Raw genomic sequence first — 54,594 nt, forward strand, 5'->3', positions numbered from 1 at the left:
ATCCTGCCGATCGTCGCCGCCTCCGAAGCGGAAGGCCGGGAAAAGCAAGAATACCTGCAGACCTTGCTGCCGGATCAGGTCGGCATCGACCTTCTGTCGAGCTGGAGCGGGTTGGACCTGTCGCTGTTCCCGCCGGACGGGCCGCTGCCGCCGCTGCCGGACGAAAGCACGTTCAATGGCGGGCGCACATCGCTCAACCGGGTCAAGCAGTGGGCGAAGCAGAATCTCAGCCTGCGCGAGATCGCGCGCAAGCTCGCCAACAGCGGTTCGGTGCCGACGGTTGCCGGCACGCCGGTACAGATCGCGGACCAGTTGCAGGACTGGTTCGTTTCGGGTGCCGCTGACGGCTTCAACCTGATGTTCCCGCTGCTGCCAGAAGACTGGGTGAATTTTGCCGAACAGGTGGTGCCGGAGCTGCAGCGGCGCGGCGTCTTCCCGACCGAATACGGGCCGGGAACGCTGCGCGACCGTTTCGGCCTGGCGCGGCCCGCCAACCGCTTCGCCGAGCAGCGCGACAATGCGCGTGCCGTGTCCTGACCGGAAGAACGATCATGACCGTCGCACCAAGATTGCAGCCACGCGAAGCGACCGCGCCGCAGCTCGTCAATGTCCTGCACAGCCCCAAGCGTGTGCGCGTCAAATTCGGCGGCCGCACCATCGCCGACAGCCGCAACGTGCTGGTGCTGCGCTCCAACCATTTCCTGCCGATCTATTTCTTCCCGCCGTCAGCGGTCGACCCATCGGTGCTGAAACCTTCGCTGCATCGCGAGCCGCATCCGGTCGGTGGCGAGACCGCCTATTGGGATATCGACAGCGGCGACAGGCGCAGCGCCAACGCGGCGTGGTCGTTCGTGTCACCGCCGGATGAAAACCTGGCGCCGCTGGCCGGCCGCATTGCATTCACCTGGAAGGCCGTCGACCAGTGGTTCGAGGAGGAAGAGGAAGTCTTCGTCCACGCCCGCGATCCCTATGCACGCATCGATGTTCTGCAAAGCTCGAGCCATTTGCAGATCTGGTTCGACGGCGAGCCGATCGCCGACAGCCACCGCCCGGTGCTGCTGTTCGAGACGCATCTGCCGACGCGTTTTTATCTGCCCGCGGAAGACATCCGGCTGGAGCGGCTGACGGCGTCCGTCACCACGACGCGATGTCCCTACAAGGGCATCGCCTCTTACTGGTCCGGCCTGCTGAGCGACGGTTCGGTGCGCCCTGATATCGCCTGGAGCTACCGGGATCCCATTGAGGAAATGCCGAAGATCAAGGGCCTCATCGCCTTCTATCCGCAGGCCGTCGACCGCATCCATCTCGACGGCGAGCCCGTCGCATAGATTTTCAATCTTCATTTCAAAGCAGGGTTTCAAAATGACCAGACGCAGAGATATCGACGCAGTTCGCAATCTGTCGGGGGACATCTGGAATGTCGCCGTCGACGAACATCAGGGCGGCTTTCTCAAGCGCCGCGATCTCCTCAGATATGCCGCACTGCTCGGCCTGACCGGCTTTGCCGCCTCGCAGGGGTTGGGAGGCGCGCGCGCCGCGGCTGCCGGCGGCGGCACGGTTCGCGTCGGGCTCGGCCAGCCGACCAAGGCGATCGATCCGGTTTCGGTCACCGATCCGGCCAGCATCGGGGTGATCAGCCAGGTCGGCGAGTATCTGATCCTCGACGATCCGAAGGATGGTCTGCAGCCGAAGCTGGCTCTGTCCTGGGAGGCCAACGAGACGGCCAGCCGCTGGACCTTCAAATTGCGGCAAGGGGTAAAATTCCACGATGGCCGCGCGGTCACCGCCAAAGACGTTGTGGCGAGCTTCGAGCGGCTGGTCGATCCGGCCAGCGGCTCGTCGGCGTTGTCCGCCTACAAGGGCATCCTGTCCAAGGGCGGCGCCAAGCTGGTCGACGACGAAACCGTCGCCTTCGATCTCGACGGTCCGAACAGCAACTTCCCGTTCTATGTCTCCTCCGACGTCTACAATGCCGTCATCCTGCCTGCCGACTATGCCGGTGATTTCGAGAAGACTTTCAACGGCACCGGTCCGTTCAAGCTCGAATCCTTCCGCCCCAAGCAAGGCGCCAGCTTCGTGCGCAATGAGAATTACTGGGGCGACAAGGCGCTGCCCGACCGGATCGAGATCAAGTTCTTCGACGACGAGCAGGCACAGGTGCTGGCTTTGCAGGCCGGCCAGCTCGACGTGATCCCAAGCACGACGCGGCTGGAGCTGGCGATCGAGGGCAATCCCAACTTCAAGCTGCTGAGCGTGCAGGCGAGCTCGCACGACCAGGTGCATCTCAGGACCGACCAGGCGCCGTTTACCGACAAGCGCATCCGCCGCGCGCTGGCGCTCACGATCGACCGAGAGGCTGTGGTCAAGGGCCTGCTCAAGGGCCGCGCCATCGTCGGCAACGACACGCCGTTCGCGCCGATCTTCCCCTCGGCCGATCCATCGGTGCCGCAGCGCAAGCAGGACATTGCCGAGGCCAAGCGGCTGCTTGGCGAGGCGGGCGTGCCCAACGGCTTCGAGGTGACGCTGACCACCGAACGCGCCTATGACATTCCCGACTATGCGGTCATCATCCAGAACTTCGCCAAGAAGGCCGGCATCGACGTCAAGCTCAATGTCCTGCCGCAGGACGCCTATTACGGCTCGGCGACGTTTGGCAGTTCGCCATGGCTGGATTCGGTGCTCGGCATCACCGACTATGGCCACCGCGGCACGCCCGACATCTTCCTCAACGCCACGCTAAAGAGTTCGGGAGCTTGGAACGCGGCACATTTCAACAACCCGGCCTATGACGCGCTGCTGCTTGACTACTCGAAGGCGCGCGACCTGCAGGCACAGCGCCTTGTTGCCCGCAAGATCCAGACCTTGCTGCTCGACGAGACGCCGGCGATCATCAGCTACTTCTCGCAATACAGCCGCATCGTCAGCTCCAAGGTCGAGGGCGTACGCTTCACCGCGATTTCGCATCTCCTGCTCGACCGCGTTTCCTTCGTCCAGGCATGATCGCGACATGCTGACCGGTCGCATTCTGTCAGCGCGTGTGGGCACACTTGTCCTCACCCTGTGGCTGGTCAGCATTCTGGTGTTCTTCGCCGGGCAGGTCCTGCCCGGCGATGTGGGCCGTGTCATGCTCGGGCCTTTTGCCGACGCGCAAGCGGTGGCGGAACTGAACAAGCGGCTAGGCGCCGACCAGCCGGTTCTCGTCCAGTATTGGCTCTGGTTCAGCAAAGCGGTCACCGGTGACTTCGGCACCTCGCTGTCGATGCGCGGGCCGGTGGCGCCCTTCGTGCTGGAAAGCCTCAAGCGCTCCGCGGCGCTTGCCGGGATTATTTTGCTCTTCCTCGTTCCGCTCGGCGTTGGTGCCGGCGTCATCGCCGGTCTCAATGCGGGCCGCCTCATCGACCGGCTGATCGTGATGGCGGGCGTCTCCTTCGGCATTGTGCCTGATTTCGTTTCCGGCCTGATGCTGCTCATCGTTTTCGGCCTGTGGCTGAACTGGTTCCCGATCTCCGGAGTTGCGCCCGATGGCGCGGGCTTCTGGACGCATGGCTATTATCTGATCCTGCCGGCGCTGCCGCTGGTGCTGAACCTTTCCGGCTATATCGCCCGGATGACGCGAGCAGGCGTGATCGAGGCGATCGCCGCCGATTACACGCGCACCGCCGTCCTGAAAGGGCTCGAGCGGCGCGAGATCATCTTTCGGCACGTGCTGCGCAATGCGCTGACGCCGACCGTCGCGGTGCTGGCGACGCAGACCGGATACATGCTGGGTGGGCTGGTGGTGATCGAGGCGTTGTTCGGCATCCAGGGACTTGGCAATCTGGTCCTGAACGCGGCCAAGGCCCGTGATTTCCCGATGCTGGAGGCAGGCGTATTGGTGATGGCGGCCATCTTCGTGCTGTCGGCGGCGGCCGGCGACCTCTTGCTGGCGCTGCTCGATCCGCGGCAACGCCGCCGGACCTCGCCATGACGGATCTGGCCGAGTTTCCCGCACTGCAGCGCGCCGTGGCGGGCTTTTCGGCAGTGCGCCGGATTCGCAGTGCTTTCGCCGGATTGCCGCCGTCGGTCGTGGTCGGATTGCTGCTGCTTTTGTTCTGGGTCGCTTGCGCCATAGCAGGCAACCTCTTCGTTCCCTACGATCCCTATGCCGAGGATTTCCTGGCGACGCTGACGCCGCCCGATGCGCTGCACTGGTTCGGGACCGATCAGCTCGGCCGCGATGTGCTGTCCCGCATCATCGTCGGTTCGCGCGACATCCTGCTGGTTGCGCCGCTGGCGACGCTGGCCGGGGTTGCCGCCGGCAGCATCATCGGCCTGGTGCTCGGCTATTTCGAGGGCCTCACTGATGCCATCGGCGCGCGGCTGCTCGATACGCTGATGGCGTTTCCGTTCATCGTTCTCGTCACCATGACGCTGGTGGCGATCGGCCCGTCGAACCTGACCGTCATCCTGGTGATCGGCATCGCCTACGCGCCGCTGGTGGCGCGCACCGTTCGCGCCGCCGTGCGTGAGCAGAAGCAGCGCGACTATGTCAGCGCCGCGCGGCTTGGCGGTGAAGGCCCGCTCGCCATCATGTTCCTGGAGATCCTGCCCAACATCAGGGAAACGATCCTCATCGAACTCGTCACAAGGCTGGGCTACGCGTTCTTCTCGATCGCGACGCTGAGCTTTCTCGGCCTCGGCATTCAGCCGCCATCGGCCGACTGGGGACTGGCCGTCGCCGACGGCTATGGCTTCCTGACCGGCGGAAAATGGTGGGTCGTCGTCTTCAATTCCGGGGCAATCGTCTCGCTGGTGATGGCGACCAACCTGATCGCACAAGGCATTGGCGCCTTCGAGAATAGCGATGCATGAGCCTTGATCCGGGCGCCAAAAAATCTCTTTTGCATTGAAGCCTGACGCGCATCCTTATATCGCATGATTATGAAGAAAATCGGGTTCCTGTCGTTCGGGCACTGGACGCCCTCGTCGCAATCGCAAGTGCGCTCGGCTTCGGACGCGCTTTTGCAATCCATAGAGCTGGCTGTCGCCGCCGAGCAGCTGGGCGCGGACGGCGCGTATTTTCGCGTGCATCACTTCGCCCGCCAGCTCGCGTCGCCGTTCCCGCTGCTGGCGGCGGTCGGCGCCAGGACCAGCCGCATCGAGATCGGCACCGCGGTCATCGACATGCGCTACGAGAACCCGCTCTACATGGCCGAGGATGCCGGTGCCGCCGACATCATCGCCGGCGGGCGCCTGCAGCTCGGCATCAGCCGTGGCTCGCCCGAGCAGGTGATCGATGGCTGGCGCCATTTTGGCTACGCGCCGCCGGAAGGGCAGAGCGACGCCGACATGGCAAGGCACCACGCCGAGGTCTTCCTCGAGACGCTGCGCGGCGAGGGGTTCGCCCAGCCCAATCCACGGCCAATGTTCCCCAACCCGCCCGGCCTCTTGCGCCTCGAGCCGCATTCGGAGGGTTTGCGCGAGCGGATCTGGTGGGGTGCGGCTACCAACGCCACGTCGGAATGGGCAGCCAAGCTCGGCATGAACCTGCAGAGCTCGACGCTCAAATTCGACGAGAGTGGCAAGCCGTTCCACATCCAGCAGGCCGAGCAGATCCGCATCTATCGCGAGGCCTGGAAGGCAGCCGGCCACAAGCGCGAGCCGCGCGTCTCGGTCAGCCGCAGCATCTTCGCGCTGGTCGACGATCGCGACCGCGCCTATTTCGGCCGCGGCAATGAGAGCCGCGACCAGATCGGCTTCATCGAGGAGAACACCAAGGCGATTTTCGGGCGCAGCTACGCGGCCGAGCCGGATGTGCTGATCAAGGAATTGGCGCAGGACGAGGCGATCGCCGAGGCGGATACGCTGTTGCTCACCGTTCCAAACCAGCTCGGCGTCGACTACAACGCGCATGTCATCGAGGCGATCCTGACCCATGTCGCTCCAGCGCTGGGCTGGCGCTGACGCCGGATCGATCAGGGCCGAGTTTTCCAGGGAGGTACACAATGCCAAAGAAGGCCTTGATCGCCTGGGGCGGCTGGGAGGGCCATACGCCGGAGCAGAGCGCGAAGCTCGTTCGCACCTTGCTTGAGCGAAACGGCTTCGACGTCACGCTGGGTGAGGGCACGGCGATGTTCGCCGGTCCGGAGCTTGCTTCCTTCGATCTCATCGTGCCTGTCATCACGATGTCGACGATCGAAAAGGCCGAGTTGCAGAACCTGACGCTTGCGGTTCGCGGGGGAAGCGGGCTCGGCGGTTTCCACGGCACGATGGGCGACAGTTTCCGCAATGAGCCTGACTATCAGTTCATGACCGGCGGCCAATGGGTGGCGCATCCCGGCAACATCATCGACTACACTGTCGCGATCACCCGGCCGGACGATCCGATCACAAAAGGCATCAGCGATTTCGCCTACCGGTCGGAGCAATATTACATGCATGTCGACCCAAGCAATGAGGTGCTGGCGACCACCACCTTCACCGACGCGCATTTTCCGGGGATAGGCGGCGTCGTCATGCCGGTCGTCTGGAAACGGCGCTATGGGGCGGGGAAGGTTTTCTACAGTTCCCTTGGTCACACGGCGGATGAGTTCGCGGTGCCGGAAATGGCGCTGATAGTGGAGCGGGGTTTGCTTTGGGCGGCGCGGGGGTAGAAGCAGGCGAAGTTCGTGAAAATCTGATGGAATTCACAGGAAATCTACGGAGATATCCAATGAACGATTCCAGTTGGTCCGCTTCCGAAAAGAAGCTCGCCCGCCACGCCTTCGATAAGGCTCTTGAGGCGGCCCTCGCAAAGACGATGGCCGAATTCAAGAGCAAGGCCAGTGCGGTGACGGTTCCCTCCCAGATGTGGGAGCTGGAAGCCTATTTGCGTGAACAGCGGCGGGATATCGATCGGACGTTCGACTACCGCTATTCGCAGCTCCTTTATGTCTTCACTCATCTCATCCGAGCAGGCTGCCTCGATGAAAAGCTGCTTGCCGGTCTGTCGCAAGACAAGCGGGATGTCATTCGGCGGGACCTTGCCTTTGCGGCGGGACGCCCGGCCAGCGGATGACGACGGCAGGGAGTGCGGCCGCGTCCCAATCCCTGCCATGCTGGAAAGCGGCCGTTGTCGTACTACCATCCCGTCACATGGCGAGGGGGATGAGATGGACCATCAGCGTACTGTTTTTCTGATCGGAGCAGGTTCCGTTGGTGACGACGAGCAAGCCGTGTTCACGCTGCACGTGAACGGCGCTGCCTGCAATCTGAAATGCAGTTATCGGGACAAGGTGATCGAGGCAGAAGAGGAAGACTTTTTCGAGGCTCTGTTCCAAATCCGTCAGGCACTCGAAGTCGATGGCCTGCTACCCTTCTGTTACGGAGCAAGCGCCAATGTTTATCCGGAAAATACCGTGATGGAGAAAAGTCGCGGATTGATAGCCTGCAAGGTGAAGACGGGGCAATTTCCGCAAGAGAGCGATCTGGTCGACATATTTGATGATGGCGTCGACGTGGTTCCGGTTTTCGTCCATATGCAGCAGGAATTTTGGGAAGAATGGCTGACTTCGCTGCCTTCCTAGCTGCTGGCGTTCATCCAATCCCGCCCGTAAACAGATAGGCGCCGGCGCTGCGCCCATCCTCCAGCCGCACAATAGCCGTCACGATCGAGCCATACGAGCCACGCCAGACGCTGTGGAACCGCTGGTGCTCTGCGGCCGGAACCAATGCCTGTCCACAGCAGCGCGCTCCGCTTCGCTGGATGGCGACAGGCTCGCCGTTGACATGCACCTTGACGCTGGCGTGTTCCGCCTCGGCGTCGATCGGCAGGTCGAGGGTGATGGTGATCTCGTCCTGATCGCCGGTCGTGCGCGTCTCGGCGGCAAGCGCAATGACGAGCGGAGGTGCCTTGCCGCTACCGGTTTGCGTGGGCCGGCGGGAAAATACATCTTCAGTCAGTTCCGGCGTGCGTGGGGGCAGGGTGCGGCGCCGGGTCGACTGTTCGTAGTCGCCGGCCATGCGCAGCAGCCTTTCGTCGTCATAGGCCTTGCCGGCGAAGGTCAGGCCGACCGGCATGCCGATATCGGCCATGGTTCCCATCGGCACGGTGACGGTCGGGATGCCAAAATGGCGCCAGACCAGATTGCCGTTGGCGACCCAGGTGCCATTGCGCCAGGCAAGGACGGCGGACGCCTCGTCGATGTCTGCATCGGCCGGTCCGACATCGGCGGCGGCGGGCAGCACCACGGCGTCGATGTCTTGGCCGTCCAGCCAGACCTCGAAATCGATCCGCCTTGTTGCTTCGAGGCCCTTCAGTCCGTCTTCCAGCGTTGGAATGTCTGCGAACGGCGTGACGCCGGACCGCGCCCGTTCCACATATTCTCTCAGATCGAAGCCGCCCTCATAGCGGTCGGGCAGCGTGCCGGGCGGCTGCGGGAAGATCTTTGGGCCGTCGACGGAGACGAGATCGGGCACGGCCGGGTCGGCATTGGCGCGCAAAAAGTCGTCCCAGCCCCAGATGCTGAGATCCCAGAGTTCGCGCTCGGCGAAGTCCTGCGGCACCAGCCCGCGCTCGACCATGGTGCGCGCCCCGGGGCGGTCGCGCTCGTAGTTGGAGACGACGGGGAAATCGACCTCGATCACCTCGGCGCCAAGCCGCTTGAGATCGGCCGCTGCCTGCTCCCACAGGGCAAGCACCGAGGCGCGGGTTTCGATCGGCGCATCGGCCTCGCTGTCGCGGCCGATATACATTCTGGGCACGCCCAGGCGCTTGCCTTTCAACGACCCCGCCAGTGCGAGATCGGTATAACGGGGCGGCCGCACATCGGAGCTTTTCGGCAGCTTGACCCAAGGCTGCGCGCGCCAGAAATCGCCTCGCGCCTCGGGATCGTCGGCGACGATCACATCGAGCAGTTCGAGCATGTCGGCCACGCTGCGCGTATGCGGCACGACGACATCCATGGTCGGCACCAGGGGCCAGTTGCCGCGCACAGAAATGACGCCGCGCGACGGCGTGTAGGCGACCAGCGCATTGTTGGTGGCCGGCGCGCGGCCGGACGACCAGGTTTCCTCGCCAAGCCCGAAGGCGCAGAAGCTGGCCGCTGTCGCCGTGCCGGAGCCATTGGACGAACCCGATGCGAAGGCGGCGGTGAGATAATCGCCATTGTACGGACTTTCGGCGCGGCCATAGACGCCGCGCTGCATGCCGCCATTGGCCATTGGCGGCATGTTGGTCAGCCCGATCAGCACCGCACCGCCGGCGCGCAGCCGGGCTATGGTGAAGGCATCCTCATTGGCAATGAGATGCTCGAAGGCCGGCGAGCCGGCGGCCACCGTCAGGCCTGCAACCTTGTAGCTGTCCTTGGCGGTGTAGGGGATGCCGTCGAGCGGTCCGAGCACGGCGCCGTTGCGGCGCCGCTGGTCGGAGGCCGCCGCCTGCTCAAACATGTCAGGGTTGAGCACTGGGACGGCATTGAGGCTGATGCCGTGCCGGTCGAAATGCGCGATGCGCCTGAGATACGCCCCGACCAGTTCGACGCTGGTGACGGTGCCGTGATCGAGCGCGCGGCGCAGTTGGTCGATCGTCGCTTCGACGAGGTGAAGGCTGGCGTCGGTCATCACGGATCCCACATTTCCACGCACCATGGATGAGCGAGGCCGCAGGCTTCGGCAAGAGCCTATCGCGGTCTTCTCGGAACTTTTGTCCGGCTGGCGGTTTTGGATGTATGGTGCGATTCCGGAATGGCCAGAAGGGTGTGCCGATGACCACGAAATGCGTTGCGATCCTAGCTCTCGCGGTTGCTACGGGCGCGAGTCTTTGCGCCCCGGCCTTGGCTGGCGACCGGCATTACGACCGCCGGGTCCACTCCGAACGCTACGTTCCCGCCGAAGGCGATCTCATCGATATCCTGTTCGGCGGCCCGCACTACTACGATCAGCAGTTGGTGACGACGGCGGCTGGCGCGTGCTCCTACCATCGCGTTGGACCCGACGCGAATGCATTGAACAAGATCAACGATCATCACTGCGGGAAATAAGGCAGTAGGGCAGTAGGGCAGTAGGGAGCGCCTCAACGCTGGCCGCTCTCCTTCATACGCTCGATGATTTCGGCCATCAGCGCCAGGTCGCGGCGGGAATCGGCGAGGTCGGTCAGCGGCTTTGTTCCTTCGGCGATGTGGCGGTGGAAAATCTCGAGTTCATTCGAGAAAGCATCGCCGTAGAGAGGGCCGAAGGCTTTCGTCACCGGGCCGAGCGGGCCGGCATCGGTGACCTCCAGCCGCGTCGGCAGGCTGCGGATGTAGGGCGTGTCGTAGATGATGCGCACGCGCCTGGTGTTGGAGCGCACCTCGATCATTGCGTCGAACAGGCCGAGATCGTCGACCACCGCGTCGTAGAGACAAGCGAAATGGCCATAGTCGAAGGTGACCGATGTGTTGGCGCCGCCATTGGTGCGGTGCGCGGCCAGCACGCGCGCCGGCTCGCCGATCAGCCCGCGCATCGCTGAAATGTGGTGCGAGGAAAGCGCCGTCAGCCCGCGATAGGCGCGCACCAGGTCGGCCGGCGCGTCGGCACCGACGACTTCGCGGATCAGCGCGTCGCGCTCCTTGGCGCCACGCGCCAGCAGGGCCGGGTCTATGTCGTTGGGATAGAGGACGTTCTGGCTCTTCTTGAGGAAATGCCGGCCCTCCGAGATCAGGTCGAAGATGCGGACATGGGTGATGTCGGCGAAGGCCGGCAGCTCGTCCCTGGCGGCCAGATAGGCCGGCGCGTAGCGGCGCATATAGCCGACGAACAGGGTCTTGTCGTAACTCGGCATCAGCGCCAGCAGATCGTCGATCTCGCGCACCGTCAGACAGGCAGGCTTTTCCAGCAGGATATGTTTGTTGGCAGCAATCGCCGCGTGCACGAAGCGGCTGTGGGTGTCGTCGGATGACAGCACGAACACCGCGTCGATGTCGGGTGACGCTATTAGCGCCTCGGCCGTCTCGAAGGTTCTTGCCGTCAGGTGTTGCGAGGTGCACAGCGCCACCAGGCTGGGCGACACGTCGTACACGCCCGCGATCACCCAGCGCTCGCGCTGATCGCTCAGCACCGGCAGATGGATCGACTGGGCGACCTCTCCAAGACCTATAAGTCCGACACGAATTGGTGCCACCGGCAAACTCCCTTTGATTTCAGGTCTGATGCTGCAGGACTATGCCGCGCCGGTGACCAGCGCGACGAGCTCGTTGCCTGATGTCTCCGAGGCGCGCACGGTCGCCGCCATCTTTCCCGCCCGCATCACCCAGATCTGGTCGGACAGGCGGCGGACCTGATCGAAATTGTGGCTGACCAGGATGACTGAGACCGACTGCTCGCGCAGGCGTCGGATCAGCGCCTCGACATTGGCCGTCTCCTGCACGCCGAGCGCCGCCGTCGGTTCGTCCATCACCACCAGCTTGGCGCCGGAGCCGACAGCGCGGCAGATCGAGATCGCCTGCCGCTGGCCGCCCGACAGGCGCCGCACACGCTGGTTGATCGACGGCACGTTGATCGACAGGCGCGACAGCATGGAACGGGCCTCGCGTTTCATCGCCTTGCGGTCGAGGAAAGCGAAGGGACCGATGCGGCGCACGATCTCGCGGTTGAGGAACAGGTTCTGCGCGACCGTCAGTTCGTCGATCAGCGCCAGGTTCTGGTGCACGGTCTCGATGCCGGCCTTGCGCGCCTCGTCGGGATTGGCGAAGGGCCGCGCCCGGCCGTCGAAGAACAGATCGCCGGCGTCGGGCTGATGCACGCCGACCAGGCTGCGGACCAGCGTCGACTTGCCGGCGCCATTGTCGCCGATCACGGCGGTGACCTCGCCGCGGCGGGCCTGGAAGGCGACGTCGGTGAAGGCGCGGATGCCGCCGAAATGCTTGCTCAGCCCTTCGCAGGCGATGATCGCCTCAGCGGCGGGGATGTGATGGGGAGCGCTCATTTCTGATACCGCATGATCAGCGCCGCCAGCACCACGATGGCTCCCACGGCAAGCGGTTGGTAGAAAGCCGACACATTGAGCAAGGTCAGGCCATTGACGAGTGCCGTGAGCATCAGCGCGCCGATGGCGGGCCCAAGAATGCTGGCGCGGCCGCCGAACAGGCTGACGCCGCCCAGCACCACCGCCGCCACCGAATTCAAGAGCAGGCTGGTGTTGATCTGCGGTTCGGCCGAGCCGATGCGGGCGACCAGGAGAATGGCCGCGACACCGGCGCAGAGACCGGAAATCGTATAGGCGGCGATCTTGACCCGGTTGGTGCGGATGCCGAGCGCGCCGGCACTTTCGGCCTGGCCCCCGGTGGCAAGCAGATGCACGCCGAAACGCGTGTGGTAGAGCGCGATATGGGCGACGATGACGGCTGCGATCGCCACCCATACGGGATAGCTGAACGGTCCGAACGAGCCGGAAGCGAGCCTGAGCAGGAAGGTCGAGCCGACCATGGTCGGTTCACCGCCCGACAGGATGAGGCCAAGGCCAGTGATGCCCGACAGCGTGCCGAGCGTCACCACGAAATCGGGGATTTTGCCTGCCGTGATGATCAGCCCGTTGAGGAAGCCCACCGCGCTGGTGGCGAGAACCGCGAGCACGCAGGCGATGAAGATGCCGTAGCCGGCGGCATTGACGAGGCCGAGGATGATGGCGCCGAGCATGACGGCTGCCGCCAACGACAGATCGATGCCCGAGGTGGCGATGACGAAGGTCTGGCCGATCGACAGCACGACCAGGATCGCAGCCGCCAGCAGCAGCGCCTGCAGATTGGCGACGCTGAGAAAGACCGGCTGGGCGATGCCGAAGACGATGACGAGGCCGACCAGGCCGACGACGGATGCCCAGTCGGCCCAGAAGGAGGGATCGAGGAGGAGAGCCGCCAGGGAGGGACGGCTCTCCTCCGCACCCGCCGAATGGGCGGCGGGCGCGTTGTCTGCAGGTGTGCTCACTTCAGCATCTCGCGGAAGGGATCGGGATAGTCGCCGCCGGGACGCGGAAAATTCTTTAGCGACGCTTCGGCATTGTCCTTGTTGATCAACAGCACAGGTGCCGGCACGTTGGCCGGCAGTTCCTTGCCCTTGGCCGCGACCGCACAGGCTTCGACGCCCATGGCGCCGACGACATAGGGGTATTGGGCGACGGTGGCGGTGAGTTCGCCTGATGCGATCGACTTCAGCGCATCGACAATGCCGTCTAGGCCGATCACCTTGACGTCCTTGCCCGACGTCCGCACGGCGCGCTCGACGCCAAGGGCCATGATGTCGTTGGCGGCGAAGAAGCCGGCGAGGTCCGGATGGGCGGCGAGGATATCGGTGGCGGCGGTCAACGCCTTTTCGCGATCCCAGTCAGCGCTGACCATCACCACGATTTCGAGCTTGCCTTCGACGGCCTGCCTGAAGCCCTTGATGCGGGCGTTGGAGCCGACATCGCCGACGATGCCGGCGACCAGCGCGACCTTGGAACCCTTAGGCACCAGCTTCAGCATCTCTTCGCCGGCCAGCACGCCTGCGGCGACGTTGTCGGTGCCGATATAGGTCGAGACGGCAAAGCCGGCGGCCTTGGCCTGCTCGGGGTCGATGGTCGAGTCGATGTTGACGATCGGCTTCTTCTTTTGGGCGACCGGCACCAGCGCCTGGACGAGGTTGGAGACGCTGATCGGGTTGACCAGGTAGCAATCGAAATCCTGCATGGCCATGGCGGTCAGGCGGTCGGCCTGGCCGGTGGCGTCACCCATGTTGGCGGCGGCCTGGACGCTGACACTGACGCCGTTGGCCTTGGCCTGCTCCTCGATGCCCTTCTGCATGGTCTGGAAGAATGGATTGTCGAGGCCTTTGACGATGGCGGCGACTTTCGCCGCATCCTCGGCGTGGGCGGGTGCCGAGACGATGGTTGCAAGCATGCCGGCGCCAAGCAGGCTCGTGCCGAGTTTCAGGCAATTGAACATGCGCATGGTTTTTCCTCCTCCTGATTGTTTTATGGGCTGCATCGATGTCGCCGTCCGGCGACTGCAATGTCCGACGGCGCGCAAGCGACCCCGGCCCCTGGCGCGACGATCCGCCAACGGACTGCTGCCAGCTTGGGGATGTGCGGACTGCCGCCCCGGTTCGGGCGCTTTTCGATGTCAGGCATTGCTCCTCCCAGAGCGCCGGCCGATGCCATGCCGGCGTTTGCGCATGTTTTATAAAAAATTGACACGCGTCAAGATTTAAAATGTGCGTAGCGATTTTTGACTGCGCGCCCTGCGGGCATGACTGTCCTGCCGGCATGCGCTACAACCAAGGCGCGAAAAAAACTGCCAGCCTAGGGAACCACTAGGGGGATGTCCGCGTTGGTCGCTACTTTTGTGCAGAGGGAGGTTTGGGGTGGGGCGTTTCGAAATCGTGGAAGAGCCAACGGGTACGTTTTCGATTTTCGACACCGTCACGGAATTGCCGGCAACGGCCAAAGGGGGCGTGTGCATTGGGCTTTATCGGCACGAAGTGCCTCTGGCACTGCTTGCAGCGGTTGAAACGGTCCAGCCCGGCCATTTTTCGCTCCTGCCCTCATTGTCGGTGTTGAACGACTGGCGGGCTCATCGAGACGATCTGCTGGCATGAGCAAAGCTGCCCGATGTCGCATCAAAAATCATACGGTATGGGAAATCACGCCCTGTTGTCGAAAGCGGCGGTGAGGCATGGAAAGCAAGGGGAGGTTGCAGTGCGTTGGGAGGTGAAGCAATGTCTGATCAGGACGACCTGATCCGAGCTGCCATCGGACGGCTGCTCGCCGAGAAGACAGGCGCCGCCGTCATATCGATGAGAGAGAGCGTCACCGAGCTTCTGGCGCTGACCGGTGCCGCACTGGACGAAAGACTCCAAGACCTGCTGCTGGAAATGGCCGAAGTCCGCGGCATGATGGTCGCTCTCGACTTCTGAACATATCCGGCTGGGATGCTGCAGCATGGACCGGCAGCGCTTTCATCGCCGGCAGCCTCTAACCTTACTGCGTCCAATATCGGGCATCGCATTTTAGGCCGAAAGCGGACAGGCAGCTTTCCGCCCGATCGCCAGTATTGCCGGCATGTCGCGGATCGTCGCCGCGACAGCGCGCCTCGCCAAACCTTGGCTCTTTTTCCGACCCTCAAACGTCTTAGCTACAGTGAAGCTAAGGAGCAGGGTCGATGAGCCTCAGGAATAAAGAAATCGTGGTCACCGGTGGCAGCCGTGGGCTTGGCCTCGGATTGGTCGAGGCGCTGGTCGAACAGGGCGCCAGTGTGACCGTCGTTGCCCGTGGCGTCGAGGCGCTGGATGCGGTCGGTGCGCGGCTTGGGGTCGCCACTATCCGCGCCGACGTTGCGGAGGAGGGCGCGGCCTATCGCATTCTTAGCGAGGTTCGTCCTGACGTCGTGGTCCTGAATGCTGGTGCCACGCCCCGGATGGGCCGGTTGGACCAACTGAGCTGGGAAGATTTTTCAATCGCCTGGGAAACCGACGTCAAGGCCGGGCTATACTGGCTGCAGGCGGCGCTCAACCTGCCGCTCAAGCCGGGCAGCCGTGTTCTGGTGGGATCGAGCGGTGCCGCCGTCACCGGGTCGCAGTTGTCGGGCGGCTATGGCGGCGCCAAGCGCATGCTGTGGTTCATGGCGAAGTACGCCAACGGCGTTTCGCTGGAGAAGAAGCTCGGCATCCGCTTTCAGGCGATCGTGCCGCGGCAGATGATCCTCGGCACCGGAACAGGCGATGCGGCGGCCGGCGCCTATTCCGGATCCATGGGCATCACGCCCGAACAATTCGTCACCCGCTTCGGTGCGCCGATGCCGCCCCGAACCTTCGGCGACAGGGTGGTTTCCGTGCTGGAAGACCCGCAATATGCCGAGGGGATCGTCTTCGGCCTCAATGGCGACGCGGGCGTAACCGTGATGGAGGGGGCTGCGGCTTGAGCGAACGAGATCCTGCCGTGGACCGCGACCGACGGGAAGGGCTGCTTGCCCTTGCCGCCGCGATGCGGCCAGAGCTGCACCGCTATTGCGCGCGCCTGATGGGCTCGGTCATCGACGGGGAGGATGTCGTGCAGGACACGTTTGCGCGAGCCTTCGTTGCGCTGAATGAGCTGGGCGAGGTGCCGCAGCTCAGGCCCTGGCTGTTCCGCGTCGCCCACAACCGTGCGCTTGACCTGCTGCGCAGCCGCGCGATCCGCGCGGCGGAGCCTATCGAGGCGGCGCTTGAAATTGCCGACGACACCAAAGCCGACCCGGTGGAGATGCTGATGCGCAGGCAAGCTATACAGACCGCAGTGTCGCGCTTCGCGGAGCTTCCGCTGCTCCAGCGCAGCGTCGTCATCCTCAGAGATGTGCTCGACGAGCCGCTGGCCGAGATCGCTGCTTTGCTCGGCATCACCGTCGATGCGGTGAAAGGGCACTTGGCGCGCGGCCGCGCCCGGCTTAGGGAAGTCAGTGCGCAGGCCAGTTCGGCTCCCGATGCGCGTATCGCGTCGGCCGCCGTGGTCCGTTATGCGACCCTGTTCAACCAGCGGGATTGGGACGGCTTGCGCGCCCTGCTTGCCGACGACGTCAGGCTTCATCAGTCCCTGCATGCGACGCGCTCGGGTGCGGCGGATGTCGGCATGTTCTTCACGATCTACGCCAAAAGCGACCGCGTGTGGCTGACGCCGGCCTGGCTCGACGGCCGCGAGGTGATCGCTGTGTTCGAAAGCCATGCCGACCAGAAACCGCATCATTTCATGTGGCTGGAGTGGCGAGAAGGTCAGATCAGCTTCATCCGCGACTATCGCTATGTCAGCTATGTTACCGACGATGCCGAGCTGGTGCTGGCCAAGGACGCCAGGTCCTTCGGTCGCGGCACCGGGCACTGAAGAGCGGGCGCGCATCTGACCATCATACGGGCGGTGCTGTTCCTGCCCAAGGGGCCGATGCGGGGCTGGGCGTCGCACCGCCTGAGGATGTCTTTGACGTGCCCACGCGTGACATCCCCTAACTCTGCTCGATCAGCGCGCGCGCCGCAGCTTTCCCTGCCGCAAGGATACGATCCGACAATTCCGTTCCCTCCACGGCACGGGCCAGTTGAAGCGTGCCAATGAGGGTCGCAAAGATAGCGAACGCAACGCCCTCCGGATCAGGAGTTTGCGGCGGCAGCTCTACCGACACCTGGCGCACCTGGGTCAGCAAACGCTCGGTATAAAGCTGACGCGTTTCGGGTGGCTCGCGGGCGATTTCCGCCAGCAAGGCGGCAGAGGCGCAGCCCTTCCCGGGATTATCCCGATGCGCCGCAGACAGATATGTGTCTATGGCCATTGCCAAGCCGCCGGAGGCCAATGCTTGCCGTATCTCGTCGGATTGATCCTCGAGAGCTGCAGCGACCGTTTCACGGACAAGCGCCGCCTTTGATTGAAAGTGGGGATAGAAAGCCCCGTTCGTCAGCCCGGCGTCGCCCATGATGGTTGCCAGTCCGGACGCCGCTATGCCGTTTTTCCGAAAGCGTTCCGCGGCGACCTCCAGGATCCGGCCGCGCGAGGCGTCCTTCCTGCCCTTTTCGTAGCGCATGGCTGCTATTCCTTTCTGCTATTGCATTATGATCATAATCTGATATTACGACTGTAATTTAACAGATGCAAAAAAGCTAGCCCCCATGAGTTTGGAGCACGAAATGAAAACGAATGCCGGAAAAACCGCTGTTGTGACCGGAGCCTCTTCGGGCATCGGCCGCGCCAGTGCCGAAGCCCTTGCGCGGGCCGGGTTCACCGTCTTCGGAACCAGCCGGCGCAAGGCCGGCAACGATCCGGACGGGGTGATCATGCTGATCTGCGACGTGACCGACAGTGAGGCCGTTGCCGCACTCGTTTCGACGGTGCTCTCGCAGACCGGCCGGATCGACCTCTTGGTCAACAATGCCGGGGTCGGCCAGCTTGGAGGCGCCGAGGAATTCTCGATTGCCCAGGTGCAGGCTCTGTTCGACGTCAATCTGTTCGGCGTCATCCGCATGACCAATGCGGTGCTGCCGTCGATGCGGCAGCGTGGCGAGGGGCGCATCATCAATATCGGCTCTGTGCTGGGACTGGTGCCCGCGCCGTATTCAGCGCATTATTCGGCGGTCAAGCACGCGCTCGAGGGCTATTCGGAATCGCTCGACCACGAGGTTCGCGCCTTCAACATCCGCGTTTCGGTCATCGAGCCGGCATTCGTTCGTACTGTCTTCGACCAGAACGGGATCCAGCCGGATTCGCCGTTGCAGGAATACGATCAGGCCCGCGCTACGCTGGAAGCGCTGCTTCGCGACGTGATGCCTGTCGCCGACCGGCCGGAAATGGTGGCGCAAGTGGTCGTCAAGGCAGCGACCGATGCCCGTCCGCAACGGCGCTACACCGCCGGCAAGGCTGCGCGCCAGGTCAGCCTGCTGCGTCGCTTTGCTCCCGCGGGGATATTCGACAAGAGCCTGCGGAAACAATTCCGCCTGCCCGTTTGAACACAGCGAGCAGAGGATTTCACGCACATGCGACACACCAAAATCACTCTCAGAAAGTCACTGCCATGAAGGCATTCGTCGTCGACAAGTACAGCAAGAACGGCACTCTGCGGCTAGCCGAAATGCCGGAGCCGAAACTCGGGGACAGCGATGTCCTGGTCGAGGTCCACGCCGCGGCGGTGAACCTGCTCGATTCCAAGGTCAAAACCGGAGAGTTCAAGCTGATCCTGCCCTATCGCTGGCCCTTCATCCTGGGTCACGACGTGGCCGGGAGGGTTGTGCGCGTGGGATCGAAAGTCCGCAAATTCGACCTGGGCGACGACGTCTATGCGCGGCCGCGCGATGGCCGGATCGGGACGTTCGCCGAGTTCATAGCCATGGATGAAGCCGACGTGGCCCTGAAACCCGGGAACCTCAGCATGGAGGAGGCGGCCTCGATCCCGCTGGTCGGCCTGACCGCCTGGCAGGCGCTCGTCGAAAGGGCCAAGCTGAAGAAGGGACAGAAGGTCTTCATTCAAGCCGGTTCCGGCGGCGTGGGGACATTCGCCATCCAACTGGCAAAGCATCTCGGCGCGACCATTGCGACCACCGCCAGCGCGGCGAGTGCCGGTCTGGTCAAGGGGCTCGGCGCCGATATCGTCGTCGACTACAGGAAAGACGATTTCGAGAAAGTCCTTTCGGGCTACGACGTCGTCTTGAACAGCCAGGACGCCAAGACACTTGAAAAATCACTGAATGTGCTGAAACCGGGTGGCAAGCTCATCTCCATCTCCGGCCCACCGGATCCGGAATTTGCCAGGGAAAAGGGACTGAACGTGGTGCTGAGGCTGGTGCTTCGCCTGCTGAGCCGCGGTATTCGAGCGAAAGCCAAGCGCCGTGGCGTGACGTTCTCGTTCCTTTTCATGTGGGCGCAGGGCGAGCAGCTGAGCAAGATCGCATCGCTCATCGAATCCGGCGCGATCCGCCCGGTCGTCGACCGGATATTTCCCTTCGAGGCGACCAATGAGGCGCTGGCCTATGTCGAAACAGGACGCGCCAAGGGCAAGGTCGTCATCAAGGTCAGATAGCAACTCAGCCCCGATCGAGGTCAGCCGCGCCGGGCTGCGTCGATCGCCGCGACGTCGATCTTTGTCATCTCCATCATCGCATCAAAGGCGCGTTTGGCTTCCTCGCCGCCGGCCGCCATGGCCTCGGTCAGCGTGCGCGGCGTGATTTGCCAAGACACGCCCCATTTGTCCTTGCACCAGCCGCACACGCTCTCCTGGCCGCCATTGCCGACGATGGCATTCCAGTAGCGGTCGGTTTCCTGCTGATCGTCGGTGGCGATCTGGAACGAGAAGGCCTCGTTCTGCTTGAATGTGGAGCCGCCGTTCAATCCGATGCAGGGAATGCCGGCGACGGTAAATTCGACCGTCAACACGTCGCCTTTCTTGCCGGACGGAAAATCGCTCGGCGCACGGTGAACGGCGCCCACGCTGGTGTCGGGAAAGGTCTCTGCGTAGAAGCGCGCCGCAGCCTCGGCGTCCTTGTCGAACCAAAGGCAAATCGTGTTCTTCGGTATCTTTGGCATTGCATGTTCCTTTCGGCGTTGGAGTTGGCGGAGGTCAACCCAGGAGATTGCGTGCCGTGCGCATGAAGATCCTCGACCCGATCGGGATCAGGTCGTCGGGAAAGTCATAGTCGGGATTGTGCAAGGCGGGGTGCCGCTCGCCCGCACCGAGGAAGAACATCGCCGACTTGGCACTATGGCCGAACAGGCCGAAATCTTCCGAGGCGCGCATCGGCAGGGCCTCTTCGCCGTGCGATACGCCCTCTTCATCGAGCGCGCGCCGCAGATGCTCCACCGCGTCCGGCGCGTTGACGCTGGCGACGAAGATCTCGTGATAGTCCCAGCGGGCGGTAAGGCGATGCTCGCCGGCGATCCTGGCGACCAGTGCTTCGGCAGCAGCACAAAGGTTCGCCATGCGCTCGTCACGCCGGGTGCGCAGCGTTGCCCAGACCTGCGCATGAGCCGGCGCGATGCCGAACACGGCCTCGCCCATCGCGGCATGGGTGACGGTCAGCATGGAGAAGTCGTCGTCGGCGAAGGTTCCGCGCCCGAGCGCCGGCAGCGCCGGCATCAGCTCACTGATCGCCAGCATCGGCGAGGTGCCGGTCTCCGGCATGGATGAATGGGCGGTCTTGCCCTCCAGCACGATGCGCATGCCGCGTGACGCACAGTTGACCACGCCGGGCTTGAGCCGCACCTCGCCGAACGGCACGCCAGGCAGGTTGTGCAGCGAGAAAGCGAAATCCGGCGCGATCTCGCCGAAGCGGGGATCGGCAACGACGCCGGCTGCGCCATTGCCGGTTTCCTCCGCCGGCTGGAACATCAGCACGACGCGGCCGCTTGCAGGCCGCTCGCGCCCCAACTGCCGGCCGAGGGATGCCAGGATGGCGGTGTGTCCGTCATGGCCGCACATATGCGACTTGCCCGGCACGCGCGACGCATGCGGCACGCCTGAAAGTTCTTCGATAGGCAAGGCATCGAGTTCCGAACGGAACAGCACCGTCGGCCCTGCTTTGCCGCTGTCATATGTGACCGCGACGCCGTGCCCGCCGAGCTGTGTCAGCACCTTGTCCGGCCCCGTATCGGCGAGGAAGGCGACGACCTCCTTTGCCGTCTTCTCCTCTTCATTCGAGATTTCCGGATACTGGTGCAGCTGGCGCCGCCACGCCGTCAACTCGACGATGTCTCGGTTGGTCAGAGTCATGCTTTTTCAACCTCCGCTGCATTCTTCATCGACACGTCCAGGCACAGGGGTGCCGCAATGATGAATTGCTAGCGACAAAGGGCAGTTCCCGCCACAGTCCAAGTTTCAGGCTTCGGCAGGCCAGAAACGGCCGTTCTCCCGGCCATCCGCAGCCTATTGATTGATCTCGGGCTCGACGAGCTTTGCCAGATTTCTGAGCGATTCCTGCCAGCCGAGATAGCAGGCCTCGACCGGAATGACGTCCGGAATGCCGGCCTGGGTAATGTCGATTTCAGTGCCGACCGACACTTTTTTCAAGACCACGGTCACCCGTATCTCGCCGGGCAGGTTGGGATCGTCGAACCTGTCGGTGTAGAGCAGGCGCTCGCCCGGAACGAGTTCAAGGTATTCGCCGCCGAAGGCGTGGCTGTCGCCGGTGGTGAAATTGCGGAACGACATCTTGAACGTGCCTCCGACCTTTGCCTCGAAATTATGGACCGTGCAGGTGAAGCCGTTTGGCGGAAGCCACTTGGCCAGCGCGTCCGCTTCAACGAAGGCGCGATAGACCTTTTCAGGGCTGGTCGTCAGAACGCGGTGCAAACGTACGGTGCCGGGCATTGCTGGATCCTTTCATGAATGCCTGTTCGATACCCCAAGGACGGACGAAGCCTAGCCAGTCCGACATTGGTTTGCGAATTTTTTGACGGGAGGCGGCCTGCCTACGCCGCGGACATGCGTTCGACCCCGAGCTATCAACACGAAGCTCGGGCGAGACGGCGGATGAACTGCACCGGCTTCGGAGCTGGCGCTCACCTGCTAAATCGAGTTCCTGAGCCATCTTGTTGTTCGGGCGTGTTTTTGTCGATTGCCGCGAACGGCCGCGCGTCCCCGTCGATGCTTCGAACGCCGCCAAATAGGGCAGCGCGTCTTTGCCGTCCATGTGCCGATCATTAGAATTTGCATCTGATCAGAGTTGATTTCCTATCAAGCCGTTAATGCGGTCATGCTGTTAATCAGCATTTGCTAATGAGTCTTTCGAACCTGAGGCAAGCAATGACCAAGAATCTCGGCAATGCACGTCATACGCCGGCGAAGGACCCGCAGGTCTCCCTTCTGGGCAAAGCCGCGCCGGCGCTGTTTCCGCTGGTCGTGGCGGCACTGGGTTACATGGTTGGCAAGCAGTTCTTCGGCATCTAGGCGCGAAGTTCCGTTCCCTCAAACGTCTCGGCGGACCGACCATCTCAGCGCGCGGGCCGCCGTTTGCGTTGCAGCGGCGTGTTGCCGGGCATCAACGTCAAACATGCACGTCGCCAAAGGACAGTTCGCCGTCGTTATCGGCCGTGAAAAAGACGATGGCAAGCAACCCGACATAGAATGCGGCCACGACAACCACGATCGCCACACCGGGAACGGGGCCAAGGGCGGCGCTGTCTACGGCTTCGCGAAGCGAACCGGCAAAGCCGGTCCTGACGCCCACGGTTTGAAGGCTGGGGGTGGATATCTTGAGCACCCAGGCCAGCAAGAGGATCAGGAACAGGTAGATGTAATTTCGCCGCAGCCGACGGGCCAGCGCGACGCGCTGCGACAGCAGGAACTTCGGCGCGCGTAGGCCTTCCCCGACGATGAGCAGCCAGTCCGAGGCAAAGTCGGGCTGTGGGGAAAAGATCTGCGCGAAATAGTGGCGCTCGAACTGGCGTACGCGCGCCCGATAGAAATCGAAGAACCGATAGCGGCGCGCCTCGATCCATAGCAGCAGCAGGATCAGCAGCATGGCGAAAAGCAGCACGCCGTGATGCGCACTGGCCGTCGACAGCGATACCGAAAGCAGCGCCGCCACCACCGTGATTGCCCAGTTGGTTGTCCTGTCCAGCCGGTCGCGCCATCCCGCCATGCGAGCGATCTCGGCGCGGTGAAAATGCGACAGCGTGTTGACGCGCTCCGCCGATGAAAGGACGGGGCCAGCGGGCTTTGCCGACGCGTCGTTCATGGCATCCTCCGGCAAGGAACAGAACGGCCTGCCAGCGGCATTGTTCCCTGTCCTCGAGACCGCCGATCCAGCCGACCAGCCGCGCGTTGAGGCCGAGGCGGCTCCGGTCCAGCAGACACCAAGCTGGCGGTTGACCACTGTTTCGCGAAGTGCCGATCGAAGGGCACGACTGATGTGGACAGCACCGGTGACGCAGGCACCTGCATGCACCAATCACATTACATTACGAGGTCTTGACCCACCCGCGACGGAGTCCAAAATCCTCCGCACCAGTGCCGACGAGGCGCCGGCTTCACGGGCGCCGCGCGGGTCAGGGGCGGTGGCCTTCGGGCAGGCTCAGGTGCGCGAGCCCCCGCCACTGATCCAGGCGTTTCCAACGGGACCGGAGCGCCAATGGCGCAGACGCGCATCGTCCGAGCATGGCAACCAGAGCATGCAAACGAACGATAGACAGGATCAAGAAAGGAGCAAATGCAATGACCATTCGTGATCTGATGCCATGGGGTCGCGATCCAAACCAGGTTCAGACCCTCTCAGGCGACCGCGATCAGGACCCATTCATGAGCCTGCATCGCGAGATGAACCGCCTTGTTGACGACATGTTCCGCGGTTTCGGTTCACGTCTTCCATCCTTGGGCAGGCTCTCTTCAGCGGGCGGTGGCTGGCCTAGCGTGGAAATCTCGGAAACGGACAAGGAAATCCGCGTGACCGCCGAGATACCCGGCATGGAGGAAAAGGACATCGAGGTGTTGCTCGATGACGGCGTCCTGACGTTGCGCGGTGAAAAACACGCCGAAACCGACGACAAGGAACGTCAGTTCTCCGAGCGATTCTACGGCCGCTTCGAACGTCGCATTCCGATCGGCTTCGAAGTCGAAGAAGACAAGGTCGCTGCCGATTTCCGCAACGGCGTGCTGTTCGTCACCTTGCCGAAATCCGAGAAGGCACAGAACAAGATGAGGCGCATCCCCATCGGCGGCAAGAGCACCAAGCACTAGAATGATTGGATGCCGGGCGGGAGGGTCACCCGCCCGGCATCGGCCGTTGAATTTTGCGCCGGTCACATGGACCCTTGAGAATCCCTCTGCCTTCGGCAACATGACGGCGACGGTAGAGGGTATGAAATGAACCAGCCGATTTCTGCCATATCGCCGCGCAAGTCCGTGCCGCGCAACACGCCGATGGCGCTGACCGAGGCGTTGGTCGCGCGCACTATGCGTGCTGTCGAGGATGCCGGGCCGACGCCGGGCATGGTTCACATGACCGATGCCGACTATGCGCGTATCCGCGACGAGGTGCTGGCCGGCGCTCCGGCCGGGCCGCTGAAACTATTTGCCTATGGCTCGCTGCTGTGGAAGCCCGCCGGCGAGGTGAGGGGCGGAGAACGCGCGGTGGCCAGCGGCTGGCATCGTTCGTTCTGCTTCACGGTGCAGCGTTTTCGCGGCACGGTCGAGCAGCCCGGCTTGATGATGGCGCTCGATCGCGGCGGCCAGTGCCAGGGCATGGTGTTCGAGATCGCGGAACCGGTGGCGGCCAACCTCGAAGCGCTGCTGCGCCGCGAAATGACCATCCTGCCCGCCGTCAACGTGCCGCGCTGGCTGCAGGTCAGGACCGAAGGCGGCCCATGTCGCGCGATTGGTTTCGTCGTCGATCCCGCCAATCCGCGTTATGCCGGCAAGCTCGACAAGCAGGCGATCGCGGCGACGCTGGTGACAGCCGTCGGTCATTGGGGCTCGGGCGCGCAATATCTATTCGAGACGATCCGCCACCTCGAAGCCTGCGGCATCCGCGACCGCAATCTGTGGCGGCTGCAGGAACTGGTGGCGGAAGAGATCGGGCTGACCGTCGCCCAGAAGTGATCCGCCCAGAAGTGATCCGCTCAGACGCGGCACGCTTCAGTCGTGTTTGGCTCCGGATGCTTGCAGGCCACAGCACCTTGCGAAGCAAATCTCTGATTTCGTAAGTCTCCGCAGTGAAGGTTTAATGAATTGAAAACAGTTCTGGGCCAACGATGACCTGAACACCGGCGCAGGACACGGTGCGCGTGGACCAATCATGAAATCCTCGACCGGAGAGCACTACCCAGCGCTGGATCATGTTCGTGGCCTGGCGGCCTTTCTTGTCTTTACCTGGCATTTCCTTCATGCTTCTCCTGAAGGCCCCGTGCCTTATGATTTCGTGCCGGCTCTTCCTATCTTCAGCGTTCTGGATGAAGGGCATACTGGCGTTTCCCTGTTCATGGCGCTTTCCGGCTACCTGTTCGCCAAGCTGCTCGATGGAAAGCAGATCAACTATCTGCCCTTCTTTGCCAACAGGGCCCTCAGGCTGCTTCCGCTTCTCCTGGTCGTGCTATGCATCGAGGCCTGCCGCAGGTACGTGGCCGGCCAGTCCCTCGACGGGTATTTCACGGGCGTCGGATTGGGGTTTCTTTTTCCCACCCTCCCGAATGGCGGCTGGTCGATAACGATCGAAGCGCACTTCTACCTGTTGCTGCCGTTCTTGCTGATGGTATCCAGGCGGTTTGTGTTCGCGCCCTTGCTGTTCATCGCGGCAGCCATTGTGCTGAGGTCCGTCCTGTATGTGCAGATCGGCGAAGTGCAGTCGGCGGCGTCCGCAACCATCATAGGCCATGCGGATCAGTTCCTGGCCGGCATTCTTGCCTTTCACCTGCGTGCCCACGCGAAGAACCAACACTGGCTGGCGCTGGCCGTTCTCATGGCTTTTTCGGGGTTCTTCTGGTGGTTCGATGCAGCCGGCGGATTTTACCAACTGGGCCGCTATCCGTCGCCTCATTGGATATGGATCATCCTGCCGACCCTGGAGGCGGCAGCCTATTCATTCGGCATCGCCTACTACGACACGAGCTTTTCGAGAAAGCGAACAAGCCCGCCGTTCAGGGTACTGGAGAAGGCTGGGGCCTACAGCTATTCGATCTATCTTCTGCACCTGTTCTTCGTCATGCAATTGGCAGCGTTCATAGACACGAATGTCATGAGCATCAGCAATTTCTACGTCGCATGCCTCTGGTCCGCATTGTGCTTCGTGGCGACGATCCCGATCGGCTATCTCAGCTATACCTGCGTCGAGGCGCCATTCCTGCGCCTGCGTCTGCGCTATATGGACCAAAAGCCCGAAACCGCGGCATCGACCGCGGCTGAGCTTGGATCGGTCATCGCCGATACACCGACCTCGTTCAGCCGTCCCTGAGCCATACCAGCATCTCGCCGGGCTCGCGGTTGTCCCAGGCGAAATAGGGAATGGCGGTCAGTCGCGTCTCGGCGGTGGCCGGCGGCTCGGGCCTGTAGAGCCCGTCCTGCCAGCCGTCGGAGACATCGGCAAGTGCCGCGGTCGACAGCGTCACCACGCCGCCGAGAAGTTCCGGCCGGTGCTGCGCTTCGATGGTGGCCGTCCGCGGCAGCGTCAGGCGATGCGGCTGGCTGTCATTGTCTGATGCCTCGACGCAATAGATCAGCGGGCCGCGTGACAGCGCGACGCGGCCAGCATCCTGGCGCACCTGCGGGTTGGCATAAAGCCGCTCGATCGGCATTTCGAGATCGAGCCGGACATTGTCGCCCTTTTTCCATGTCCGCTTGATCGCGGCGTAGCCGTCGCTGGTGATATCCGCCAGCCTGATGGCTTCGCCGTTTATCTTCAACCCGGCACTGGCGCTCCAGGCGGGAATGCGCAGGTGCAAAGTGAACTCGACCGGCGCCCGCGGTTCGAGCATGATGTCGACGGCGCCGTCCCAGGGATAGCTGCTGACCTGCGTCAGGCTCACCGGGACGCCCGATATATCGAAGCGCCCGGTCGAGTCGCCATAGAGGTGGACGGCCAGCGCATCGTGGGCCAGGCTGTAGAAATAGCTGCCGATCGAGGCGACCATGCGCCCGATATTGGGCGGGCAGCACGGGCAGCGGTGCCACTTCCACCTGTTGTGCTTGCCCCGGCTTTCCAATGGATTCTCGTAGAAAAACAGCGAGCCGTCGAGCGACAGGCCCGAGATCGAACCGTTGTAGAGGGCGCGTTCCATCATGTCGGCGTAGCGCGCGTTCGGCCCCATGCCGAGCATGCGGCTGGCCCAGAACACCAAGCCGACCGCCGCACAGGTCTCGGCATAGGCGCTTTCGTTGGGCAGGTCGTAGTCGCTGGTGAAGCCCTCATTGTGCGCCGACGGCCCCAGTCCGCCAGTGATGTAGAGACTCTTGGTGGTGAGATCGTCCCACAGAAGGTCGAGTGCTGCTCGCAGCGTATCATCGCCATATTCGGTCGCGATATCGGCCATGCCGGAATAGAGGTACATCGCCCTGACAGCATGGCCGACGACCTTGTTCTGTTCTCGCACCGGGATATGCGACTGGCTGTATTCATAGGTCTTGAAATGATAGGCCTTCGGGTCGGCGCCGCGGGCGCGGGCCTCCTCGTCGAAATAATGCGGCTGCTGACCGCGCTGGTCGATGAAGTATCTGGCCAACTCCATATATTTCCGCTCGCCGGTCACCCGTGCCAGCTTGACCAGCGCCAGCTCGATCTCCTCGTGGCCGCAATAGCCCTTCTTCTTGCCGGGCTCCGGGCCGAGTACCGACGCGATGTGGTCGGCATAGCGGCACATGATATCGAGCAGCTTGCGTTTTCCCGTCGCCTGGTAGTAGGCGACCGCGCCCTCGATCAGATGGCCGGCGCAATAGAGCTCGTGGCAGTCGCGCAGATTGGTCCAGCGCTTGCCGGGCTGGATGCGTTGGTACCAGCTGGAGAGATAGCCGTCCTCCTGCTGCAGCCTGCCATACATGTCGATGACGGCGTCGATCTTCTTCTCCAGTTCGGGATTCTTGCGCCGGTACAGCGAATAGGCCGCGGTCTCGATCGTCTTGCCGAGATCGGAATCCCAGAACATCTGCGTGGTCACCGTCGATCCGGTGAATTCCGCGCCCTGGCGGTCGGCTTCGTCGGGAGAGGGCGAGTGGAAGGGGATGACTATGCCGGGCGAGGGACGGTCCGGATCGATCTGCTCCAGCATGCGGGCCTCCACGCAGCGCTCGTAAAGGATATCGGCGGTGCGGGCGGCGACAGCGTCGGCGCGATCGCCCCAGAAGCCGTGCACGTCGACCTGCGGCACCGGCAGCGGGCGGAAGGCGAGCTTCGGTTTCCCGGTTTTTGCGGATGGCGATGCGGTCATGAATTTACTCCATTCTATTTGACGGCCCCGGCCATCAGGCCGCGGATGTAGAAGCGCTGCAGCGCCAGGAACAGGATGAGGCACGGCACCATCATCACGGTGACGCCCGCCTGCACCGCGCCCCAGTCGATGGCGCCGAAGCGGCCCGACTGCAGTGCGGTCATCATCACTGGCAGCGTGAATTTGGATTGGTCGGTCATCAGCACGAGGGCGGCGAGGAATTCGTTCCAGGCGCCGAGGAAGGCAAACAGGGCGATGGTGACGACGCCCGGCCAGACCAGCGGCAGCATCACCTTCCAAAGCATGGTGAGATTGCCGGCGCCGTCCATGCGGGCGGCTTCCTCGATCTCGCGCGGCACTGCGTCGAAGGCGTTGCGCATCATGAAGATCGAAAACGGCAGTTGCAGCGTCACATAAACGCCGACCAGGCCGGTCAGCGTGTTGTGCAGGCCAAGCTTGGTCAGCACCAGGAAGATCGGCGTCAGGATCGACTGGAACGGGATCATGATCGTCGACAGGATGAGGATGAAGAACAGGTCCTTGAACGGAAACCGGAACCGCGAAAAGCCATAGCCGGCCAGCACGCTGACGGCGACCGACAGCACCACGGTCATCACCGAGACATAGATGCTGTTTTGGGCCGAGACCCAGAGCCCGTCGCCGAAGCTGTTGAGCGTGGCGTAGTTCTCCAGCGAGAAGCCTGATGTCGGCCAGGGCGGCAGCGGCGGCAGGCGCGCTTCGGCCGCTGGCTTGAACGCCGACAGCACCGCCCACACGATCGGCGCGGCAAACAGCACCGAGGCGACGATGCCGGTCGAATGCTCGCCGATGCGGCTCAAGAGCCGGCGGTTGCGGGAAGCGGCCTGCGCCATCAGTCGAGCCCCTCCGGCTTGCGCAGCAGCCACAGCTGGACGAGGCTGAGCGCCACCAGGATCACCAGCAGCACCATCGACAAAGCCGCGCCGTAGCCGAGCTTGAACGACACGAAGGACTGGTTGAAGATCCAGTAGACCGCCGTCAGCGTCTGGTTGCGTGGGCCGCCGCGCAGGATGATGTAGAACTGGTCGAAGGCGAGGATCGAGCCGGCGACCGACAGGATCAGGGCCAGCGCCAGCGTGCGGCGCATCAGCGGCAAAGTGATCGCCCTGAACCTGGCGAACGGATCGGCGCCGTCGATGACGGCCGCCTCCTGCAGATCCTGCGGGATCGATTGCAGGCCGGCCATCAGAATGATCATGGTGAAGCCGGCGACCTTCCAGACGACCATGGCGATGATCGACCAGAAGGCCGGCTGGAAGGTGGCCAAAAGGTTGAACTTCCTGTCGATCAGGCCAAGGTCGTAGGCGGCCGGGCTGAACAGGCCGGAATCGACGTTCAACAGCCATGACCAGAGCAGGCTGGCCGAGGCAAAGCCGACAACCGCCGGCATGAAGAACATCGTCCGGTAAAGATTGGTCAGCGGCCGCGGCCGCTCGACGAACAGCGCCAGCGGAAACGCCACCACGAAGATCGCGATGGTGACGATCACGGTGTAGTAGGCGGTGAAGCGCAGCGCGTTCCAGAACCGGGTGTCGCGCAGGATGGCGACATAGTTGCCGAGGCCGATAAAGCTGTGCTCGCCCATCAGGGGCCAGTTGTGCAGCGACATCCACGCCGTCATGCCGAGCGGGATCAGGAAAAAGACGACGACCAGCGCGACAGCCGGCGCGACATAGAGCAGGCCGATCCATTGGTGGCGGCTGGCGACCTTGCGGGCGCGGGGCGGGGCAGGGGTTGCTGCGGTGATGACGGTCATGGCTGCGCGCTCGATGCTATTGGGACATTGGCAAAGAACCCCCTCACCCGGATTGCCAACCCAATTGAAGAGAGCAATTCGGGGCAATCCGACCTCTCCCTGAGGGGAGAGGAGGTTGCCGGGGATGGTGCCAGCCTCTTCTCCCCAGCGGGGAGAAGGTGGCCGCGAAGCGGCCGGATGAGGGGGTCTTTTCTCAACGCGATAGCCCTGCCGTTGGCGATGCGGTATCCGGCCACCCGCCCAGGGAGACAGGCGGGCGGCCGGCAGGCGTCCGCTACTTCTGCGGCGCCTGGTCGATGATCGACTGCATCGTTTCCTGCGCATTGGCTATCGCGCCATCGACATCGTCGCCGAAGAAGACCTCGTTGATCATCTGCGTCCACGGGCCGTTGGCGGAGTTGATCAGGTCGTTGAACACCACCGAATAGGGCGTCTTGCCCTTGGCCATGGCTTCGGCGGCGATCTGGTAGCGCGGATCGAGATCCTTCAACGCGTCCTTGGCGATGTCGCCGCGCACCGGCAGGCTTCCGTATTTGGCAAGGATGGTCTGGCCCTCGAGCGAATAGGCGAAGTCGAGGAACTCCTTCACCACGGGCAGTTTCGTGGTGCCCTTGGTGACGACGAAATTGTCGCCGCCCGCAAAGGACGACCAGCCGCTGTCCTTGCCCGGCAGGAAGGTGACGCCGTAATCGATGTCGGGATACTGGGTGTTGAGCGCGCCGATGGCAAAGGCGCCGGACGGCGAGATGCCGATATTGCCGGCGGCGAAGGCGGCAAAGAAATTGGCGCCGGTGTCGGTCTGTGCGCCTGCCGGTACCAGATCCTTCTTGACCATCGAGCGGTAGAGATCGATGGCGCCGCGCAGCTGCGGGCTGTCCAGCGTCGCCTTCGAGCCGTCTTCGCTCAGGATGTCGCCACCAGACGCCCAGATCAGGGGCGTGAAGGTGAAGATGTTGCAGCCGCCGCAATTGCCGGAGAAGTAGAAGCCCTTGATGTTGCCGCCGAGCGCGTTGACCTTCTCGGCATCGGCCGCGATCTCGGCCCAGTTGGCCGGACCTTTTTCGGGATCGAGGCCGGCCTGCTTGAACAGCTTCTTGTTCCAGATCAGCACCGAGGCGTCGGCGGAGAAGGGCAGGCCGTAAATGTGGTCTTTGTAGGTGCCGGTCTTCACATGCGCCGGCGACAGGCTGGCAAAATAGGGCAGGGACTTTGCCCAGTCGGTGATGTCCTCCAATTGGCCGGCTGCGGCGAAGGAGGGCGTGTAGATCAGGTCGAGCGACAGCGCGTCGGGCGCTGTGCCGCCGGCGGCCGCGGCACCGTATTTGGGGATGATCTCGGCATTGGGGATGATATCGAGCTTGACCTGGTTGGTGTGCGCCTTGTTGTAGGCATCGACGATCCTCGGCATGAAATTCGAACCGTCGGCGCGCACCCATATGTTGGCCGTCTCGGCGGCGGCAGTGCCGAGACCGCCGCCCAGAACGGCAGCGGCCAGGGCCAGTTTGGCAATCAGGTTCCTCATGTTCTCCTCCTCCAAGGTTGGCCGCGGTCCGCGGCTTGGCGCCGATTGCGCGGCGCTTCGTTTTCAGCCACCCGGCGGATGGCCGCATGACTGCCGCACCACCAGCCGGCACGGCAGTTTTCGAATGCCGGGCGCGGCGGGCTTGCCGCCGACCAGCGAAAGCAGGGTCAACCCGGCCTCGCGCCCGAGCGCGACCAGGTTCATGTCGACAGAGGTCAGCGGCGGGCGCGTCGCCTCGGCCACGATCTCCCAATTGTCGAAACCGATGACGCCGACATCCCTGGGGACGTCGAGGCCGCGTTCGCGCAGAGCATCGATGACGCCGCGCGCGATCTGGTCGTTGCCGCAGAAGACCGCGTCCGGCCTTTCGCTTTTGCCGTCGAACAGTTGCGCAACCGCCTGGTGACCCCAGGCTTCCGACCAGGAGCCGAGCAGCGGCTCGCTGACCGTCAGGCCGTTTTCGGCGAGCACGTCGCGGTAAGCCTGAACGCGCGCGTGTACCACGGCAAAGCTCGCCGGCCCGGTGACGTGGGCGATGCGCTTGCGGCCAAGCCGGCAAAAATGCTCGACGGCCAGCCGGGCGCCGCCAACATCGTCCGAGACGAAGGCAACGGCGTCGGGGTCGGGCTGCGTGAAGGCATAGATCACCGGGACGCGCAGATTGGAGAGGTCGACGGGCAGATGACGATCGATGCGCTTGCCAGTGGCGATGATGCCGTCAACGCGCTTGTCGAGCATGGCGTCGACATGCATCTGGCCCAGCCGCGGATCCTCCTCGACATTGCACAGGAACACCGAGACGCCATTGTCGACCAGCGCGTCCGAAATGCCCGACATCAGCGGCAGCGAGAAGCGGCCATAGGTATCGTTGGTGAGCAGGCCGACGGTGAAGCTGCGGCGTCGGAGCAGGCTTTGCGCCAGGCTGTTGGGCCGGAAGCCAAGCCGCCGGGCGGTCTCGCGAATGCGTTCGCGCGTCTCGGCTGTCATCCGGCCCTGGCTGTTGAGCGCCTTGGATGCGGTAGCGACGCTGACTCCGGCCTGCGCGGCCACGTCACGCAAGGTGACTGGCTTGGAAAAGACCGGAACAGGCAGATCGTCCGATGGCATCGCGCCGAGAGTCCTTAGTTGGAAAAAGGTTTTCTCTTACCGATCTGAAAGAGGCCCGGCAGGTGGCCGAGCCCGACTGAAATTGTTTGAGAAAACCTTTTCTCAGCTGAGGCTAGACCAGATTGGATCGCCGTTCAAGGGAAAAGCTGGTTGGGCCTCGGCTCTCTTCCTTCGAATGCAAACGCGGGTTAAAGCAGCGCCGGCAGCACTTAGCTCAGGGGAAGAGCGCCAGTCGCAGTGCTGGAGGCCCTCGGTCGAGACGGGGCGGGCTGCCGCTTGAGGCGTGAAGGATCGCAGCGTGCGCGGGATGCGAGGTCCGGCAAAGGGTTGGCGCTGCCGGGCAGCAAACCTGGCCGCAATATGTGCTGGCGGACGGTCTGAAGATCGTGCCGAAAATTCTGAACAGTCCCTCGGGATTAACCTTTCCGTAAATATTTGGCCGCTACTTCAACAGCCATGGCCTCGTGGCGGAGCGGCTACGCTGGAGACGGCAAATCTCTGAAGCCTCGGTTCGATTCCGAGGCGAGGCCTCCAAAATTTCGCGTCGAACAGCAGTCCCAATCTGCCCCAAGGGCAGTCAGTCCCCACGAATAGATTTGTGCGTTACGAAGGCGGTGCGGACCGGACGTTAAAGCAGTCCTGTCTTGCATTTGGCATGCCGGCACGCGCGAAAAGAGTGGTATGGAAGGGAGCCGAGCGTTCTTGCTTCGCTTTTTCCTGACATTCGAGGCCTTTCGTGCGTGAACCGTCGCTGCTGCCCGTCTTTGGAAAACTTGGCCTCAAGGCTCCTGCCGCCCTGGCGGCGGCACCGGCCTCGTCGGCAGGTGTGTCGCACCTGCGGAAGCTTCTGGCCGTGCATAGCGGCATGGTGCTGAAACTGTCGGTCGTCGCCTGGACGGTGCTGATCCTGGGCGCCGTGTTTTTCACGATGCAAGGCTGACCGGCATGGCCAACCGCTACACGCTGCGTATGGAGCTTCCCCAGAGCTGGAGCATCATCGATGTCTTCACCGGCCAGCCTGCGGTGGTCCGGCAAAAGGTGATGGTCGGGATGGGGCCGCGCGAGGCCGAGGACATGGTCGTGCAGATGAATGTCCGCGATGTCAAACGCCGCGAACGGGCCGAGCGCAAGGCCTGATCCGTAGCGGCCCGCCGGCGGAAGCCTGCCGCACCGCAAATCAAGGGATTCCCGTGAGAGCCAGCCTGAAGCAGAAGATACTGGAGATTTGCGACCGCAAGATCTCCGAGAAGGGGGCCGGCGTCGGCGTGTCGTTCTATGCGTTTTTCGCCAACAGAAACGACAACCCCGAACTCCTGATGGAAGCCGCCGAATGGTGGATCAGAACCCACCGCCTCGACCATTTCGAAAAGGCTGCGAAGATACGCGCGATGGTCGAGGGGATGGATCTTTAATCGTCGTTTTGAGCGACATGCAATGGACTGATCAGCCGAAATCGGACGCCGTCAGAACATACATGCTCTTGTGGGTGCGGTCGTAGGCCTTCGACGCGACCTCGCGGATGGCACTGCTCTCGGTGTCGAATGTCTGGAGATAACCGGCTTCATCGGCCGCGGTTCCCGGCCGCATCTTGGCCATGGCGTCGGCGGCGACGGAGAACGAGATCTGGAACATGCCGTCATGGCCGACGAAACGGATGCGCTGGCCCGCCTCGTCATAGCTGCGGCTGCGGTTGGGGAAGGTGAGGCTCATGTCTTAGCCTCCGTAACTTTCTTGGTCACCCGCTTCTTCTTCGGCGTCGGATTGAGGGCCTGGGCGACACGATCGGCCTCTTCCTTGGCCAGCCGAAGCTCCCTCAGCCTTGCCGTCTTGATCTCCCTGGCTCTTGCCTCGGACATATATTCGGCGGTCGCCTTGTTTTTCTCCGCTGTCTTCTTCTGCTTGTCGACAAAGCGGGCTTCAGCTTTTTCCATGATCGTCTGATTGCCTTCGGCCATCGAAGAAATCTCCCTTGTGCCTGAAATCGTGAAAGTGAACTTGTCCGATAAATAGGCACTCGATCGGCAAAATTCAATCTTTTGAATTATTTGACATTCTGCGGATATCACGAAACGGCCAGCTGAAATAATACTTTTGAATATTTAATTTGGTACGCGAATAATTTTTGGCACTCCTATCTATCGAGTGCCAACGCGTCTATAGAGGAGGGGCGTGGCCGCCTGTGCCGGCCCCCAGAAAGAAAGTTCCCATGAAATTTCGGCCACTCCACGACCGCGTCGTCATTCGTCGCGCCGAAGGCGATATCAAATCCAAGGGCGGGATCATCATCCCCGACACTGCCAAGGAAAAGCCGCAGGAGGGCGAAGTCATCGCTGTCGGCCCTGGCGCACGCGACGAAAACGGCGCGCTTGTTCCGCTCGACGTCAAGGCCGGCGACTTCATCCTGTTCGGCAAATGGTCGGGCACCGAGGTCAAGATCGACGGCGAGGACCTTCTGATCATGAAGGAAGCCGACATTATGGGCGTCATCGACAAGGACGAGACTGGCATCATCGACAAGGGCGAGACCGCTGCAACCGACAAGACCGTGGCCGCCAAGAAAGCTGCCTGACCTTATTTTCTCCGAACGTACTGGATAAAAATCATGTCTGCCAAGGAAATCAAATTCTCCACCGACGCGCGCGACCGCATGCTGCGCGGCGTCGAGATCCTTACCAATGCTGTGAAGGTCACGCTCGGCCCCAAGGGCCGCAACGTCATCATCGACAAGGCCTATGGCGCGCCGCGCATCACCAAGGACGGCGTCACCGTCGCCAAGGAAATCGAGCTTGCCGACAAGTTCGAGAACATGGGCGCCCAGATGGTGCGCGAAGTGGCCTCGAAGACCAACGACCTCGCCGGTGACGGCACCACCACCGCCACGGTGCTGGCCGCCTCGATCCTGCGCGAAGGCGCCAAGCTGGTCGCCGCCGGCATGAATCCCATGGATTTGAAGCGCGGCATCGACCAGGCGGTTTCCGCCGTGGTCAAGGAAATCCAGGCGCGCGCCAAGAAGGTCAAGTCGTCGGCCGAGATCGCGCAGGTCGGCACCATCGCCGCCAATGGCGATGCCAGCGTCGGCGAGATGATCGCCAAGGCTATGGACAAGGTCGGCAATGACGGCGTCATCACCGTCGAGGAAGCCAAGACCGCAGAGACCGAACTCGACGTCGTCGAAGGCATGCAGTTCGACCGCGGCTATCTCTCGCCCTATTTCGTCACCAATGCCGACAAGATGCGCGTCGAGCTGGAAGAACCCTACATCCTCATCCACGAGAAGAAGCTCGGCAATCTGCAGGCGATGCTGCCGATCCTCGAAGCGGTGGTGCAGAGCGGCAGGCCGCTGCTGATCATCTCCGAGGACGTCGAGGGCGAGGCTCTGGCGACGCTGGTCGTCAACAAGCTGCGCGGCGGCCTCAAGGTCGCGGCCGTCAAGGCGCCTGGCTTCGGCGATCGCCGCAAGGCGATGCTGGAAGACATCGCCGTGCTCACGTCGGGCCAGATGATCTCCGAGGACCTCGGCATCAAGCTCGAAAACGTCACCATCGAGATGCTCGGCCGCGCCAAGCGCGTGCTGATCGAGAAGGACACCACCACGATCATCGACGGTGCCGGCACCAAGGCGACCATCCAGGCGCGCGTCGCTCAGATCAAGGGCCAGATCGAGGAGACGACGTCAGACTACGACAAGGAAAAGCTGCAGGAGCGGCTGGCCAAGCTCGCCGGCGGCGTTGCCGTCATCCGCGTCGGCGGCGTCACCGAGTCGGAAGTCAAGGAAAAGAAGGACCGCATCGACGATGCGCTGAACGCCACCCGCGCGGCGGTCGAGGAAGGCATCGTGCCCGGCGGCGGCGTCGCTCTGCTGCGTGCCCGCTCGGCGCTTGGCGGCCTGACCGGCGCCAATGCCGATGTCACGGCCGGCATCACGATCGTGCTGCGGGCGCTCGAAGCGCCGATCCGCCAGATCGCCGAGAATTCCGGCGTCGAAGGCTCAATCGTCGTCGGCAAGCTCACCGACAGCAAGGACCACAATCAGGGTTTTGACGCCCAGAACGAGGTCTATGTCGACATGATCAAGGCAGGCATCGTCGATCCGGCGAAAGTGGTGCGCACCGCACTCCAGGATGCCGGCTCGATCGCAGCCCTTCTGATCACCGCCGAAGCGATGATCACCGACGTTCCGGCCAAGGATGCAGCACCTGCGGGTGGCGGCGGTGGCGGCATGGGCGGCTACTAAAACCCAGGATTTGTCCGATCTGTTGGAGATGTGAATGGCGGCCCCGATCGGGGCCGCTACGATTCTCAAGATGATCATCGCAAAGTTTACGCAGTCGCCCGGCTCAGTCCCGGGAGGCAATCATGATCTTGCGGCTTTCGAAGGGGACGCAATCCACGCTAGACTGTCCAGGCGGCCGTCTGGTTGCGGAGCTCGCCGGACTTTGGCAAGCGATCGGACGAACCGCCATCCCCGACACGGAGACACGTTCATGTTTGCGGCCAAGGCCATCGACACCTCAGACAAGCCCGCGTTCTACCGCGACCTCGCCACCCAATTGAAGGCGCTGCTCGAGGGTGAGCGCGATTCGATCGCCAACGCCGCCAACACCGCAGCACTCATCTTCCAGATGGTGCCGGACCTCAACTGGGCCGGTTTCTATTTCCTGCAGTCGGACGAGGAAATGGTGCTCGGGCCTTTCCAGGGCAAGCCGGCCTGTGTGCGCATCGCCGTCGGCAAGGGCGTGTGCGGAACGGCGGTCGAACTCGGCACCTCGATGCTGATCAAGGACGTGCATGATTTTCCCGGCCACATCGCCTGCGATGCCGATTCGCGCTCGGAACTGGTGGTGCTGCTCGAGGACGATGAAGGCGTCTTCGGCGTGCTCGATCTCGACAGCCCGCTGCCCGGCCGCTTCGACAAGGCCGACCAGGCCGGCATCGAGACGCTGGCGGCGATCTATGCCGCGGCGAGTTCGTTCGAGGACTGAGCTGCGTCCTACGGCTCGGTCTTCAGCGCGCGATTGAAAGCTGCAATCGTCATGTCGATCAGTTGCGCGTGAATATCACCGCGCGATCGTGCTCCACCGTCATCGCAAACCGGGTCGCCGATCTGTTCGGCCGCAATGATGCCGGCAGCGCCGGGCTTACATTCGCCGAACATGCTGTAGTGGCTCGCATCCGCGATCGTCGCATAGCTCGCCTTTGAAATTGCTTTTGCGATCTCGGATGCGTCGGCGGTCACGGGAATCTTTCCTGGTCGGCCAAGATTGACGATAGCGACCGGAATTTTGATACCGGCAAAGCTTTTGACATCGAAGACATCGGATGGGGCAGGATCGATCGCCATGGCGAAATGAATGCGCTCATCCCGGTTGTCCCGACCGGCGGCCTGCAAATCCATGGCGTGAAGATCGACGCCGCTTTGCCTGACCCAGTCGCAGAGCGAGGCATTGAGCAGGTCCGTATCGCAATAGGCCGCCAGCAATTTCGGATCGATGCGGGCACCGGCTATCGCCAGCGCCGTGTTGCCGCCCATGGAAAGACCGAGGACGCCTACTTTGCCTTGTTCGAGGTGCCCTGCGAAGAAAGCGTCCTTCGCCGTCGCGGTCAGGGCAGCCGTGAGATCGGCGGGCCGCAACCAGAGTTTCATCGTCTCGGCGGCGGATCTGTTTTTCCCCGTATTTCCCGGGTGTGTGGGAGCGGCGACGACGAATCCCTGCCTGGCCAGAGGCGTTGCAATCCAGCTCAGGGCGTGTGGGGTTCCCGCCAGGCCAGCGCCATGCGAAAGCAGGATAAGCGGGAATTTTCCGCCAGCGATAGGCGCATCGCGCATGGCGGCCGTTCCGGCGAAAAGCGCGGTGTCGCCTGATATAACCATCTCGCCGCCCGGTTGCGCGGGATACCAGACCGTCACATCGAGATCGATGCCGCGCTCCTTGGATGGGGCAGGGAACTGACGAACGCCGACATTGTCGCCGGCGTCTGCGGGGTGTTGCATGAGCGCCGTGGAAACAGCGACGGCGCAGAGCATAGTCCAGAATTTCATTGAAATCTCCGTTGTCGAACGCGCCCTATAGGTGGCAAGGCCGGAGGCTACAGCGTCCGGGCAAGCTGGCGGTCATGTTCGATTGCAGTGTTAGCGACCCAATGTCAGCGGATCGGAGCGAAGTCCGCGACCTTGATCGCGATCAAGGACGTGCTTTATCGCGATTGAGTACCGTTCAGTGCGGAACGGCGCTGCCGATTTCAGCCGCCCGCCGGTTCGCAAGCGAGGGCGCCGCGTCAGGCGCGTTCCGGTCCCGCCAGGCGAGCGGGGTCATATCGGTGACGCGGCGGAATTCGCGGTTGAAGTTCGACTTGGTCTGGAAGCCGACCGCAAACATGATCTCCGTCACGGACTGATCGGTCTCGCTCAGCAGCCGGCAGGCCTCGGTGATGCGGTGTCCGTTGACATATTGCGAGACGTTCCTGGCCGTGGCCCGGTTGATCGCCATTGAGATCTGCCGTGCTGGAATTCCGGCGCGCCGGGCAAGCCGGTTGAGGTTGAGATTGGCGTCGCGATATAGTTTTTTCTCCTGCATCAACTCGTTGACCCTGGCGATCGCATCGGCGTTCTCGCCGGCGTCGGGTGGGGACGAAGTCTCGACGGGCTCGGCGGCATTGAGCGGGACATGGCTTTGGCTGGCCGCAGCCGCCGCCATGCCGACAATGACGAGCATGAAAAGATTGCCGATGCCGATCACGGTTGCCGCGCGAGCGCCATGTCCCGACGCCAGATCGAAGGACACCAGCATGTCGACGGCTCCCGACAGGCACAGCGTAGCTGCCGCGAAAAGGATGGCCCTGTAGACCGGGACCGCGCCGTCGAAGGGCGCAAGGCGAAGCCCGTCGGCGCCGGAGCGAAGCAGCCAGAGAATGGCGGCGGCGTAGGTGAAATCGATTGATGTCAGCGCCACGTCGATCGCCTCGCGCCAAAAGATTATCAGCATGATGATGATGACCGCGGGTGTCGCGTGGAGCCCCAGCAGGGCCGGCCACCGGCGGTCGCTGGTGCGAACCAGGCTCGATACGCCGGCGTAGAGCAGAGACGGCATGATCGCGGCGGATACGGGGGCGATATAGCCGACTTCGCTGATGCCATAGCCCCAGCGCAGTCCGGTGAGCACCGATTGCAACGCTGCAACAAGGATCAGGGCGAGAAACGGCAGGTTCGGTGCTGCCTCATCCTGGCGGCTGGCGACGACCCAAAGCAGGATGAACAGCGACAGGGCGACGACGAAGGGTAAGGGAACAAACGGCATGGATCGGGTGCGGGCTCGCGTGTTGATGCGCGGCAGACCGTAGCCGATGTGATTTGATTCCCAAACTCGCTTGTGCCGTCTGCGTGCCGGCGATCAAGCTCAGGCGAACTTCACCAGCATCAGGCTGAAGCAGCCGATGAACAGGAAGGCCGAGAAGGCGAGCGCCAGCGGGCGCAGGCCGCGCGAGCGCAGCTGAGAGATGTCGGCCTGCAGGCCCATGGCGGCCAGGCCCATGGTCAGCATGATGGTGGTGGCGAGCGCCATTGCCGATTTCATCTCGGTGGGCACCGTGACCAAGCTGTTCAACGCCACGACAGCGACGAAGGCGGCGACGAACCACGGCATGGGCGGCCGCGCCGCCACCTCACTGCTGCTCCTGCCGCGCGCCATCAGGCCGAGCGCGACGACCATCGGCGCCAGCATGGCGACGCGGGTCAGCTTGGCGACGGTGGCGATCTCGCCGGACTGGGTGCCGTTCTGAAAGCCGGCGCCGATGACTTGCGCCACCTCGTGGATCGAGGCGCCGGCCCACAGGCCGAAAGCGTGCTGGTCGAGGCCGAGCATGGGCGCCATGAGTGGGAAGCCGAGCATGGCGACGGTGCCGAACAAGGTGATCGAGGCGACGGCGTAGGTGACGTCCTCGTCGCGCGCATCGGTGACGATGTTGGTGGCGACGATGGCCGAAGCGCCGCAGATCGAGGTGCCGGCGGCGATCAACTGCGCCAGCTTGGCGTCGACGCCGATCAGCCGGCCAAGCGTGATGGTGAAAACGAAGGTGGCGCCAAGCGTCGCCGCGACAATGCCGACGCCGCCAGCGCCGATCGAGACCACCTGGCCGAGCGTCAGCTGGAAGCCGAGCAGCACGATGGCGAAGCGCAACAGGCGCTTTTGCGAGAATGCGATACCGGCTTTGGCGTGCACGGGCGTGCCGAGCACGTTGGAGTAGATCATGCCGGCGACGACGGCGAGGATCATTGGACTGAACAGCGCGAAGCCGGAAACATTGCGCGCCGAGAAGGCGACGGCAGTGATCATCGTGACCAGCACGATGCCGGGGACGATGCCATTCCAGCTAAGGGATTTTCGCCCTTGCGCGACATCGGCAGGAAACGCGCTTTTTGGAATATCGTTCGCGAAGTGGGAAACGGAAGACAATGCAATGCTCCAGGCGAGTATGCCGGGAGAATGCCATTCCTAAACCAATCTTTCCAACGAATTATTTTCGTTAGAATGATCGATTTTTACGAACGATCCACGGGCGCTGCCGCGCAGACGTCGCTTTCTGGGCGACCTGGATTAAAGCTGCGCCTCGATCGCGGCCTTGTCGATCACCGACCAGACGTTCCTGATCCGGTCGTCGAGGAATTCATAGAAGACGTTCTCGCTGAAGGACACCTTCCTGCCGTTTATAGGGAGCCCGAAGAAGGTTCCCTTCGGCGTGCAGTTGAACTGAAGCCGGCTGGCTAGGAACGGCGGTTCGGCGATCAGCAACTGGATATCGAAATAGAGGTCTGGGATTTCCCGAAAATCGCGCTCCAGCATGTCCTGGTAACCCGACAGTCCGACGCGGTCGCCATTGTAGTGCACCTCGTCATGAACGAAGCGATGCAGCTTCTGCCAGTCCTGATTGTTGAGGCAGGCGATGTAGCCTCGATAGAGGTCGGTCACGGTCACGGCGATGGCTCCGGTGCTGATGCCCGCCATATTGCGACAGGGCTGAAGGCCAGGACGTACAATAAAAGCAACACATAGCGGGCCGTAGTCCTGTTGCCAGTGCCCAAGTTCAGGGAACAATTCCGAATTCGTGTCCGCTCATCACCTGGTCCAACGCACGCTGATCAACGTGCTCGCTGTCAACCGAGGCCTCAAGTTGGGTCAACGGTGCTTGCAGCGTCCAGGTGACACCGTGGCTATCATGCTCGAGAACACCGGTGCCGCTCACCGCGGCTGGAGCGACGCGCCGCAGCACCACGCTGCCGAAACCACCATGGCCGATCGTCTGTACTTCAGGACCATCTCTCTCTTTCCAGATCAGCTGGAACTGTTTCTGGCCGACCAGTCCGGTTACCTTCCATTGCACCGTTATCGTTCCCTCTGCGGCCGAAAGGACGCCGTATTTAGCGGAATTGGTCGCGAGTTCATGAAACGCTATGCCGAGGTACTGGACGGCATTGGGGCTCAGCGTCAGGGAAGGGCCCGACATTGAGATCCGCTCCTCGTTGCCGAACGGTTTGGCCTGCGCAAGCAGCAGTTCGAAGATCGTGGCGCCCTTCCAGTCGCCGGAAACCAGAAGGTCATGCGAGAGCGACAACGCCATGATGCGCTCGCGCACCTGACGTTCGAACTGGGCCGGCGTCGATGACCGCTTGCTGGTCTCCCGGATCATCGAGATGATGACGGAATACTGGTTCTTCACCCGGTGGTTGACCTCGCGCATCAGCATGCGGATGCGATATTCGTTCTCCTTGGCTACTGATATGTCGCGGGCGATCTTCGAGGCGCCGACGATCTGCCCGACGGCGTTGCGCACCGGCGAGATTGTCAGGGATACGGGCACAAGGCTGCCGTCCTTGCGGCGGCGGATGGTTTCGTAGGTCTCGACCTGCTCGCCTTTGCGGATGCGCTCCAATATGCGCGGCTCTTCGTCCAAATGGTCGTCCGGTATCAGCATAGTTACCGACCTTCCGATTGCTTCGTCGGCGGTGTAACCGAACAGACGTTGGGCGGCTGAGTTCCAGCTCCTGATGACTCCGTTCAAATCCTTGCTGACGATGGCATCGAAGGAAGACTCCACGATGGCTGACAGATGATGCCTGGCCTCGTCGGCATGATGGCGGTCAGTGAGATCGAACAGCATATTGACGGCGCCGACCAGTCTGCCCTGCTCGTCATGAAGCGGTGTGGGATAGGGAAGGAACGGCACACGCGTGCCGTCCGGGCGTTGGGAGATAGCCGACTGGTTTCTGACCGGCCGGTTCTCCTTTAGCGCGACAGCCATCGGGCATTGGTCATGCGGCAACACTTCACCGTCGGTCGTGAACAGCTTGTGCGTCACACACCATTGGTCTTTTCCGAGCTCGGGTTCGCGCCCAGCGAAATCTGCCGCGGCCCGATTGAAATAGGTGATCTTGCCTTCGGTGTCGGTGGTGTAGATTGCTACGGGAAGATTATCGAGGATTTGGTGGGGCAGATCAAAGGTCGAGCTCGAGGTTTTCGTCACTTGCGCCACGTATAGGAGTTCCAGTTAACCGCAGTGAACGCGGTGCCGCGGAAATGGTTCCGCGACCATTTCCGGGGATAGTCACCGCAGGCGGCGGCGAGTCAAAGCCGGGTGGAAGCTGCTCACCGACTTACTCCTTGCCCCGGTAGCGCAGCGCGTCGACCAGCAGCGAGAAGGCCGGCGTGGCTTGCCGGCGGCTGGGGTAATAGAGATGGTAGCCGGGGAAGGGCCCGCACCAGTCGGCGAGCACACGCACCAGCCGGCCGTTGGCCAGATGGGCCGTCACCTGCTCCTCAGGCAGATAGGCAAGGCCGAGGCCGGCGAGCACCGCGTTCATGCGCAGAGCGGCCGTGTTGAACACAAGCTGGCCTTCGACCCGAACCTTCAGCTCGCGTCCGGCCTTCTCGAACTCCCAGGCATAGAGCCCGCCATAGGTGGGCAGCCGCAGATTGATGCAATTGTGGGTGGTCAGGTTCTGCGGCGTGCGCGGCTTTGGTCGGGTAGCGAAATAGGCTGGCGAGCCGACCACCGCCATGCGCATGTCGGGGCCGATGCGCACCGCGATCATGTCGCGCGCCACCTGTTCGCCCAGCCGCACGCCGGCGTCGAAGCGCTCGGCGACGATGTCGGTCAGTCCATAGTCGACGATGATCTCGACCTTGATGTCGGGATAGTCGGGCAGCAGCGGGGCGATCGCCGGCCACAGGACCGCATCGGCGGCGTGCTCACCGGCGGTGATGCGGATGGCGCCGGCGGGTTTTTCCCGCAATGCGCTCAAGGCAATGAGCTCGGTCTCGATCTCGTCCAGCCGCGGCCCGACGGTGCGAAGCAGCCGCTCCCCGGCTTCGGTGGGCGACACGCTGCGCGTGGTGCGGGTCAGGAGCCGTACACCCAGCCGCTCCTCCAGCGCCCGCACCGTGTGGCTGAGCGCCGATTGGGAAACCCCGAGCTTGGCCGCCGCCCTGGTGAAGCTTTCCTCGCGCGCCACAGCGAGGAAGGCGGTTAGCTCGTTCAGGTTGTCACGTGGCATTCATGAGCCCCCTTCATAAGATCATGCTGGATATAGCACCTAATCGGCACCAATCGCAGACCCTAGATAGGCGTTATCACACCGGGCACCTCCGGCCGTCTCTAAAGCCGGGCGGTCGTGTCATGGCTGTTGCCAGGAAGGGACAAAACCATGGACATCACGCGAAACGGCTCTCAGGCCTCGGCCAAGGGATCGGCCGACTATTTCACCGGTGCGGTGCGCATCGACGCGCCGTTCAAGGGCAGCGAGCCCGCCCGGGTCGGCGGCGCCACCGTGACTTTCGAGCCCGGCGCGCGCACCGCCTGGCACACGCATCCGCTCGGCCAGACGCTGATCGTCCTCTCGGGCGCCGGCCTGGCGCAGCGCGAGGGCGGCCCGATCGAATCGATCCAGCCCGGCGACATCGTCTGGTTCGCGCCCGGAGAGAAGCATTGGCATGGCGCCGCGCCGACCACGGCGATGAGCCACATCGCTATCGCCGAAGCGCTCGACGGCAAGGTCGTCGACTGGTTGGAGCATGTCAGCGACGAACAATACGGGATTTGACCAGGTATCGGCGCGTGGCGCCGAGTTCAACGCCCGAACTCTACGAAGGAGACCAACATGACCGATGTTCCAAGGCTGAAAAGCCCATTCTCCGATATCGCTCCCGCGCTTGGCAGATACAGCCCTGGATCGTTCCGATCCCCGGCACCACCAAGCTCAATCGCCTCGAAGAGAACATCGGATCGGTCACTGTCGCGCTGACGGCGAACTGCCGACATCGAGAACGCGGTCTCGGCGATCGCCGTACAGGGAGCGCGCTATTCTCCGCAACAGGAAGCAAGGATCGATCGCTAGAGCCAGGCGCAGGCTGAGGGCACTCGACGACCGGGTAGCCATTCCGGCCGACGGCGCAGGAGTTGAGGGGATCGTGCGCGGATCGGGTGGCAGCGTTTCAGTTTGAAATTTGGCCTTCTGCGAACTCGCGTCTTGCGGCCGTGAAAACCTCGCGGGCAGCATCCGCATTCATGACGGCGATTGCCAGCCCAATGACGATATCGGGCCAGGCCGAATTCCACACGAATGCGGTGACCAGGGCAGCGGCAATGATTGCCACATTGGCCAGGACGTCGTTGCGCGCCGACAGGAAGGCGGCGCGGGTGAGGCTGCCGCTGTGATGGCGATAGCGAGCGAGCATGAGCGCGCACGACAGGTTGACGAGCATCGCGCCAGCCGCCGTGAGCGTTAGCGGAACGAGAGCTGGCGGAATTGGAATGTTGAATTTCTCCCAGGCTGTCCAAAGGGTCGCCAATGCGGGGATCAGAAGTATCCCGGCCAGCGCCATTCCGAGCCGCGCTCGATTGCGGACGGTCCAGCCCAACGCGACCATGATCAGGAGATTGACGGATGCGTCCTCCAGAAAATCGATGCTGTCCGCGAACAGCGATACCGATCCGATCCAAACGGCTACGGCAAATTCGATCCCGAAATAGGCCAGGTTCAGGATGGCCACCATCCGCACCGCTTTGTTCAGCGTCCCGGTCATAGTTTGCCCATCGATTAGCTGCCGTTGGCACAAAGCATATAGCGATTCTATGCCCTGCGGGCGCGAGGACCAGAACCTTGTCGCCGATGCGAGACACTGTCGATCGAGCGGTCGCCTTGACATCGCCGCGCTTCCTGTTCCAACTTGGCGCCATGTTCGTTTTCGCGCCCGCCAACACCAAGCGACGTCGCCCCTGCACAGTGCGGAGCGGCAAGCTGATTGCGCGACGACAAAGACCGGCAGGATAGACCCGGTTCTTTCGTTTCCAGCCCCGCCCGCGAAACCGCCGGCGGGATTTTTCATGTCTGGAGCAGTTTGATGACCAACAATTCTTCCATCCGGCTTCGGCCGGCCGCGCCCGCTGACGCCGCCGCGATCCGGGATATCGTGCGCGCCGCCTATGCCAAATGGGTAGCGGTGATCGGCCGCGAGCCTCTGCCGATGCGCGCCGACTACGAGAAGGCTGTTGCCGAGCATCCGTTCGATCTCGCCGTCGAGGATGATCGGATCGTGGGAATGATTGAAACCATGCTGGCCGAGGATCATCTGTGGATCGAGAATGTCTGTGTCGCACCGGATGCGCAGGGCAGGGGGATTGGCCGGCTGTTGCTGGAGTGGGCCGAGCGCAAGGCGATCGAGTCGGGCCGCGACGAGCTTCGCCTGCTGACCAATGGCGCGTTCGAGGCGAACGTATCGCTCTACAAGAGGCAGGGCTACATAGTGGATCGGGACGAGCCGTTCATGGGCGGCATGACGGTCTATATGAGCAAGAGGCTAGCGGGATCACCGGCGATCTGAGGAAGGATTTCGATAATGGCTGCCAAGGTCAAGCTTAAGCAACTCCCGGGGTCTTACGCGGTTTCCCGGCTGGCGGCGGGCGAAACCATTCCCGGTTGGGCGGACGGACCAGGCTTCGTCAGCATCACAAGGACCGACGACGAGCTTTCGATCGTTTGCCTGCAGGACCGCGTGCCGCATGCCGTCAAGCAGGATATCGACTGGGTGGCCTTCAAGCTCCTGGGCCCGTTCGCCTTCGACGAAACCGGTATCGTGCTGTCGGTCATCAGGCCGTTGTCGGAAAACGGGTTGGGCATCTTCGTGGTGTCCACTTTCGATGGCGACCATCTCCTGGTGAAAGCCACGGATCAGGCCGCGGCGAGGCGGTTTCTGGTCGAGGCCGGGCATACCTTGCTGTAGTCCATCCTCACCAAGCCGGTTGCTGCCCAACCGCTCTGGCTCAATCACTGCCGCACTGGCTCAACCACTTCGGGGGTTGTGTTTGACAGCGGCGTTTGTGCATCGTTATCTCCAGCCAGATATGACGGCCCGGCGCGACCATGCGGCCAAGGAGAAAACCATGTCACACAATCTGCAGTTCTACATCGATGGCGCGTGGGTCGATCCTGTTGTGCCCAACCCATTGGACGTCATCGATCCCTCGAATGAGGACGCTTTTGCGCAGATTTCGCTCGGCTCCAAGGCCGATGTCGACAAGGCGGTGGCTGCCGCCAAGCGCGCCTTCAACGGCTTTGGTTTCACCGAAGTTAGCGAGCGGCTCGACCTGTTGAATCGCATCATCGCGGTCTACAAGAAGCGCAGTGGCGATCTTGCGGTTGCCGTGTCGCGCGAGATGGGCGCGCCGCGCCAGATGGCGTTGGACAGCCAGGTCGGCATTGGGCTGGCGCATCTGACCAAAATGGCCGAGACGCTGAAGGCTTTCGAATTCCGCCACGTGAAGGGCAATCATCTCGTGGTCAAGGAGCCGATCGGTGTCGTCGGGCTGATCACGCCGTGGAACTGGCCGCTCAACCAGATCACCTGCAAGGTGGGTCCGGCGCTCGCCGCCGGCTGCACCATGGTGCTCAAGCCATCCGAGATCGCGCCGCTCGACGCCATCATCTTCGCCGAGATCCTCGACGAGGCCGGCGTGCCGAAGGGCGTCTTCAACCTCGTCAATGGCGACGGACCGGGCGTCGGCCAGGCGTTGTCCAGCCATCCTGACATCGACATGATGTCGTTCACCGGTTCGACCCGCGCCGGCATCCTGGTGGCCAAGGCCGCTGCCGACACGGTCAAGCGCGTGCATCAGGAGCTTGGTGGCAAGTCGGCCAACATTCTGTTCCCCGACGTCGACCTCGCAAGCGCGGTCAGCAAGGGCGTGGCCGGTTGCTTCAGCAACAGCGGCCAGTCCTGCAACGCGCCAACGCGCATGTTCGTGCCGCGCGAGCGCCATGACGAGGCGGCCGGCTATGCCAAGGTTGCGGCGGAAAAATTCACCGTCGGTCCGGCCGACGCTGCCGGCACCAAGCTCGGCCCGGTCGTCAGCCAAGTTCAGTTCGACAAGATCCAGGACCTGATCCAGGCCGGCATCGACGAGGGTGCGACGTTGGTCGCCGGCGGCCCCGGCCGTCCGGCCGAACTCAACCGCGGCTACTATGTCAGGCCGACGGTGTTCGCCGACGTTACCCACGACATGCGCATCGCGCGCGAGGAGATCTTTGGGCCGGTACTGGCGATCATGCCCTATGACAGCGTCGACGAGGTGGTCGAGACCGCCAACGACACCGTCTATGGCCTCGCCTCCTACATCCAGGCCAAGGACATGAAGAAGGCGCGCGAAGTCGCGGCGCGCATGCGCACCGGCAATGTCTACATCAACTATCCCCAGTGGGACGCCGGCCTGCCGTTCGGCGGCTACAAGCAGTCGGGCAATGGCCGCGAATATGCCGAATACGGACTTGAGGATTTCCTCGAGATCAAGGGCATCGCGGGATATGAAGCGGCTGAGTAGGCACCGTACAGTGTGATGCAATAAAGGGCGCGGCCTGCGGTGTGGGCCGCGCCTTTTCATTTTGCAGCCAAGCCTTGCCATCTCCGCATTCTTGCCAATTGGCAAATACATGCTATATATCTGCCAATCAGCAAGGTGAACGCAATGCAGCTTCAATCCATCGTCACCACGCCGGCCACGTTCGGAGCCGCTATCTCGGATGAAGAAGCGGGCGCGCTGGCGCGCACAACGGTCAATCTGTTCAAGGCCTGGAACCTCACCGACCTGGAGGCCTGCATCCTGCTCGGCGGTATGTCGGCGCGCACCTGGGCACGCTGGAAGACTGGGGCGAAGGAAGGTGGCATCGGCAGGATCGACCGCGACCTGCGCACCCGCATGGCGCATCTGATGGGCATCCACAAGGGCCTGCGCTACCTCTTCACGGAACCGGCGCGCGGCTATGCCTGGATCCGCAAGCCCAATGCCACCTTTGGCGGCCAGTCGGCGCTCGACCTGATGCTGCGCGGCGAAATCTCCGATCTCTCGGCGATGCGCGAATGGCTCGATGCGGAGCGTGGTGCATGGTGAGTGGGCTTGCGGTCCGTCGCCGCGTCGACTGGCACCAGACCTTCCGCATCATCCGTTCCATCCACCCACCGATCGACCTGTTCGAAGACATTGCCGACCCGCGCGACTGGGAGGCGCTTGCCGCCGTCGAGGCGAAGACAAACCCACGCATAAGGTTCGAGATCGGCGATCTCGGCAAGGTTTCGGCCGCAAGGCGGATTTCCGGCCCCGGCGCCAGTTTCGTGATGGCGCCCTTCGTGCATTGCTCGACGCTCAGACCAGGCCGCTTCTCGGATGGCAGCTACGGGATTTATTATGCGGGTGACAGCGAGGAGGTGGCGCTGGCCGAGACCATTCACCACCATCAGAAATTCATGCGCGCCACCAACGAAGGGCCGGGCTGGACGGCGGATTTCCGCGTGCTGATCGGCAACGTCGACCGCGACCTCGATGACGTCAACGCCGTGCCCGGCGTGCTCGACCCGGACGACTATTCCGCCTCGCAGGCGGAAGGGCGGGCGCTGCGGGCAGCAGGCAGCGACGGGCTGGTGTGGAACAGCGTGCGCATGCCGGGCGGCGGCTGCATCGGCATCTTCTGGCCCGATGTCATTGCCATTCCAGTGCAGGGCCGCCACTACAGCTACCACTGGGATGGTGCCCGGGTGGACTTCGTGCGCCAGCACGATACGGGAAAGGTGCTTGCCGTCACATCATAGCGGCGGACATCCTTTACAGATCGCGGGGGAGTCGATATTCACGAATCCATAAATCCAAGGATTCGGATATATGAATAGGAAGGGCACTTTGAACGCGCTGGCCGCACTTGGCCAGGAGACGCGGCTGGATGTCTTCCGGCTGCTCGTGCGTGCCGGCCCGGAAGGCATTCCAGCCGGCGAGATCGCAACGAGGCTGGACACGGTCCAGAACACCATGTCGGCGCATCTGAAGGTGCTCGCCCATGCCGGGCTGATCCGTCCCGAACGCGACGGAAGGACCGTGCGCTATGTCGCCGACATGACCGGCTTGCGCGACCTGCTGGCCTATCTGATGGAAGATTGCTGCAATGGCGCGCCGGAGCTCTGCCGCCCGGTCATCAATGCCGTGACCTGTGACTGCTGAGGGGCTTGTGACTGTCCGCCGCGCGCCGTTCGAACAAGGAAGCCATCATGACCGATCATGCTCTGAACACAGCTGAGGCGGTGCGGCCCGGCATCGGCTTCGTCGAGAAATATCTGACGGTGTGGGTGGCACTGTGCATCGTCGCGGGCATCGCGCTTGGCCATCTGCTGCCGGGCGTGTTCGGCGCCATCGCGTTGGCCGAGATCGCCAGGGTCAACATTCCTGTCGCCGTGCTGATCTGGCTGATGATCGTGCCGATGCTCTTGCGCGTCGATTTCGCCTCGCTGGCCAAGGTCGGCACCTATTGGCGCGGCATCGGCGTGACGCTGTTCATCAACTGGGCGGTGAAGCCGTTCTCGATGGCGCTGCTGGGCTGGCTCTTCATCGGCTGGTTGTTCCGGCCGTGGCTGCCCGCCGTGCAGATCGATTCCTACATTGCCGGGCTGATCATCCTTGCCGCGGCGCCGTGCACGGCGATGGTTTTCGTCTGGTCGAACCTGACGCGCGGCGAGCCGAATTTCACGCTGTCGCAGGTAGCGCTCAACGACGCTATCATGATCGTTGCTTTCGCGCCAATCGTCGGCCTGCTGCTCGGCCTGTCGGCGATCACCGTGCCATGGGGCACGCTGATGCTGTCGGTCGCACTCTACATCGTCGCGCCGGTGATCGTCGCGCAGTTGGTTCGTGGCCGGCTGCTGGCAGCGAGGGGACAGGCCGGGCTTGAGGCCCTGCTTGCCACGCTGCAGCCCCTGTCGCTGGTTGCCTTGCTGGCGACGTTGGTGCTGCTGTTCGGCTTTCAGGGCGAGCAGATCATCGCGCAGCCATTGGTGATCGTGCTGCTGGCGGTGCCGATCCTGATCCAGGTCTATTTCAATTCCGGTCTTGCCTATCTGCTCAACCGCCTCAGCGGCGAACGACACTGCGTGGCTGGACCATCGGCGCTGATCGGCGCGTCGAACTTCTTCGAGCTGGCGGTGGCCGCCGCGATCGCGCTGTTCGGGCTGAATTCTGGCGCGGCCCTTGCCACTGTGGTCGGGGTGCTCATCGAGGTTCCGGTCATGCTGTCGGTGGTGTGGATCGTGAACCGCAGCAAGGGCTGGTACGAGATGGGCGGCGCCGTCCGGAATACCATGTCGGCTGAGAGGACCTCGAAATGACCATCACCATCTACCACAATCCCGATTGCGGCACGTCGCGCAACACGTTGGCCATGATCCGCCAGTCGGGCGAGGAGCCGGAGGTGATCGAATATCTGAAGACGCCGCCATCGCGCGAAAGGTTGGTCGACCTGATCGCGGCGATGGGCATTACACCGCGCGCCCTGCTGCGCGAGAAGGGCACACCCTATGCCGAACTCGGCCTTGCCGACCCGAAATGGTCCGACCAGCAGATCCTCGATTTCATGCTGGCACATCCGATCCTGATCAACCGGCCGATCGTCGTCAGTCCGCTCGGCGTCGTGCTGGCGCGGCCGTCGGAAAAGGTGCTGGACATTCTGCCCAATCCGGACATCGGCACGTTCACCAAGGAGGATGGCGAGGTGGTCATTTACGCCTCGGGCAAGCGCCCCGGTTGACGCTATTTCCATAATTTTCGAAATTGGGTTGACGGCGCGAAAAGTGCTGCGTAGCTTATTTCCATGAGACTCGAAAAAGCAGCCGCGCAGCTTGAAGCGCTCGGCAATCCGACGCGGCTTCAGCTCTATCGCATCCTGGTGCGGGCCGGTGATGACGGGCTTGCCGTCGGCAGCGTCCAGGGCAGGCTCGACATTCCGTCCTCCACGCTGTCGCATCACCTCAAACGGCTGGTCGATACCGGGCTTGTCACGCAGGAACGGCAAGCGACGACGCTGATCTGCCGCGCCAACTATCCCGGCATGAATGCGCTGATCGGCTATCTCGCCGACGAGTGCTGCGCCGACGCCTGTGCGCCCGCCGTCGGCAAAGCACTGGCCTGATTTTTCTGCGCGTATAATTCGAAGATACCGGAAGGATCGAACCTATGGACATGATGACAGATCTTCCCGTCGCGGTAATTGGCGCCGGCCCGGTCGGCCTTGCCGCCGCGGCGCATCTGGTCGAGCGCGGCATCTGTCCACTCATCCTGGAGCGCGGCGAAAGCGTTGGGGCCGCACTGCTCGAATGGGGCCATGTGCGGGTGTTCTCGCCTTGGGAATACAACATCGACGCGGCGGCGCGGGCGCTGCTCGACCGCTCCGGCTGGACGGCGCCGGACAGCCAGGGCCTGCCGACCGGCGGCGAGATCGTGCGCGACTATCTGGCGCCGCTTGGCCGGCTTCCGGCGATCGCCGCCAATCTGAAGCTCGGCGCCGAGGTCACCGCGATCACCCGTCAGGGGCACGACAAGGTCGCCAATGACGGCCGCAAGGACGCGCCCTTCGTCATCCGCTACCGCGATGGCGGCGGTGAGCACCGCTTTCTCGCACGCGCCGTCATCGACGCATCCGGAACATGGTGGCGGCCAAACCCGATCGGCATCGACGGGCTGCCGGTTGCCGGCGAAGGCAAGGCGTCGGCACGCATCGCCTATGGCATTCCCGACGTGGTCGGCAAGGCGAGAGAAGACTATGCGGGCAAGCGCATCCTGGTCATCGGCGGCGGGCACTCGGCCATCAACGTCGCGCTGGCGCTGATGGAGTTGCAGGATGGCGTGCCTGGCACCGAAATCTTCTGGGCGCTGCGGCACGCCAGCATCGAGAGATTGCTCGGCGGCGGGCTGAACGACCAGTTGCCGGAACGTGGCGCGCTCGGGCTGGCCGCCAGGCAGGCGATGGCGGACGGCAGGCTGAACATGCTGACGGGCTTCGCCGTCGACCGCATCGAGACGCAAGGCGAGAAGCTTGCCGTCGACGCCCACCTCGCCGGCAAGCCGTTCAGCATGGCCGTGGACCGCATCGTCGTCACCACCGGCTTCAGGCCAGACCTGTCGTTCCTCGGCGAAATCCGCATCGCGCTCGATCCCGTCGTCGAAGCGCCGCCGGCACTGGCGCCGCTGATCGATCCGAACTTCCACTCATGCGGCACGGTTCCCGCGCATGGCATTGCGGAGCTCGCGCATCCCGAACCCGGTTTCACCATCGTCGGCTCGAAATCCTACGGCCGTGCCCCGACCTTCCTGATGGCGACCGGCTACGAGCAGGTCCGCTCGGTGGTGGCCGATATTGCCGGAGACCATGCCGCGGCCCGCGAGGTGCGGCTGGTGCTGCCGGAGACCGGCGTGTGCAGTGCCGTCGGTGTCGCGACGGTATCGGAAAGCGCCGGCTGCTGTGGCGGGCCTGCTCCCGCCGCTGTCGATGCCTGCTGCGTCAGGGATGCGGACGCCAAGGCAACCGGCGCATCGGGTTGCGGCTGCGCAACCGATGCCGAGCCGAGAAGAGCCGTATCGGCCGGCATCGATGCCTGACCGGTCCGTCCTGCGCAAGGCGATCTGGGCGCTTGGGCTGACCCAGATCATCGGCTACGGCACGCTCTATTACAGCTTCTCGATGCTGGCGCCGGCAATGGCACGCGAGTTCGGGCTCACGGAAGGCTGGGTATTCGCAGCCCTGTCGGCCTCGCTGTTTGCCGGCAGCCTGTTCGCGCCGACTGCCGGGCGGTGGGCCGACCGCTTCGGCGCCGGCCGCCTCATGACCGTCGGCTCGGTCGCGGCGGCTGTGGCGCTGGCGCTGTGCGCCGTCGCACCCGGCCGCGTGAGCTTCGTTCTGGGATTGCTGGCGATGGAACTGGCCTCCAGCTTCGTCCTCTACAGCGCTGCCTTCGTGTTGATCGTGCAGGTCGGGGTTCCCCGGCCGCAACGCAGCATCACCCATCTGACGCTGATCGCCGGGTTTGCCTCTACCCTGTTCTGGCCGCTGACCTCGGCGCTGCATGCGCATCTCACATGGCGCGAGGTCTACCTTTTGTTCGCCGCTCTCAATCTCGGCCTATGCCTGCCGATCCACGCCTGGCTGATGCGCCTGTCGCGTCGCCACGCAACGGTCACGCCGCATGAGCGCGGCTCCGCCCCCGATGAAGCGGGAATGCCGCTCGATGCGCGGCGCGGCCGGGCCGCATTCCTGCTGATGCTGGCGGGGTTCGCCACCGAAGGCTTCGTGCTGTCGGCGATCCTCATCCACATGGTGCCGCTGACGGCGGCCCTTGGGCTCGGCACCGCAGGCCTCTTCGTCTCGACCCTGTTCGGGCCGGCGCAGGTCGCCAGCCGGTTGATCAACATGCTGTTTGGCGGGCGGCTGCAGCAGACGCACCTTGCCGTCATTGCCGCGTCACTGCTCACGGCCGGGCTGTGTGCGCTGTTGCTGACCAC

General features: G+C 63.1%; 62 protein-coding genes and 1 tRNA gene (2 of these 63 cut by a window edge). 39 read left to right on the forward strand and 24 right to left on the reverse strand.

What is annotated here, in order from left to right:
• The 9 genes from EOC83_RS21480 to EOC83_RS21520 form a co-directional block, all read left to right on the forward strand.
• On the forward strand, positions 1–537 hold the end of the coding sequence (locus tag EOC83_RS21480) for an LLM class flavin-dependent oxidoreductase (protein WP_024503940.1). It extends 822 nt beyond the left edge of the window; 537 of the gene's 1,359 nt are visible here — the last part of the coding sequence; its start codon lies beyond the left edge, outside the window; the stop codon is at positions 535–537.
• 14 nt (positions 538–551) lie between these two features.
• The gene (locus tag EOC83_RS21485; RefSeq protein ID WP_024503939.1) at positions 552–1,328 is read left to right on the forward strand and encodes a DUF427 domain-containing protein; all 777 of its coding nucleotides are present in this window, start codon (positions 552–554) and stop codon (positions 1,326–1,328) included.
• 34 nt (positions 1,329–1,362) lie between these two features.
• Positions 1,363–3,000, forward strand: coding sequence for an ABC transporter substrate-binding protein (locus tag EOC83_RS21490; protein WP_024503938.1), 1,638 nt, complete (start codon positions 1,363–1,365; stop codon positions 2,998–3,000).
• Between the two features lie 7 nt (positions 3,001–3,007).
• Positions 3,008–3,967 carry an ABC transporter permease gene (locus tag EOC83_RS21495; protein ID WP_013530496.1) on the forward strand — a complete coding sequence of 320 codons (960 nt, stop codon included), beginning with the start codon at positions 3,008–3,010 and terminating at the stop codon, positions 3,965–3,967.
• On the forward strand, positions 3,964–4,851 hold the full coding sequence (locus EOC83_RS21500; RefSeq protein ID WP_013530497.1) for an ABC transporter permease: 888 nt from the start codon (positions 3,964–3,966) through the stop codon (positions 4,849–4,851). The genes EOC83_RS21495 and EOC83_RS21500 overlap by 4 nt, the downstream gene beginning before the upstream one ends.
• A 69-nt stretch (positions 4,852–4,920) precedes the next feature.
• A complete protein-coding gene (locus EOC83_RS21505) occupies positions 4,921–5,943 on the forward strand; it encodes an LLM class flavin-dependent oxidoreductase (protein ID WP_063168683.1) in 1,023 nt (340 codons plus the stop codon).
• Between the two features lie 41 nt (positions 5,944–5,984).
• Positions 5,985–6,632, forward strand: a complete 648-nt coding sequence (locus tag EOC83_RS21510; protein ID WP_063168682.1) for a ThuA domain-containing protein — start codon at positions 5,985–5,987, stop codon at positions 6,630–6,632.
• Between the two features lie 59 nt (positions 6,633–6,691).
• On the forward strand, positions 6,692–7,036 hold the full coding sequence (locus tag EOC83_RS21515) for a hypothetical protein (RefSeq protein WP_013530500.1): 345 nt from the start codon (positions 6,692–6,694) through the stop codon (positions 7,034–7,036).
• A 94-nt stretch (positions 7,037–7,130) separates the two neighbouring features.
• Positions 7,131–7,544: a hypothetical protein gene (locus EOC83_RS21520; RefSeq protein ID WP_063168681.1), complete on the forward strand. Its 414-nt coding sequence runs from the start codon at positions 7,131–7,133 to the stop codon at positions 7,542–7,544.
• A 10-nt stretch (positions 7,545–7,554) separates the two neighbouring features.
• On the opposite strand, the gene EOC83_RS21525 is transcribed toward EOC83_RS21520, so the two are convergent.
• Positions 7,555–9,579, reverse strand: a complete 2,025-nt coding sequence (locus EOC83_RS21525) for an amidase (RefSeq protein ID WP_063168680.1) — start codon at positions 9,577–9,579, stop codon at positions 7,555–7,557.
• A 143-nt stretch (positions 9,580–9,722) separates the two neighbouring features.
• On the opposite strand from EOC83_RS21525, the gene EOC83_RS21530 reads away from it, so the two are divergent.
• Positions 9,723–9,998: a hypothetical protein gene (locus tag EOC83_RS21530; protein ID WP_024503933.1), complete on the forward strand. Its 276-nt coding sequence runs from the start codon at positions 9,723–9,725 to the stop codon at positions 9,996–9,998.
• 32 nt (positions 9,999–10,030) lie between these two features.
• Here the strand turns inward: EOC83_RS21530 and EOC83_RS21535 are convergent, their stop codons facing one another.
• The 4 genes from EOC83_RS21535 to EOC83_RS21550 are packed head-to-tail and all read right to left on the reverse strand — an operon-like array spanning position 10,031 to position 13,919.
• The gene (locus EOC83_RS21535) at positions 10,031–11,116 is read right to left on the reverse strand and encodes a Gfo/Idh/MocA family oxidoreductase (protein ID WP_063170299.1); all 1,086 of its coding nucleotides are present in this window, start codon (positions 11,114–11,116) and stop codon (positions 10,031–10,033) included.
• A 39-nt stretch (positions 11,117–11,155) separates the two neighbouring features.
• Complete coding sequence (locus tag EOC83_RS21540; protein WP_063168679.1) at positions 11,156–11,920, reverse strand: ATP-binding cassette domain-containing protein; 765 nt, start codon at positions 11,918–11,920, stop codon at positions 11,156–11,158.
• Positions 11,917–12,918, reverse strand: a complete 1,002-nt coding sequence (locus EOC83_RS21545) for an ABC transporter permease (protein ID WP_063168678.1) — start codon at positions 12,916–12,918, stop codon at positions 11,917–11,919. The genes EOC83_RS21540 and EOC83_RS21545 overlap by 4 nt, the downstream gene beginning before the upstream one ends.
• Positions 12,915–13,919 carry a substrate-binding domain-containing protein gene (locus EOC83_RS21550; protein ID WP_063168677.1) on the reverse strand — a complete coding sequence of 335 codons (1,005 nt, stop codon included), beginning with the start codon at positions 13,917–13,919 and terminating at the stop codon, positions 12,915–12,917. The genes EOC83_RS21545 and EOC83_RS21550 overlap by 4 nt, the downstream gene beginning before the upstream one ends.
• A gap of 412 nt (positions 13,920–14,331) precedes the next feature.
• Here EOC83_RS21550 and EOC83_RS21555 point away from each other — a divergent pair, with 412 nt between their 5' ends.
• From EOC83_RS21555 to EOC83_RS21570, 4 genes are all read left to right on the forward strand, one after another.
• Positions 14,332–14,565: a hypothetical protein gene (locus EOC83_RS21555; RefSeq protein WP_013530508.1), complete on the forward strand. Its 234-nt coding sequence runs from the start codon at positions 14,332–14,334 to the stop codon at positions 14,563–14,565.
• Between the two features lie 120 nt (positions 14,566–14,685).
• Positions 14,686–14,883 carry a hypothetical protein gene (locus EOC83_RS21560; RefSeq protein ID WP_013530509.1) on the forward strand — a complete coding sequence of 66 codons (198 nt, stop codon included), beginning with the start codon at positions 14,686–14,688 and terminating at the stop codon, positions 14,881–14,883.
• A 245-nt stretch (positions 14,884–15,128) separates the two neighbouring features.
• The gene (locus tag EOC83_RS21565) at positions 15,129–15,887 is read left to right on the forward strand and encodes an SDR family oxidoreductase (protein ID WP_063168676.1); all 759 of its coding nucleotides are present in this window, start codon (positions 15,129–15,131) and stop codon (positions 15,885–15,887) included.
• 62 nt (positions 15,888–15,949) lie between these two features.
• Positions 15,950–16,819 carry a sigma-70 family RNA polymerase sigma factor gene (locus EOC83_RS21570; RefSeq protein WP_164747167.1) on the forward strand — a complete coding sequence of 290 codons (870 nt, stop codon included), beginning with the start codon at positions 15,950–15,952 and terminating at the stop codon, positions 16,817–16,819.
• 118 nt (positions 16,820–16,937) lie between these two features.
• Here the strand turns inward: EOC83_RS21570 and EOC83_RS21575 are convergent, their stop codons facing one another.
• The gene (locus EOC83_RS21575) at positions 16,938–17,507 is read right to left on the reverse strand and encodes a TetR/AcrR family transcriptional regulator (RefSeq protein WP_063168675.1); all 570 of its coding nucleotides are present in this window, start codon (positions 17,505–17,507) and stop codon (positions 16,938–16,940) included.
• A 103-nt stretch (positions 17,508–17,610) separates the two neighbouring features.
• Between EOC83_RS21575 and EOC83_RS21580 the strand changes: the two genes are divergently transcribed.
• Both EOC83_RS21580 and EOC83_RS21585 read left to right on the forward strand, forming a co-directional pair.
• Positions 17,611–18,426: an oxidoreductase gene (locus tag EOC83_RS21580; protein ID WP_063168674.1), complete on the forward strand. Its 816-nt coding sequence runs from the start codon at positions 17,611–17,613 to the stop codon at positions 18,424–18,426.
• A gap of 65 nt (positions 18,427–18,491) precedes the next feature.
• Positions 18,492–19,493, forward strand: coding sequence for an NADP-dependent oxidoreductase (locus tag EOC83_RS21585; protein WP_063168673.1), 1,002 nt, complete (start codon positions 18,492–18,494; stop codon positions 19,491–19,493).
• A 20-nt stretch (positions 19,494–19,513) separates the two neighbouring features.
• Here the strand turns inward: EOC83_RS21585 and EOC83_RS21590 are convergent, their stop codons facing one another.
• The 3 genes from EOC83_RS21590 to EOC83_RS21600 all read right to left on the reverse strand — a co-directional run bounded on the left by EOC83_RS21590 (position 19,514) and on the right by EOC83_RS21600 (position 21,776).
• Complete coding sequence (locus EOC83_RS21590; protein WP_027160885.1) at positions 19,514–19,987, reverse strand: VOC family protein; 474 nt, start codon at positions 19,985–19,987, stop codon at positions 19,514–19,516.
• 43 nt (positions 19,988–20,030) lie between these two features.
• Complete coding sequence (locus EOC83_RS21595) at positions 20,031–21,179, reverse strand: amidohydrolase (RefSeq protein ID WP_013530516.1); 1,149 nt, start codon at positions 21,177–21,179, stop codon at positions 20,031–20,033.
• A gap of 153 nt (positions 21,180–21,332) precedes the next feature.
• Positions 21,333–21,776 (reverse strand): SRPBCC family protein, encoded by a 444-nt coding sequence (locus EOC83_RS21600; protein WP_013530517.1) that lies wholly within the window; start codon positions 21,774–21,776, stop codon positions 21,333–21,335.
• A gap of 435 nt (positions 21,777–22,211) precedes the next feature.
• On the opposite strand from EOC83_RS21600, the gene EOC83_RS21605 reads away from it, so the two are divergent.
• Positions 22,212–22,355 (forward strand): hypothetical protein, encoded by a 144-nt coding sequence (locus tag EOC83_RS21605; protein WP_013530518.1) that lies wholly within the window; start codon positions 22,212–22,214, stop codon positions 22,353–22,355.
• Positions 22,356–22,452: 97 nt separating this feature from the next.
• Here the strand turns inward: EOC83_RS21605 and EOC83_RS21610 are convergent, their stop codons facing one another.
• The gene (locus EOC83_RS21610) at positions 22,453–23,145 is read right to left on the reverse strand and encodes a DUF2270 domain-containing protein (RefSeq protein WP_063168672.1); all 693 of its coding nucleotides are present in this window, start codon (positions 23,143–23,145) and stop codon (positions 22,453–22,455) included.
• Between the two features lie 476 nt (positions 23,146–23,621).
• On the opposite strand from EOC83_RS21610, the gene EOC83_RS21615 reads away from it, so the two are divergent.
• The 3 genes from EOC83_RS21615 (at position 23,622) to EOC83_RS21625 (ending at position 26,352) form a co-directional block, all read left to right on the forward strand.
• Positions 23,622–24,143 carry an Hsp20/alpha crystallin family protein gene (locus EOC83_RS21615; protein ID WP_013530520.1) on the forward strand — a complete coding sequence of 174 codons (522 nt, stop codon included), beginning with the start codon at positions 23,622–23,624 and terminating at the stop codon, positions 24,141–24,143.
• A gap of 126 nt (positions 24,144–24,269) precedes the next feature.
• On the forward strand, positions 24,270–25,004 hold the full coding sequence (locus tag EOC83_RS21620) for a gamma-glutamylcyclotransferase (RefSeq protein WP_013530521.1): 735 nt from the start codon (positions 24,270–24,272) through the stop codon (positions 25,002–25,004).
• A 196-nt stretch (positions 25,005–25,200) separates the two neighbouring features.
• Entirely contained in the window at positions 25,201–26,352 is a 1,152-nt protein-coding gene (locus EOC83_RS21625; protein ID WP_063168671.1) for an acyltransferase, read from the forward strand.
• Here the strand turns inward: EOC83_RS21625 and EOC83_RS21630 are convergent.
• The 5 genes from EOC83_RS21630 to EOC83_RS21650 form a co-directional block, all read right to left on the reverse strand.
• Complete coding sequence (locus EOC83_RS21630; RefSeq protein ID WP_063168670.1) at positions 26,339–28,318, reverse strand: glycoside hydrolase family 127 protein; 1,980 nt, start codon at positions 28,316–28,318, stop codon at positions 26,339–26,341. The two genes, EOC83_RS21625 and EOC83_RS21630, sit on opposite strands and share 14 nt — an antisense overlap.
• Before the next feature lie 14 nt (positions 28,319–28,332).
• Positions 28,333–29,190, reverse strand: coding sequence for a carbohydrate ABC transporter permease (locus EOC83_RS21635; protein ID WP_013530524.1), 858 nt, complete (start codon positions 29,188–29,190; stop codon positions 28,333–28,335).
• The gene (locus EOC83_RS21640) at positions 29,190–30,113 is read right to left on the reverse strand and encodes a sugar ABC transporter permease (protein ID WP_063168669.1); all 924 of its coding nucleotides are present in this window, start codon (positions 30,111–30,113) and stop codon (positions 29,190–29,192) included. Before EOC83_RS21640 ends, EOC83_RS21635 begins: the two co-directional genes overlap by 1 nt.
• Before the next feature lie 274 nt (positions 30,114–30,387).
• Positions 30,388–31,635 carry a sugar ABC transporter substrate-binding protein gene (locus tag EOC83_RS21645; RefSeq protein WP_013530526.1) on the reverse strand — a complete coding sequence of 416 codons (1,248 nt, stop codon included), beginning with the start codon at positions 31,633–31,635 and terminating at the stop codon, positions 30,388–30,390.
• A 63-nt stretch (positions 31,636–31,698) separates the two neighbouring features.
• A complete protein-coding gene (locus EOC83_RS21650) occupies positions 31,699–32,742 on the reverse strand; it encodes a LacI family DNA-binding transcriptional regulator (protein WP_013530527.1) in 1,044 nt (347 codons plus the stop codon).
• A gap of 458 nt (positions 32,743–33,200) precedes the next feature.
• On the opposite strand from EOC83_RS21650, the gene EOC83_RS21655 reads away from it, so the two are divergent.
• The 4 genes from EOC83_RS21655 (at position 33,201) to EOC83_RS21670 (ending at position 34,154) form a co-directional block, all read left to right on the forward strand.
• Positions 33,201–33,276 (forward strand) — tRNA-Cys (locus EOC83_RS21655).
• A gap of 202 nt (positions 33,277–33,478) precedes the next feature.
• A complete protein-coding gene (locus EOC83_RS21660) occupies positions 33,479–33,682 on the forward strand; it encodes a hypothetical protein (protein ID WP_013530528.1) in 204 nt (67 codons plus the stop codon).
• Between the two features lie 5 nt (positions 33,683–33,687).
• Positions 33,688–33,879, forward strand: coding sequence for a hypothetical protein (locus EOC83_RS21665; protein WP_027160878.1), 192 nt, complete (start codon positions 33,688–33,690; stop codon positions 33,877–33,879).
• A gap of 53 nt (positions 33,880–33,932) precedes the next feature.
• A complete protein-coding gene (locus EOC83_RS21670; protein WP_027160877.1) occupies positions 33,933–34,154 on the forward strand; it encodes a DUF6500 family protein in 222 nt (73 codons plus the stop codon).
• Between the two features lie 31 nt (positions 34,155–34,185).
• Here the strand turns inward: EOC83_RS21670 and EOC83_RS21675 are convergent, their stop codons facing one another.
• Together EOC83_RS21675 and EOC83_RS21680 are read right to left on the reverse strand one after the other, a co-directional pair.
• Positions 34,186–34,452 carry a DUF1488 domain-containing protein gene (locus tag EOC83_RS21675; RefSeq protein WP_013530531.1) on the reverse strand — a complete coding sequence of 89 codons (267 nt, stop codon included), beginning with the start codon at positions 34,450–34,452 and terminating at the stop codon, positions 34,186–34,188.
• Positions 34,449–34,697: a hypothetical protein gene (locus tag EOC83_RS21680; protein ID WP_063168668.1), complete on the reverse strand. Its 249-nt coding sequence runs from the start codon at positions 34,695–34,697 to the stop codon at positions 34,449–34,451. Before EOC83_RS21680 ends, EOC83_RS21675 begins: the two co-directional genes overlap by 4 nt.
• Positions 34,698–34,948: 251 nt before the next feature.
• On the opposite strand from EOC83_RS21680, the gene EOC83_RS21685 reads away from it, so the two are divergent.
• The 3 genes from EOC83_RS21685 to EOC83_RS21695 all read left to right on the forward strand — a co-directional run bounded on the left by EOC83_RS21685 (position 34,949) and on the right by EOC83_RS21695 (position 37,724).
• Positions 34,949–35,311: a co-chaperone GroES gene (locus EOC83_RS21685; protein WP_013530533.1), complete on the forward strand. Its 363-nt coding sequence runs from the start codon at positions 34,949–34,951 to the stop codon at positions 35,309–35,311.
• Positions 35,312–35,344: 33 nt separating this feature from the next.
• On the forward strand, positions 35,345–36,976 hold the full coding sequence (gene groL, locus EOC83_RS21690) for a chaperonin GroEL (protein WP_013530534.1): 1,632 nt from the start codon (positions 35,345–35,347) through the stop codon (positions 36,974–36,976).
• 250 nt (positions 36,977–37,226) lie between these two features.
• Complete coding sequence (locus tag EOC83_RS21695) at positions 37,227–37,724, forward strand: GAF domain-containing protein (protein WP_063168667.1); 498 nt, start codon at positions 37,227–37,229, stop codon at positions 37,722–37,724.
• Positions 37,725–37,732: 8 nt separating this feature from the next.
• Here the strand turns inward: EOC83_RS21695 and EOC83_RS21700 are convergent, their stop codons facing one another.
• From EOC83_RS21700 to EOC83_RS21725, 6 genes are all read right to left on the reverse strand, one after another.
• Positions 37,733–38,782 (reverse strand): dienelactone hydrolase, encoded by a 1,050-nt coding sequence (locus EOC83_RS21700; RefSeq protein ID WP_063168666.1) that lies wholly within the window; start codon positions 38,780–38,782, stop codon positions 37,733–37,735.
• A gap of 175 nt (positions 38,783–38,957) precedes the next feature.
• Positions 38,958–40,037 carry an AraC family transcriptional regulator gene (locus EOC83_RS21705; RefSeq protein ID WP_063168665.1) on the reverse strand — a complete coding sequence of 360 codons (1,080 nt, stop codon included), beginning with the start codon at positions 40,035–40,037 and terminating at the stop codon, positions 38,958–38,960.
• Positions 40,038–40,136: 99 nt separating this feature from the next.
• Positions 40,137–41,192: a YeiH family protein gene (locus tag EOC83_RS21710; protein ID WP_063168664.1), complete on the reverse strand. Its 1,056-nt coding sequence runs from the start codon at positions 41,190–41,192 to the stop codon at positions 40,137–40,139.
• 141 nt (positions 41,193–41,333) lie between these two features.
• Positions 41,334–41,711: an ester cyclase gene (locus tag EOC83_RS21715; RefSeq protein ID WP_024501791.1), complete on the reverse strand. Its 378-nt coding sequence runs from the start codon at positions 41,709–41,711 to the stop codon at positions 41,334–41,336.
• A 109-nt stretch (positions 41,712–41,820) separates the two neighbouring features.
• Positions 41,821–43,266: a PAS domain S-box protein gene (locus tag EOC83_RS21720; protein WP_013530540.1), complete on the reverse strand. Its 1,446-nt coding sequence runs from the start codon at positions 43,264–43,266 to the stop codon at positions 41,821–41,823.
• Positions 43,267–43,387: 121 nt separating this feature from the next.
• The gene (locus EOC83_RS21725) at positions 43,388–44,287 is read right to left on the reverse strand and encodes a LysR family transcriptional regulator (RefSeq protein ID WP_063168663.1); all 900 of its coding nucleotides are present in this window, start codon (positions 44,285–44,287) and stop codon (positions 43,388–43,390) included.
• A gap of 150 nt (positions 44,288–44,437) precedes the next feature.
• Between EOC83_RS21725 and EOC83_RS21730 the strand changes: the two genes are divergently transcribed.
• Complete coding sequence (locus EOC83_RS21730; protein WP_027160872.1) at positions 44,438–44,833, forward strand: cupin domain-containing protein; 396 nt, start codon at positions 44,438–44,440, stop codon at positions 44,831–44,833.
• 391 nt (positions 44,834–45,224) lie between these two features.
• On the opposite strand, the gene EOC83_RS21740 is transcribed toward EOC83_RS21730, so the two are convergent.
• Positions 45,225–45,815, reverse strand: a complete 591-nt coding sequence (locus EOC83_RS21740) for a cation diffusion facilitator family transporter (RefSeq protein WP_063168662.1) — start codon at positions 45,813–45,815, stop codon at positions 45,225–45,227.
• A gap of 318 nt (positions 45,816–46,133) precedes the next feature.
• Between EOC83_RS21740 and EOC83_RS21745 the strand changes: the two genes are divergently transcribed.
• The 11 genes from EOC83_RS21745 to arsK all read left to right on the forward strand — a co-directional run.
• A complete protein-coding gene (locus EOC83_RS21745) occupies positions 46,134–46,613 on the forward strand; it encodes a GNAT family N-acetyltransferase (RefSeq protein WP_024501788.1) in 480 nt (159 codons plus the stop codon).
• Positions 46,614–46,628: 15 nt separating this feature from the next.
• Positions 46,629–47,012: an ACT domain-containing protein gene (locus tag EOC83_RS21750; protein WP_063168661.1), complete on the forward strand. Its 384-nt coding sequence runs from the start codon at positions 46,629–46,631 to the stop codon at positions 47,010–47,012.
• Positions 47,013–47,172: 160 nt separating this feature from the next.
• Positions 47,173–48,606, forward strand: coding sequence for an aldehyde dehydrogenase family protein (locus tag EOC83_RS21755; protein ID WP_063170298.1), 1,434 nt, complete (start codon positions 47,173–47,175; stop codon positions 48,604–48,606).
• Between the two features lie 144 nt (positions 48,607–48,750).
• Entirely contained in the window at positions 48,751–49,173 is a 423-nt protein-coding gene (locus tag EOC83_RS21760; protein ID WP_013530547.1) for an MbcA/ParS/Xre antitoxin family protein, read from the forward strand.
• Entirely contained in the window at positions 49,167–49,868 is a 702-nt protein-coding gene (locus EOC83_RS21765; RefSeq protein WP_063168660.1) for an RES family NAD+ phosphorylase, read from the forward strand. The genes EOC83_RS21760 and EOC83_RS21765 overlap by 7 nt, the downstream gene beginning before the upstream one ends.
• A 70-nt stretch (positions 49,869–49,938) precedes the next feature.
• Positions 49,939–50,271, forward strand: coding sequence for a metalloregulator ArsR/SmtB family transcription factor (locus tag EOC83_RS21770; protein ID WP_013530549.1), 333 nt, complete (start codon positions 49,939–49,941; stop codon positions 50,269–50,271).
• A 92-nt stretch (positions 50,272–50,363) separates the two neighbouring features.
• The gene (arsB, locus tag EOC83_RS21775) at positions 50,364–51,428 is read left to right on the forward strand and encodes an ACR3 family arsenite efflux transporter (protein ID WP_164747183.1); all 1,065 of its coding nucleotides are present in this window, start codon (positions 50,364–50,366) and stop codon (positions 51,426–51,428) included.
• Positions 51,425–51,847, forward strand: coding sequence for an arsenate reductase (glutaredoxin) (gene arsC / locus EOC83_RS21780; protein ID WP_063168658.1), 423 nt, complete (start codon positions 51,425–51,427; stop codon positions 51,845–51,847). Before arsB ends, arsC begins: the two co-directional genes overlap by 4 nt.
• A gap of 63 nt (positions 51,848–51,910) precedes the next feature.
• Complete coding sequence (locus tag EOC83_RS21785; RefSeq protein ID WP_063168657.1) at positions 51,911–52,228, forward strand: metalloregulator ArsR/SmtB family transcription factor; 318 nt, start codon at positions 51,911–51,913, stop codon at positions 52,226–52,228.
• A gap of 44 nt (positions 52,229–52,272) precedes the next feature.
• A complete protein-coding gene (locus EOC83_RS21790; RefSeq protein ID WP_082826512.1) occupies positions 52,273–53,694 on the forward strand; it encodes an NAD(P)-binding domain-containing protein in 1,422 nt (473 codons plus the stop codon).
• Positions 53,687–54,594, forward strand: the 5' portion of a protein-coding gene (gene arsK / locus EOC83_RS21795) for an arsenite efflux MFS transporter ArsK (RefSeq protein WP_063168656.1). It continues 337 nt past the right edge of the window; 908 of the gene's 1,245 nt are visible here — the first part of the coding sequence; the start codon lies at positions 53,687–53,689; its stop codon lies off the right edge, out of view. Before EOC83_RS21790 ends, arsK begins: the two co-directional genes overlap by 8 nt.

Source organism: Mesorhizobium sp. Primo-A, assembly GCF_003997175.1.
In the GTDB taxonomy this organism is placed as follows: domain Bacteria; phylum Pseudomonadota; class Alphaproteobacteria; order Rhizobiales; family Rhizobiaceae; genus Mesorhizobium; species Mesorhizobium ciceri.

Bases quoted from the DNA above. Each gene is read 5' to 3' on its own strand.
- EOC83_RS21705 (WP_063168665.1), bottom strand. From the start codon at position 40,037: ATGCCGTTTGTTCCCTTACCCTTCGTCGTCGCCCTGTCGCTGTTCATC.
- EOC83_RS21685 (WP_013530533.1), top strand. From the start codon at position 34,949: ATGAAATTTCGGCCACTCCACGACCGCGTCGTCATTCGTCGCGCCGAA.
- EOC83_RS21485 (WP_024503939.1), top strand. From the start codon at position 552: ATGACCGTCGCACCAAGATTGCAGCCACGCGAAGCGACCGCGCCGCAG.
- EOC83_RS21505 (WP_063168683.1), top strand. From the start codon at position 4,921: ATGAAGAAAATCGGGTTCCTGTCGTTCGGGCACTGGACGCCCTCGTCG.
- EOC83_RS21605 (WP_013530518.1), top strand. From the start codon at position 22,212: ATGACCAAGAATCTCGGCAATGCACGTCATACGCCGGCGAAGGACCCG.
- EOC83_RS21650 (WP_013530527.1), bottom strand. From the start codon at position 32,742: ATGCCATCGGACGATCTGCCTGTTCCGGTCTTTTCCAAGCCAGTCACC.
- EOC83_RS21560 (WP_013530509.1), top strand. From the start codon at position 14,686: ATGTCTGATCAGGACGACCTGATCCGAGCTGCCATCGGACGGCTGCTC.
- EOC83_RS21750 (WP_063168661.1), top strand. From the start codon at position 46,629: ATGGCTGCCAAGGTCAAGCTTAAGCAACTCCCGGGGTCTTACGCGGTT.
- EOC83_RS21620 (WP_013530521.1), top strand. From the start codon at position 24,270: ATGAACCAGCCGATTTCTGCCATATCGCCGCGCAAGTCCGTGCCGCGC.
- arsC (WP_063168658.1), top strand. From the start codon at position 51,425: ATGACCATCACCATCTACCACAATCCCGATTGCGGCACGTCGCGCAAC.
- EOC83_RS21630 (WP_063168670.1), bottom strand. From the start codon at position 28,318: ATGACCGCATCGCCATCCGCAAAAACCGGGAAACCGAAGCTCGCCTTC.
- EOC83_RS21570 (WP_164747167.1), top strand. From the start codon at position 15,950: ATGCGGCCAGAGCTGCACCGCTATTGCGCGCGCCTGATGGGCTCGGTC.
- EOC83_RS21515 (WP_013530500.1), top strand. From the start codon at position 6,692: ATGAACGATTCCAGTTGGTCCGCTTCCGAAAAGAAGCTCGCCCGCCAC.
- EOC83_RS21740 (WP_063168662.1), bottom strand. From the start codon at position 45,815: ATGACCGGGACGCTGAACAAAGCGGTGCGGATGGTGGCCATCCTGAAC.
- EOC83_RS21520 (WP_063168681.1), top strand. From the start codon at position 7,131: ATGGACCATCAGCGTACTGTTTTTCTGATCGGAGCAGGTTCCGTTGGT.
- EOC83_RS21755 (WP_063170298.1), top strand. From the start codon at position 47,173: ATGTCACACAATCTGCAGTTCTACATCGATGGCGCGTGGGTCGATCCT.
- EOC83_RS21665 (WP_027160878.1), top strand. From the start codon at position 33,688: ATGGCCAACCGCTACACGCTGCGTATGGAGCTTCCCCAGAGCTGGAGC.
- EOC83_RS21595 (WP_013530516.1), bottom strand. From the start codon at position 21,179: ATGACTCTGACCAACCGAGACATCGTCGAGTTGACGGCGTGGCGGCGC.
- EOC83_RS21575 (WP_063168675.1), bottom strand. From the start codon at position 17,507: ATGCGCTACGAAAAGGGCAGGAAGGACGCCTCGCGCGGCCGGATCCTG.
- EOC83_RS21540 (WP_063168679.1), bottom strand. From the start codon at position 11,920: ATGAGCGCTCCCCATCACATCCCCGCCGCTGAGGCGATCATCGCCTGC.
- EOC83_RS21615 (WP_013530520.1), top strand. From the start codon at position 23,622: ATGACCATTCGTGATCTGATGCCATGGGGTCGCGATCCAAACCAGGTT.
- EOC83_RS21765 (WP_063168660.1), top strand. From the start codon at position 49,167: ATGGTGAGTGGGCTTGCGGTCCGTCGCCGCGTCGACTGGCACCAGACC.
- EOC83_RS21645 (WP_013530526.1), bottom strand. From the start codon at position 31,635: ATGAGGAACCTGATTGCCAAACTGGCCCTGGCCGCTGCCGTTCTGGGC.
- EOC83_RS21500 (WP_013530497.1), top strand. From the start codon at position 3,964: ATGACGGATCTGGCCGAGTTTCCCGCACTGCAGCGCGCCGTGGCGGGC.
- EOC83_RS21495 (WP_013530496.1), top strand. From the start codon at position 3,008: ATGCTGACCGGTCGCATTCTGTCAGCGCGTGTGGGCACACTTGTCCTC.
- EOC83_RS21510 (WP_063168682.1), top strand. From the start codon at position 5,985: ATGCCAAAGAAGGCCTTGATCGCCTGGGGCGGCTGGGAGGGCCATACG.
- EOC83_RS21675 (WP_013530531.1), bottom strand. From the start codon at position 34,452: ATGAGCCTCACCTTCCCCAACCGCAGCCGCAGCTATGACGAGGCGGGC.
- EOC83_RS21635 (WP_013530524.1), bottom strand. From the start codon at position 29,190: ATGGCGCAGGCCGCTTCCCGCAACCGCCGGCTCTTGAGCCGCATCGGC.
- EOC83_RS21695 (WP_063168667.1), top strand. From the start codon at position 37,227: ATGTTTGCGGCCAAGGCCATCGACACCTCAGACAAGCCCGCGTTCTAC.
- EOC83_RS21640 (WP_063168669.1), bottom strand. From the start codon at position 30,113: ATGACCGTCATCACCGCAGCAACCCCTGCCCCGCCCCGCGCCCGCAAG.
- EOC83_RS21565 (WP_063168676.1), top strand. From the start codon at position 15,129: ATGAGCCTCAGGAATAAAGAAATCGTGGTCACCGGTGGCAGCCGTGGG.
- EOC83_RS21600 (WP_013530517.1), bottom strand. From the start codon at position 21,776: ATGCCCGGCACCGTACGTTTGCACCGCGTTCTGACGACCAGCCCTGAA.
- EOC83_RS21580 (WP_063168674.1), top strand. From the start codon at position 17,611: ATGAAAACGAATGCCGGAAAAACCGCTGTTGTGACCGGAGCCTCTTCG.
- EOC83_RS21585 (WP_063168673.1), top strand. From the start codon at position 18,492: ATGAAGGCATTCGTCGTCGACAAGTACAGCAAGAACGGCACTCTGCGG.
- EOC83_RS21760 (WP_013530547.1), top strand. From the start codon at position 48,751: ATGCAGCTTCAATCCATCGTCACCACGCCGGCCACGTTCGGAGCCGCT.
- EOC83_RS21490 (WP_024503938.1), top strand. From the start codon at position 1,363: ATGACCAGACGCAGAGATATCGACGCAGTTCGCAATCTGTCGGGGGAC.
- EOC83_RS21625 (WP_063168671.1), top strand. From the start codon at position 25,201: ATGAAATCCTCGACCGGAGAGCACTACCCAGCGCTGGATCATGTTCGT.
- EOC83_RS21680 (WP_063168668.1), bottom strand. From the start codon at position 34,697: ATGGCCGAAGGCAATCAGACGATCATGGAAAAAGCTGAAGCCCGCTTT.
- EOC83_RS21610 (WP_063168672.1), bottom strand. From the start codon at position 23,145: ATGAACGACGCGTCGGCAAAGCCCGCTGGCCCCGTCCTTTCATCGGCG.
- EOC83_RS21770 (WP_013530549.1), top strand. From the start codon at position 49,939: ATGAATAGGAAGGGCACTTTGAACGCGCTGGCCGCACTTGGCCAGGAG.
- EOC83_RS21550 (WP_063168677.1), bottom strand. From the start codon at position 13,919: ATGCGCATGTTCAATTGCCTGAAACTCGGCACGAGCCTGCTTGGCGCC.
- EOC83_RS21745 (WP_024501788.1), top strand. From the start codon at position 46,134: ATGACCAACAATTCTTCCATCCGGCTTCGGCCGGCCGCGCCCGCTGAC.
- EOC83_RS21790 (WP_082826512.1), top strand. From the start codon at position 52,273: ATGGACATGATGACAGATCTTCCCGTCGCGGTAATTGGCGCCGGCCCG.
- EOC83_RS21730 (WP_027160872.1), top strand. From the start codon at position 44,438: ATGGACATCACGCGAAACGGCTCTCAGGCCTCGGCCAAGGGATCGGCC.
- EOC83_RS21530 (WP_024503933.1), top strand. From the start codon at position 9,723: ATGACCACGAAATGCGTTGCGATCCTAGCTCTCGCGGTTGCTACGGGC.
- EOC83_RS21525 (WP_063168680.1), bottom strand. From the start codon at position 9,579: ATGACCGACGCCAGCCTTCACCTCGTCGAAGCGACGATCGACCAACTG.
- EOC83_RS21700 (WP_063168666.1), bottom strand. From the start codon at position 38,782: ATGAAATTCTGGACTATGCTCTGCGCCGTCGCTGTTTCCACGGCGCTC.
- EOC83_RS21785 (WP_063168657.1), top strand. From the start codon at position 51,911: ATGAGACTCGAAAAAGCAGCCGCGCAGCTTGAAGCGCTCGGCAATCCG.
- EOC83_RS21725 (WP_063168663.1), bottom strand. From the start codon at position 44,287: ATGCCACGTGACAACCTGAACGAGCTAACCGCCTTCCTCGCTGTGGCG.
- groL (WP_013530534.1), top strand. From the start codon at position 35,345: ATGTCTGCCAAGGAAATCAAATTCTCCACCGACGCGCGCGACCGCATG.